At 41.9% G+C, this 57,671-nt stretch carries 50 protein-coding genes (1 of these 50 cut by a window edge); 22 read left to right on the forward strand and 28 right to left on the reverse strand.

Annotated elements, in window-relative coordinates:
- The first annotated feature begins 171 nt into the window (after nucleotides 1–171).
- Complete coding sequence (locus tag VB732_RS09660; protein ID WP_323230611.1) at nucleotides 172–519, forward strand: DUF760 domain-containing protein; 348 nt, start codon at nucleotides 172–174, stop codon at nucleotides 517–519.
- Nucleotides 520–1,059: 540 nt separating this feature from the next.
- On the opposite strand, the gene VB732_RS09665 is transcribed toward VB732_RS09660, so the two are convergent.
- Entirely contained in the window at nucleotides 1,060–2,268 is a 1,209-nt protein-coding gene (locus VB732_RS09665) for an HhoA/HhoB/HtrA family serine endopeptidase (protein WP_323230612.1), read from the reverse strand.
- 275 nt (nucleotides 2,269–2,543) lie between these two features.
- Between VB732_RS09665 and VB732_RS09670 the strand changes: the two genes are divergently transcribed.
- Nucleotides 2,544–3,437 (forward strand): M23 family metallopeptidase, encoded by an 894-nt coding sequence (locus VB732_RS09670; RefSeq protein WP_323230613.1) that lies wholly within the window; start codon nucleotides 2,544–2,546, stop codon nucleotides 3,435–3,437.
- Nucleotides 3,438–3,501: 64 nt separating this feature from the next.
- On the opposite strand, the gene VB732_RS09675 is transcribed toward VB732_RS09670, so the two are convergent.
- The 4 genes from VB732_RS09675 to VB732_RS09690 all read right to left on the reverse strand — a co-directional run bounded on the left by VB732_RS09675 (nucleotide 3,502) and on the right by VB732_RS09690 (nucleotide 5,341).
- The gene (locus VB732_RS09675; RefSeq protein ID WP_323230614.1) at nucleotides 3,502–4,539 is read right to left on the reverse strand and encodes an isochorismatase; all 1,038 of its coding nucleotides are present in this window, start codon (nucleotides 4,537–4,539) and stop codon (nucleotides 3,502–3,504) included.
- Between the two features lie 39 nt (nucleotides 4,540–4,578).
- Complete coding sequence (locus VB732_RS09680) at nucleotides 4,579–4,743, reverse strand: hypothetical protein (RefSeq protein WP_323230615.1); 165 nt, start codon at nucleotides 4,741–4,743, stop codon at nucleotides 4,579–4,581.
- Nucleotides 4,744–4,886: 143 nt separating this feature from the next.
- Nucleotides 4,887–5,147 (reverse strand): type II toxin-antitoxin system RelE/ParE family toxin, encoded by a 261-nt coding sequence (locus VB732_RS09685; RefSeq protein ID WP_323230616.1) that lies wholly within the window; start codon nucleotides 5,145–5,147, stop codon nucleotides 4,887–4,889.
- Nucleotides 5,144–5,341 (reverse strand): DUF2281 domain-containing protein, encoded by a 198-nt coding sequence (locus tag VB732_RS09690; protein WP_323230617.1) that lies wholly within the window; start codon nucleotides 5,339–5,341, stop codon nucleotides 5,144–5,146. The genes VB732_RS09685 and VB732_RS09690 overlap by 4 nt, the downstream gene beginning before the upstream one ends.
- A gap of 450 nt (nucleotides 5,342–5,791) precedes the next feature.
- Between VB732_RS09690 and ispG the strand changes: the two genes are divergently transcribed.
- Together ispG and ctpC are read left to right on the forward strand one after the other, a co-directional pair.
- On the forward strand, nucleotides 5,792–7,018 hold the full coding sequence (gene ispG / locus VB732_RS09695; RefSeq protein ID WP_323230702.1) for a (E)-4-hydroxy-3-methylbut-2-enyl-diphosphate synthase: 1,227 nt from the start codon (nucleotides 5,792–5,794) through the stop codon (nucleotides 7,016–7,018).
- 241 nt (nucleotides 7,019–7,259) lie between these two features.
- The gene (gene ctpC / locus VB732_RS09700; protein ID WP_323230618.1) at nucleotides 7,260–8,543 is read left to right on the forward strand and encodes a carboxyl-terminal processing protease CtpC; all 1,284 of its coding nucleotides are present in this window, start codon (nucleotides 7,260–7,262) and stop codon (nucleotides 8,541–8,543) included.
- 282 nt (nucleotides 8,544–8,825) lie between these two features.
- Here the strand turns inward: ctpC and VB732_RS09705 are convergent, their stop codons facing one another.
- The 5 genes from VB732_RS09705 to argB all read right to left on the reverse strand — a co-directional run bounded on the left by VB732_RS09705 (nucleotide 8,826) and on the right by argB (nucleotide 13,122).
- On the reverse strand, nucleotides 8,826–9,011 hold the full coding sequence (locus VB732_RS09705; protein ID WP_323230619.1) for a DDE transposase family protein: 186 nt from the start codon (nucleotides 9,009–9,011) through the stop codon (nucleotides 8,826–8,828).
- Between the two features lie 97 nt (nucleotides 9,012–9,108).
- Nucleotides 9,109–10,005, reverse strand: a complete 897-nt coding sequence (locus VB732_RS09710) for an SPFH domain-containing protein (protein WP_323230620.1) — start codon at nucleotides 10,003–10,005, stop codon at nucleotides 9,109–9,111.
- Between the two features lie 281 nt (nucleotides 10,006–10,286).
- Nucleotides 10,287–11,174, reverse strand: coding sequence for a DUF3153 domain-containing protein (locus tag VB732_RS09715; RefSeq protein ID WP_323230621.1), 888 nt, complete (start codon nucleotides 11,172–11,174; stop codon nucleotides 10,287–10,289).
- 26 nt (nucleotides 11,175–11,200) lie between these two features.
- Nucleotides 11,201–11,743 (reverse strand): tetratricopeptide repeat protein, encoded by a 543-nt coding sequence (locus VB732_RS09720; RefSeq protein WP_323230622.1) that lies wholly within the window; start codon nucleotides 11,741–11,743, stop codon nucleotides 11,201–11,203.
- 482 nt (nucleotides 11,744–12,225) lie between these two features.
- Complete coding sequence (argB, locus tag VB732_RS09725) at nucleotides 12,226–13,122, reverse strand: acetylglutamate kinase (RefSeq protein WP_323230623.1); 897 nt, start codon at nucleotides 13,120–13,122, stop codon at nucleotides 12,226–12,228.
- A 177-nt stretch (nucleotides 13,123–13,299) separates the two neighbouring features.
- On the opposite strand from argB, the gene VB732_RS09730 reads away from it, so the two are divergent.
- Complete coding sequence (locus tag VB732_RS09730; protein ID WP_323230703.1) at nucleotides 13,300–13,902, forward strand: Uma2 family endonuclease; 603 nt, start codon at nucleotides 13,300–13,302, stop codon at nucleotides 13,900–13,902.
- An 11-nt stretch (nucleotides 13,903–13,913) separates the two neighbouring features.
- On the opposite strand, the gene VB732_RS09735 is transcribed toward VB732_RS09730, so the two are convergent.
- Nucleotides 13,914–14,459 carry a shikimate kinase gene (locus tag VB732_RS09735; RefSeq protein WP_323230624.1) on the reverse strand — a complete coding sequence of 182 codons (546 nt, stop codon included), beginning with the start codon at nucleotides 14,457–14,459 and terminating at the stop codon, nucleotides 13,914–13,916.
- A 1,035-nt stretch (nucleotides 14,460–15,494) separates the two neighbouring features.
- Between VB732_RS09735 and VB732_RS09740 the strand changes: the two genes are divergently transcribed.
- Nucleotides 15,495–15,689, forward strand: a complete 195-nt coding sequence (locus tag VB732_RS09740) for a hypothetical protein (RefSeq protein WP_012412449.1) — start codon at nucleotides 15,495–15,497, stop codon at nucleotides 15,687–15,689.
- 19 nt (nucleotides 15,690–15,708) lie between these two features.
- Here the strand turns inward: VB732_RS09740 and VB732_RS09745 are convergent, their stop codons facing one another.
- The 3 genes from VB732_RS09745 to VB732_RS09755 all read right to left on the reverse strand — a co-directional run bounded on the left by VB732_RS09745 (nucleotide 15,709) and on the right by VB732_RS09755 (nucleotide 19,707).
- Nucleotides 15,709–16,413 (reverse strand): LapA family protein, encoded by a 705-nt coding sequence (locus tag VB732_RS09745; protein ID WP_323230625.1) that lies wholly within the window; start codon nucleotides 16,411–16,413, stop codon nucleotides 15,709–15,711.
- A 297-nt stretch (nucleotides 16,414–16,710) separates the two neighbouring features.
- Nucleotides 16,711–17,331 (reverse strand): flavin prenyltransferase UbiX, encoded by a 621-nt coding sequence (locus VB732_RS09750; protein WP_323230626.1) that lies wholly within the window; start codon nucleotides 17,329–17,331, stop codon nucleotides 16,711–16,713.
- A gap of 21 nt (nucleotides 17,332–17,352) precedes the next feature.
- Entirely contained in the window at nucleotides 17,353–19,707 is a 2,355-nt protein-coding gene (locus VB732_RS09755; RefSeq protein WP_323230627.1) for a ribonuclease R family protein, read from the reverse strand.
- A gap of 1,211 nt (nucleotides 19,708–20,918) precedes the next feature.
- On the opposite strand from VB732_RS09755, the gene VB732_RS09760 reads away from it, so the two are divergent.
- Both VB732_RS09760 and VB732_RS35955 read left to right on the forward strand, forming a co-directional pair.
- Nucleotides 20,919–21,803 (forward strand): hypothetical protein, encoded by an 885-nt coding sequence (locus VB732_RS09760; RefSeq protein ID WP_323230628.1) that lies wholly within the window; start codon nucleotides 20,919–20,921, stop codon nucleotides 21,801–21,803.
- Nucleotides 21,804–21,883: 80 nt separating this feature from the next.
- Nucleotides 21,884–22,519 (forward strand): hypothetical protein, encoded by a 636-nt coding sequence (locus tag VB732_RS35955; RefSeq protein ID WP_416235735.1) that lies wholly within the window; start codon nucleotides 21,884–21,886, stop codon nucleotides 22,517–22,519.
- A 248-nt stretch (nucleotides 22,520–22,767) separates the two neighbouring features.
- Here the strand turns inward: VB732_RS35955 and clpP are convergent, their stop codons facing one another.
- A complete protein-coding gene (clpP, locus tag VB732_RS09770; protein ID WP_323230629.1) occupies nucleotides 22,768–23,379 on the reverse strand; it encodes an ATP-dependent Clp endopeptidase proteolytic subunit ClpP in 612 nt (203 codons plus the stop codon).
- Nucleotides 23,380–24,086: 707 nt separating this feature from the next.
- Here clpP and VB732_RS09775 point away from each other — a divergent pair.
- The 3 genes from VB732_RS09775 (at nucleotide 24,087) to VB732_RS09785 (ending at nucleotide 27,186) form a co-directional block, all read left to right on the forward strand.
- Nucleotides 24,087–24,242 carry a hypothetical protein gene (locus VB732_RS09775; RefSeq protein ID WP_292706214.1) on the forward strand — a complete coding sequence of 52 codons (156 nt, stop codon included), beginning with the start codon at nucleotides 24,087–24,089 and terminating at the stop codon, nucleotides 24,240–24,242.
- Between the two features lie 167 nt (nucleotides 24,243–24,409).
- The gene (locus tag VB732_RS09780) at nucleotides 24,410–26,467 is read left to right on the forward strand and encodes a thioredoxin domain-containing protein (protein WP_323230630.1); all 2,058 of its coding nucleotides are present in this window, start codon (nucleotides 24,410–24,412) and stop codon (nucleotides 26,465–26,467) included.
- Between the two features lie 122 nt (nucleotides 26,468–26,589).
- Nucleotides 26,590–27,186: a molybdenum cofactor guanylyltransferase gene (locus VB732_RS09785; RefSeq protein WP_323230631.1), complete on the forward strand. Its 597-nt coding sequence runs from the start codon at nucleotides 26,590–26,592 to the stop codon at nucleotides 27,184–27,186.
- A gap of 181 nt (nucleotides 27,187–27,367) precedes the next feature.
- On the opposite strand, the gene VB732_RS09790 is transcribed toward VB732_RS09785, so the two are convergent.
- Nucleotides 27,368–28,867 carry a family 10 glycosylhydrolase gene (locus VB732_RS09790; protein WP_323230632.1) on the reverse strand — a complete coding sequence of 500 codons (1,500 nt, stop codon included), beginning with the start codon at nucleotides 28,865–28,867 and terminating at the stop codon, nucleotides 27,368–27,370.
- Between the two features lie 276 nt (nucleotides 28,868–29,143).
- On the opposite strand from VB732_RS09790, the gene VB732_RS09795 reads away from it, so the two are divergent.
- Nucleotides 29,144–30,079, forward strand: coding sequence for an ABC transporter substrate-binding protein (locus VB732_RS09795; RefSeq protein WP_323230633.1), 936 nt, complete (start codon nucleotides 29,144–29,146; stop codon nucleotides 30,077–30,079).
- Nucleotides 30,080–30,142: 63 nt separating this feature from the next.
- Here VB732_RS09795 and VB732_RS09800 read toward each other — a convergent pair whose 3' ends face one another.
- The 4 genes from VB732_RS09800 to VB732_RS09815 all read right to left on the reverse strand — a co-directional run bounded on the left by VB732_RS09800 (nucleotide 30,143) and on the right by VB732_RS09815 (nucleotide 34,015).
- The gene (locus VB732_RS09800; RefSeq protein ID WP_323230634.1) at nucleotides 30,143–31,111 is read right to left on the reverse strand and encodes an FTR1 family protein; all 969 of its coding nucleotides are present in this window, start codon (nucleotides 31,109–31,111) and stop codon (nucleotides 30,143–30,145) included.
- A gap of 110 nt (nucleotides 31,112–31,221) precedes the next feature.
- Complete coding sequence (locus tag VB732_RS09805) at nucleotides 31,222–31,656, reverse strand: ferritin-like domain-containing protein (protein ID WP_012412436.1); 435 nt, start codon at nucleotides 31,654–31,656, stop codon at nucleotides 31,222–31,224.
- Between the two features lie 145 nt (nucleotides 31,657–31,801).
- Nucleotides 31,802–32,839, reverse strand: coding sequence for a helix-hairpin-helix domain-containing protein (locus VB732_RS09810; RefSeq protein WP_323230635.1), 1,038 nt, complete (start codon nucleotides 32,837–32,839; stop codon nucleotides 31,802–31,804).
- Between the two features lie 150 nt (nucleotides 32,840–32,989).
- On the reverse strand, nucleotides 32,990–34,015 hold the full coding sequence (locus VB732_RS09815; protein WP_323230636.1) for a multicopper oxidase domain-containing protein: 1,026 nt from the start codon (nucleotides 34,013–34,015) through the stop codon (nucleotides 32,990–32,992).
- A gap of 497 nt (nucleotides 34,016–34,512) precedes the next feature.
- On the opposite strand from VB732_RS09815, the gene VB732_RS09820 reads away from it, so the two are divergent.
- The 4 genes from VB732_RS09820 (at nucleotide 34,513) to psb27 (ending at nucleotide 39,107) form a co-directional block, all read left to right on the forward strand.
- Nucleotides 34,513–36,132, forward strand: coding sequence for a glycosyltransferase family 39 protein (locus VB732_RS09820; RefSeq protein ID WP_323230637.1), 1,620 nt, complete (start codon nucleotides 34,513–34,515; stop codon nucleotides 36,130–36,132).
- A gap of 94 nt (nucleotides 36,133–36,226) precedes the next feature.
- Nucleotides 36,227–37,369, forward strand: a complete 1,143-nt coding sequence (gene cofH, locus VB732_RS09825) for a 7,8-didemethyl-8-hydroxy-5-deazariboflavin synthase subunit CofH (protein ID WP_323230638.1) — start codon at nucleotides 36,227–36,229, stop codon at nucleotides 37,367–37,369.
- 147 nt (nucleotides 37,370–37,516) lie between these two features.
- A complete protein-coding gene (locus VB732_RS09830) occupies nucleotides 37,517–38,215 on the forward strand; it encodes a phosphatase PAP2 family protein (RefSeq protein ID WP_323230639.1) in 699 nt (232 codons plus the stop codon).
- A 487-nt stretch (nucleotides 38,216–38,702) separates the two neighbouring features.
- A complete protein-coding gene (gene psb27, locus VB732_RS09835; protein WP_323230641.1) occupies nucleotides 38,703–39,107 on the forward strand; it encodes a photosystem II protein Psb27 in 405 nt (134 codons plus the stop codon).
- 145 nt (nucleotides 39,108–39,252) lie between these two features.
- Here the strand turns inward: psb27 and polA are convergent, their stop codons facing one another.
- Entirely contained in the window at nucleotides 39,253–42,189 is a 2,937-nt protein-coding gene (gene polA, locus VB732_RS09840; RefSeq protein ID WP_323230642.1) for a DNA polymerase I, read from the reverse strand.
- A gap of 627 nt (nucleotides 42,190–42,816) precedes the next feature.
- Here polA and VB732_RS09845 point away from each other — a divergent pair.
- The gene (locus tag VB732_RS09845; RefSeq protein ID WP_323230643.1) at nucleotides 42,817–43,521 is read left to right on the forward strand and encodes a PEP-CTERM sorting domain-containing protein; all 705 of its coding nucleotides are present in this window, start codon (nucleotides 42,817–42,819) and stop codon (nucleotides 43,519–43,521) included.
- Nucleotides 43,522–43,793: 272 nt separating this feature from the next.
- The gene (locus tag VB732_RS09850; RefSeq protein WP_323230644.1) at nucleotides 43,794–44,645 is read left to right on the forward strand and encodes a Cof-type HAD-IIB family hydrolase; all 852 of its coding nucleotides are present in this window, start codon (nucleotides 43,794–43,796) and stop codon (nucleotides 44,643–44,645) included.
- Between the two features lie 180 nt (nucleotides 44,646–44,825).
- Here VB732_RS09850 and VB732_RS09855 read toward each other — a convergent pair whose 3' ends face one another.
- Nucleotides 44,826–45,533 (reverse strand): DALR anticodon-binding domain-containing protein, encoded by a 708-nt coding sequence (locus tag VB732_RS09855; protein ID WP_323230645.1) that lies wholly within the window; start codon nucleotides 45,531–45,533, stop codon nucleotides 44,826–44,828.
- Nucleotides 45,534–46,053: 520 nt separating this feature from the next.
- Here VB732_RS09855 and VB732_RS09860 point away from each other — a divergent pair.
- Nucleotides 46,054–46,773 carry a Crp/Fnr family transcriptional regulator gene (locus VB732_RS09860; RefSeq protein ID WP_012412419.1) on the forward strand — a complete coding sequence of 240 codons (720 nt, stop codon included), beginning with the start codon at nucleotides 46,054–46,056 and terminating at the stop codon, nucleotides 46,771–46,773.
- Between the two features lie 54 nt (nucleotides 46,774–46,827).
- Here VB732_RS09860 and VB732_RS09865 read toward each other — a convergent pair whose 3' ends face one another.
- The 5 genes from VB732_RS09865 to VB732_RS09885 all read right to left on the reverse strand — a co-directional run bounded on the left by VB732_RS09865 (nucleotide 46,828) and on the right by VB732_RS09885 (nucleotide 53,292).
- Complete coding sequence (locus VB732_RS09865; protein ID WP_323230646.1) at nucleotides 46,828–47,874, reverse strand: PstS family phosphate ABC transporter substrate-binding protein; 1,047 nt, start codon at nucleotides 47,872–47,874, stop codon at nucleotides 46,828–46,830.
- Between the two features lie 216 nt (nucleotides 47,875–48,090).
- A complete protein-coding gene (locus tag VB732_RS09870; RefSeq protein ID WP_323230647.1) occupies nucleotides 48,091–49,488 on the reverse strand; it encodes an ABC transporter substrate-binding protein in 1,398 nt (465 codons plus the stop codon).
- Between the two features lie 76 nt (nucleotides 49,489–49,564).
- Nucleotides 49,565–50,608 carry a PstS family phosphate ABC transporter substrate-binding protein gene (locus tag VB732_RS09875; RefSeq protein WP_323230648.1) on the reverse strand — a complete coding sequence of 348 codons (1,044 nt, stop codon included), beginning with the start codon at nucleotides 50,606–50,608 and terminating at the stop codon, nucleotides 49,565–49,567.
- Nucleotides 50,609–50,636: 28 nt separating this feature from the next.
- Entirely contained in the window at nucleotides 50,637–52,031 is a 1,395-nt protein-coding gene (locus VB732_RS09880; RefSeq protein ID WP_323230649.1) for a serine/threonine-protein kinase, read from the reverse strand.
- Nucleotides 52,032–52,278: 247 nt separating this feature from the next.
- Entirely contained in the window at nucleotides 52,279–53,292 is a 1,014-nt protein-coding gene (locus VB732_RS09885; protein WP_323230650.1) for a LysR family transcriptional regulator, read from the reverse strand.
- 212 nt (nucleotides 53,293–53,504) lie between these two features.
- Here VB732_RS09885 and VB732_RS09890 point away from each other — a divergent pair, with 212 nt between their 5' ends.
- From VB732_RS09890 to VB732_RS09900, 3 genes are all read left to right on the forward strand, one after another.
- Complete coding sequence (locus tag VB732_RS09890) at nucleotides 53,505–54,227, forward strand: NnrU family protein (protein ID WP_323230651.1); 723 nt, start codon at nucleotides 53,505–53,507, stop codon at nucleotides 54,225–54,227.
- A 414-nt stretch (nucleotides 54,228–54,641) separates the two neighbouring features.
- Entirely contained in the window at nucleotides 54,642–55,028 is a 387-nt protein-coding gene (locus VB732_RS09895; RefSeq protein ID WP_323230652.1) for a thioredoxin family protein, read from the forward strand.
- 213 nt (nucleotides 55,029–55,241) lie between these two features.
- Nucleotides 55,242–57,344: an NAD(P)H-quinone oxidoreductase subunit 5 gene (locus VB732_RS09900; protein ID WP_323230653.1), complete on the forward strand. Its 2,103-nt coding sequence runs from the start codon at nucleotides 55,242–55,244 to the stop codon at nucleotides 57,342–57,344.
- Nucleotides 57,345–57,550: 206 nt separating this feature from the next.
- On the opposite strand, the gene VB732_RS09905 is transcribed toward VB732_RS09900, so the two are convergent.
- Nucleotides 57,551–57,671, reverse strand: partial view of a hypothetical protein gene (locus tag VB732_RS09905; protein ID WP_323230654.1) — the 3' portion only. 83 nt of this gene lie beyond the right edge of the window; only the last 121 of its 204 coding nucleotides appear in the window; its start codon lies off the right edge, out of view — the gene reads right to left on this strand; it ends in the stop codon at nucleotides 57,551–57,553.

Below are 57,671 nucleotides of genomic sequence, written 5' to 3' on the forward strand. Positions count from 1 at the left end.
GGGGGCAGGGAGCAGGGGGAGAATAACTATTTATTGATTCTTGAGCCATACCCAATTCCCCATTCCCCATTCCCCATTCCCCAATCCCAATGACTTATACCCGTGGTGAATGCGCTAGCCTTGTACTATGGTTTAGAGTAGAGTTAGCAATTAAGCTAAATAAAACTGCCAATGGTGTTTAATCCTGACTTTTTAAATGACAACTCTGAGGAACACCCTAATCAAATTCTTTCCGACCACTCTGAGGAATACCCCAATCAGTTGCTCAAATATCTACAACATCAGTCTCCTGATGTTTTAGCGAGGATTGCTCAGTCCGCCAGTCCCGAAATTAAACAAATCATTTCGCAAAATGTCCAAGGACTAGTGGGAATGCTCCCGGCAGAAAATTTCAACGTGCAAATCACAACAGATCGGGATAACTTAGCTGGGCTTCTAGCGTCGGCCATGATGACGGGATATTTTCTGCGCCAGATGGAACAAAGAATGCACTTAGAGCATTTGTCTAATGGTCAATAATCAATAGTCAATAGTCAAACATTCTGGACTATTGACCAAATAATTCAGTAATTTGTAATTCGTGGTTACAAGACGCTCGATAGCGAAGTGTAAAGCCTGCGGGATAGCTTCTCTACGAGACGCTACGCTAACCCCTAAATGGGTATAAGAGCCTCCGACTCCCTCTGGGCACGAACAGCGTCTTGTAGAGAAGCCATGCCTTTAGCATTCGCGCAGGTGTCGCAGAGAAATCTTTCGGTAACAAAGTATTTCCAATAGAAAAAGAGAAAGCTTTATGCTCCAATACAGTTCAGTTAAGGCTAAAAAATGAAACTGGTGTAGGTTGATTTGAGGAATGAAACCCAACATTATCAAGGCTTTATTGGGTAACACTAAAGTTCAACCCAACCTACGATTCTTCTTAACCCAAGCGTATTGCTTTATACTCCGGTCTTATTGGAAGCTTGAACTCTCCACTGTCTAATTAACTACCAAATCAGATATTTTGGTGGTAACTGCTACTCCCTTAATTACGAATTACGAATTACGAATTATTCTGAGCTATTTCCTTTCAGGATAAGCTCCTGATTGGACTTTGAAGGTTTGAATTTTACCGCTACGCTTAACTTCGATCGCTATTATGTCCCCAACTCTGCTGGACTCTACCAGCTTTTGAACTTGGGCTGAGGTTTTGACTGGTTTACCGTTAACTTTTTGAATCACGTCCCCAGGAAGTAATCCTCCGCGCTTGGCTGGAGAATCGCCTGTGACTTCTTTAATTACAATCCCAGCATCCTGCTGAATGTTCAGTTGATTTTCTTGATTAATCTGCTGTTTTCTAATGGGAGAAAGGTCTGCCATTTCAATGCCCAAGAAGGGATGTTCCACACGCCCTTTAGTAAAAAGTTCATTGGCAATGCGGGCAGCAGTTTCAATTGGGATGGCAAAACCAAGTCCTTGAGCATCAGCGCGGATGGCAGTGTTAACACCAATTACTTCACCTTGAGCGTTTAACAAAGGGCCACCGGAATTACCAGGGTTAATTGCAGCATCAGTTTGGATAAAGCTGACTCGCTTATCTGGAACCCCAACTTGAGTGCTAGTGCGATCGGTAGCGCTGATAATACCGATTGTGACAGTATTATCTAAACCTAGAGGATTGCCAATTGCGATCGCCCACTGTCCTGGTATTAAGTTTTGCGAATTGCCCAGCTTCACAGTCGGTAAATCATTAGCCTTTATTTTCACCACTGCCACATCTGTCACAGAATCAACTCCTACCACCTTTCCCTCTAAAGTCCGACCATCCTTGAGGGTAACTTGTACCGTATCTGTATCTGCTACCACATGAGCGTTAGTAAGTAATTCTCCATTTTCGCTCAAAATAAATCCTGAGCCTGTACCGCGCTCAATCCGTTCTTGAGGAATTGGTTGCTCATCCTCTCCAAAGAATCGCCGCAAGAGGGGATTTTTCAATGCGTCAGAGATGGGATTTGCGACTTTGCGAGTCGCATTAATTCGCACTACAGCCGGGCCAACTTTTTGTACTGCCGTCGCAATAAAATTTACATTATCGCCTCCAGTAGCTCCAGTCCCGCCGCTAGGAGAATTTGGCACTACGGATTCTGGAGGCAAAGCCATTGTTACATTTCTTAACTGCTGGAACGAGGGATTTCGTAGCAGAAGATAGCGACTGCCAAACAAACCTGCACCACAGCCGAACACTAGTAAGAACACATAAACGCCCAGTTGCTTTAAAGATAACTTCATAATCATTCTGTTTAAGGACAGCAATGCAGTTGTTAATTTCTAAGTGTAATCAAGCTAACGGCAAGTGGATAGATCAATTTACGAAGAATTAGGTATTGGGAATTGGGAATTGGGGACAAGGCAAAAGACTTGTTGTAAGTTCTCACCCCTTGTCCCCTTGTCCCCCTTGTCCCCCTGCTCCCTGCTCCCTGCCCCCTGCCCCCTGCTTCCCCTGCTCCCCAATTCCCATGCTCTGCATCTAAAATCTAAAGTTAATGCGCTATTGACTTGTATACATGACTTTACTCTTTCGTCAACTTTTTCTTTGTAGCTTAGTTAACGTCTTAGGACTAGTAAGCATACTGCCAAGCTTGAATACTGCTAACGCTGCTGTAGGTGGTTGCCCGATTCCAGCCCTATCTCGCTTCCAACGCCATAAAGTTGTTCGTGGCGAAACTTTGGAGAGCATAGCGCAGCGCTATAATCTCATACCCACAACAATTATTGGCATGAATCCAGCCTTGCAGAATGGCGCGATCGCATCTGTTGGTAGTGTGCTTCAAATTCCTCCCTACAATGGGATTGTAGTTGAAGTGCCTCGCGGTCAAACTTGGCGACAAGTGGCGGCACAATACAAAGTTCGGGCTGATAGCCTTTTTGAAGTGAATGGCTGCCAACAAGACCCCAGAATTGTGTTTGTTCCGGGGGTAAATTGGTCGCCCAACGGTGTTGTAACTAAATCCCCTTTACTAAATAATGCAGATGCGCCAAACCGTGTATCCCTCTCTGGATATCCCTTAGCGCAAGTGGCAACTGTGGGATTAGCTTATGGCTGGCAAATTAATCCTGCTACAAGTCAGGTCTTCTTCCATAGTGGTGTTGACTTATTAGCACCAGTGGGTACAGATGTGTTAGCGATCGCACCTGGAACTGTAGCCTTCGCCAGCGATCAAGGTTCTTATGGCAAATTGGTCATTATTAACCACAGTGGAGGACTTCAAAGCCGCTACGCCCAGCTTGACAGTATTAAAGTTACTGTCGGTCAGCAAATAAAAAAAGGAGACTTAGTAGGAACAGTAGGCACTAGTGGAAAACCAACTTCCACTCAACCGCATCTCCATTTTGAAGTGCGTTCTACCTCATCTTTGGGCTGGGTAGCGGAAGATCCAAAGGGTTATTTGAAAAAATGAAGTTCGTTTTGAAACGCAGAGGAAATCTCTGTGTTCCTCTGCGAAACCTTTGCGATCCTTTGCGTTAAAAAAAAGATGCTATATTTTCGCTAGATTTTATAATGTGCATTCCTGCCTCTGCAAATCTTGCAAATGCCGCATCTGCCTGTTCTGTGTAGTCCACAACACCGGGAACTACAACAGGCGAAGTAGAATCTTCTAGCAAATATATTTTTTGAGCAAGGGTAGCATCTACCTGTTTAATTTCTGTTAATAAATCGTCAATTGTCCAAGCGACGCAGTGGCTTTTAGCTTGACCACCAATAATTACTGCATCATATTCTAAAAGTTGCTTAATCAGGTGCGTGTTCTTTACAGCAAGTGGACGTTGCTCAAAATCTTCCAACACCTCTGGCCGCAAAATAGAATAGTTTTCTGTTAAACGATTTTCACCTTTTATTTCAAATTGCGTTTGACTCTGACGAGCAATGCCGTGGAAAAATATCGCCTCTTCTACTGACGAAACTAAAGCATGACCAATACCACCCAACATAGAATGATAAGGCCAAACTGTGAGGGGATATTTACCGTCTTGACTTAGTTGCTTAACATAATGGTAAGCGTGTTTTTCTAATAATTCATAATCCCCATTAGTAACAGTGTCAGCAACTGCTGGGTTAACTTTCCAGATACCTTGTTCAATATCTGCTGGGGTGATGCTAGTCGCGGCTGGGGTGGGATGTTCTCCTGTGGCGTTTACCCAAAAGATCGGATGAAATATTTGCGTTGCTGTGTGGGTATCTAGAGTAGGTACAATTTTTGTAATTACTCCCAAGTTGCGATAGATAAATTCACATAATCTGACATTATCATCCACCGCCCCTTTCCCAGATTTTCCACCAACAAATAATTCAAAACCGGGGATGCAGAAGGTGTTTTGGACATCAATTAATAGTAAGCAAATCCGGCTTTTATCTAAATATGCAGGTTTGATATCGTGTTGTTTTGCCCAGATTTCAGCTTCGGCGGCACGTTCTTGGTAAGGTACGCGCCATACTTTGCCCACTTCTTCAGGGTTAAAGTGTGGAGGAATTAGTAGTTGGGGGGTTATTTGGGTGTTCATAATTACAGCCGCTTTTATTCTGTAATAACATCTATAACTTCAATAGCAAAGCTTAATGAAGTTATCGCTGTCATCCAAACTTCGCAACATCACCAACCGTTGATTTAACCACTCATCTGTAAACCAACCATAAGACAAAATATTTATATTCAAGGCAGCTACAAGTATGCAGGAAATTTGGACAAGAATAGAATTCTGGCTCAAAGCTAATACTCCACAAGTTCTTCATACATTGAACCCTGGAGCATCAGAGAGTCAGATAAAGTCAGTAGAACTGCATCACGTATGAGAGTGGGAAAGTGGGAAGGCATTTTTGCACATTTGGGATGCTCCCAATTTTTAGTTGTTCACAATCTATAAACATCACTACGATGCTTTACTTTGACCACCGTGACTAATAATAAACCATCTTGTATTTCGTAAATAATTCGATATTTTCCCAATCTTACTCTATATAAATTATCAGAACCTTCTAATTTTTTCACACCATCAGGACGAGGCTCAAAAGCAAGTTCTTCCAATTTAGCAACCACTTTTTGTTGAACATCATAAGGTAATTTTTTTATCTGTCTTTTTGCAGCCGGAGCAATTTCTACTTCGTAACTCACAAACCTAATTCCGTTTTGAGTTCACCCAAGGAAATCGTACCAACTTGTTGTGCTTCTTTTAATGCAGCTTTTGCATCTTCTAAATCTTCTTTATCTTCTTTGGCTTTCAAAAAAAGTAAAAAGTCCAGAACCTCGTATACAATTTCTTCTGGTACATTTTCTATCTCTTCAATTATTTTCTGTTTGGCATTCATAAATTCCGCTTTATAGTAGTTGACTATATTATAAGATGATGGCTATTGAAGTCTTGCTAATTCAAGTAATACCAATTCTGTATGAAGATGCGCTAAACCATATTTAAGTATAGGGAAGAAAAACGAACCGCAAAGGACGCAAAGGACACAAAGTAAAGAAAGAGAGAAAGAAAGAAGTTAAAAGGGTTTGGCGCAGCCTCACAAAGAAATGGTATAAGAAATTGCAATTGCACTTCATCATGCAGGACATCGCACTGTGGGTAGTGAGAAAGGCTGAGGCAGTTGATTGTCTATGAGAATGGAAAAGCGATCGCTCTATATGTCGTGCTGTGTTATTGTCTGATTTTTTTCTATCTAATTACCCAAAGAGGCACTAGCTGTGGCAATCTGGGAAACAGAGATTTATCAAATCTGATATTTTTAGCCACAACAAATTTACCTGATCAGGTTATGCAAACTCTGCCCATAGTAGATACTTCAAATACTACATCAAGCCAACCTATCTTTGATACAACTATCAAGCGGCGTAAAACGCGTCCTGTAAAGGTGGGAAATGTCACCATTGGCGGTGGCTACTCCGTTGTAGTACAGTCAATGATTAACGAAGACACCCTTGATATTGATGGTTCCGTGGCTGGTATTCGTCGTCTGCACGAAATCGGCTGTGAAATTGTCCGTGTCACAGTGCCGAGTATGGCTCATGCTAAAGCTTTAGCAGAAATTAAACAAAAATTAATAAAAACTTACCAAGATGTGCCCATTGTGGCTGATGTCCATCACAACGGACTAAAAATCGCCGTGGAAGTTGCCAAGCACATAGAAAAAGTGCGGATTAATCCGGGATTATATGTCTTTGAAAAGCCCAACGTCAATCGAACCGAGTATACTAAATCCGAATTTGACGAAATTGGCGAAAAAATCCGCGAAACCTTAGAACCTCTGGTAGTTTCTTTGCGAGATCAAGGTAAATCGATGCGAATTGGGGTAAATCACGGTTCCCTCGCTGAAAGGATGCTATTTACCTACGGTGACACCCCAGAAGGCATGGTGGAATCTGCCATAGAATTCATTCGCATCTGTGAATCTTTGGATTTCCGCAACTTGGTAATTTCTATGAAAGCCTCACGAGTACCAGTGATGCTAGCCGCCTATCGCCTCATCGCCAAGCGCATGGATGAACTGGGTATGGATTATCCCCTACATTTAGGCGTTACCGAAGCCGGTGATGGCGAATACGGGCGAATTAAATCCACGGCTGGTATTGCTACCCTACTGGCTGATGGCATTGGCGATACAATTCGCGTGTCATTGACAGAAGCACCAGAAAAAGAGATTCCCGTCTGCTATAGCATTCTCCAAGCTTTGGGATTGCGAAAAACGATGGTGGAATATGTCGCTTGTCCTTCTTGTGGACGCACTTTGTTCAACTTAGAAGAAGTGCTACACAAAGTCCGGGAAGCTACTAAACACCTGACCGGACTGGATATAGCAGTTATGGGTTGCATTGTCAATGGCCCCGGAGAAATGGCAGATGCCGACTATGGTTATGTAGGCAAAACACCTGGTTACATTTCTTTGTATCGCGGTCGAGAAGAGATCAAAAAAGTCCCAGAAGACAAAGGTGTAGAGGAATTAATTAACCTGATTAAGGCCGATGAACGCTGGGTAGAACCGTAGAGCAGGGGGCAGGGGGCAGGGGGCAGGGGGCAGGGGGCAGGGGGCAGGGGGAAAAATACTAATTCCCCATTCCCCATTCCCCATTCCCAATTCTTAAAACTTTTGTGTTGATAACAACCAATGTCGCCTGATTGTCAAGTATTTTGTTTAAATTAGGATACACGCTCAGTCTGTACAGTAATAGCCTGTGTTAGATTGAGCATACTGACTATATATTTTTCCCTCTGACGCAGCTGTCATTATGGTGATTACAAAAAGTAGGCTTGTTTTGGGTGCTACGGCAGTTACACTCTCCACGATCGCTGTTACTAGCCTTGGCATTCATTCCCGAGGTCAAGCTTTATTTAAAGCAAGTCCCAAAGAATTAGTAGATGAAGTTTGGCAAATTGTTCAACGCCAATATGTAGACGGTACTTTTAATCAAGTAGATTGGCAGGCTGTTCGTAAGGAATACTTAAGCAAGTCCTACAGTAATCCCCAGGAAGCGTATAAGTCGATTCGGGAAATGCTGAAAAAGCTGGAAGACCCATACACTCGGTTTATGGATCCAGCAGAATTTAAGAATATGCAGGTGGACACATCTGGAGAATTAACAGGAATTGGGATAACTATCAGCCAAGATGAAAAAACTAAGCAACTAGTTGTAATTGCACCAATCGAAGACACACCAGCATTTAAAGCTGGTATTTTGGCAAAAGATGTCATTCTCAAAATCGACAACAAAAGCACCAAAGGGATGGATACCAATCAGGCAGTATCCCTAATTCGAGGTGAAGCGGGATCGCAAGTCAGCTTAACGATTCAGCGCAATGGCCAGACAAAACAGTTTGATATCAAACGGGCGCGGATTGAAATCCATCCAGTTAAATATTCTCAAAAGCAAACTCCAGCAGGCAATCTTGGCTACATTCGCCTGAACCAGTTCAGCGCCAATGCTAGTAAAGAAATGCAAAGCGCTATTAAAGATTTAGAAAGTAAAAAGGTAGCTGGGTATATCCTTGATCTACGTGGAAATCCAGGCGGCTTACTTTTCTCCAGTATAGATATTGCCCGGATGTGGCTGAATAAAGGCACAATTGTTTCTACCATTGACCGCCAAGGTGAGCGAGAGCGAGAAGTAGCAAACGGACGCGCTCTAACAAATAAACCGCTAGTAATATTAGTGGATAAAGGTTCAGCCAGTGCTAGCGAAATCCTTTCAGGAGCGTTGCAGGACAATAAACGTGCAACTCTGGTGGGAACTCAAACCTTTGGTAAGGGATTAGTCCAATCGGTGCGCCCCCTAGAAGATGGCTCAGGATTAGCGGTGACAATTGCTAAATACCATACTCCTAATGATAGAGACATTAATAAGCATGGTATTGATCCAGATATAAAGGTAGATTTGACGGATGCCCAGCGACAGGATTTATGGCTCAATGAACGTGAAAAACTTGCTACCTTAAAAGATCCTCAATATGCTAAGGCAGTGGAAGTGATCAGTAAAAAAATTGCTGCTAAAGGCACAACTACAGCAGAAAAATGAAGGGTTAAGATTGAAGAAGAATTCAGGAGTCAGAATTCAGGAGCGGAGCCGGAGACGCTCCGCCTCCGGTCAGAATAAATCAGTCGGGGATTCAATCTGGTTATCCATCCGCTCGATTACTCGCTAACGCTGCGCTATCCGCCAGTCATACAGAATTCATTCTGAATTCTGACTCCTGAATTCTGTTCGATAAAGTTAGGAGTGAATAATCAGGAGTTATGAATGAAAATCATCATTTCTAACTCTCGTACAGACGCGATTCATCACGTCTTTACCCCTAACTTAAACTGGTTGGCACTTTCCAGACCTAATAAGTCCGACACGCCGAGCGATCGCCTCTCCTTGCGAACTAAATGGCCCCCACTGTTCTATAATCTCTAAATTATCGTCGTCAACTTTGTCGCTGGTGACAATTTCACAATTCCCAGCAGGTTGTTTGACAATATACCAAGTTTGTGTATCATTCATACTTGAAAGAAAAATTTAGTTTTTTATTGCTCCTCAACTACGACACAAATATAGAGCGGCAATTGAAAAACAAGTATTGTTAAATGATAAAGGAAATTTAGGGCTTTGAAGCTCCTACTTCTGGCTGGAGCAAAATAGGTACTCCGCCTTTTTCAGAACCGATAATTACAATTTTAGAATTATTAGATTGAGCTAGTTTTTCTGTAGCTTCAATTGCTCGTAATTGCAGCATTTGGTTAGTCAGTCCAGCAGAAATAATTTTTTGGGAATCAGCAATGCCTTGTGCTTCAATCCGCTTCCGTTCTGCCTCTTGACGCTCTTTTTCTAAAACAAATTTCATCTGCTGATTTTCTTGTTCTACCTTGAGTTTGTTTTGAATTGCAGCTTGCAGAACATCAGGCATTTTGACATTTCGTAAAAGAGCTTCTTCAACGATGAAACCTAAAGTGGGTATTTCATTAGTGAGTTGTTGGTCTATTTTTTGAGCGATTTCTTGGCGTTTTGTAGAGTAGATAGCATTAGCTGGGTAATTTGCTGTGATGGCGCGAACAGTAGAACGGAATCTGGAAATTACCAGTTGGGTTTCGTCAGTTCCAATTGTTTTATATACTGTTGCAGCTTTCTGCGGATCTAGTTTGTATTGAAGACTAACATCAAGATTTAGACTCAAACCTTCCTGGGAGGTTACATCAACGTTTTCTTTCACATCTTTAAGGCGAGTGGAAAAATTTAGCACCTTATTAAAGGGATTTACCAAGTGGACACCAGGAGCAAGGGTCTTTTCGTCAACTTGACCAAATAAGTTGACGACACCGACATTGCCTGGTGGTACAATCACCAAAAGTCTGGAAATTGAATTAAATACTGCAATACTGCCAATCAATATCGTAATCGCGCGTACTGCTAAACGCGATCTTTCACCAGATATCTTACCTGTATTGAGATAAACAAGAGTTGCAATCAAGCTGGTTAAGAGAGAGACTATAAAGCTCATAAGTTTTTTCTCTGTGGTTAAGGCGTATATGCTTAATTACATAATTCCCAGACGCTTTTATGAAATCAATACCTTCGCCATTTTTTGTAGGTTGGGTTAAGCGAAGCAAAACCCAACGTATTTGTTGGGTTTCGTGCCTCAACCCAACCTACGAATCGAGACATTTTTCGATTTGGCGAAGGTATTGGAAATTAATAGATTTATTAGCAAATGGCACGCATAAAAAAAGCCGATAGAGAATCTATCGGCTTTAACTGGCAATATCGAACAGATGATATAGTCTACTGTTTTTGGATAGTTGCTGCTTTGGGAGAAAACTGAATTTTGGGATCAGGCATGAAATTGTATCTCAAATATAATCCTCCCAAAACAAACAGGGTAATTAACAACGCACCAATACCAAGGGGACTGGGAAGCCAGAAGACCGCTTCTATATGGTTGAGTTGCCCAGGCTGGAGTTTCCACACCAGTTGATTACCATTTTTTTCTGGTTCAATGGCAGTTTCAGTTAGTTGAATGTTTTTGGCTCCCCAAGGAGTCTTTAAGCTAAATTCCAAGTCGAGAATTGAACCAGCATTAGCTAGAACGTTACCTTTGCTGGCAATTAGAGCAAGCGATCGCAAATCCAAATCATAAATTAACCGATTTTGGACTAAAACTAAAAAATTGTTTTGCTCTAATAGGACGTTTGATTCAATTTTCGGCAGTTCTGAGTCAGATTTGCTCTGCACAGATTCAGAGGGTTGATTTGTATGGGAATTAAAAAACTCGTTGAACTTCTCTTGCAATTCCCTACCACTGCTAAAAGGAATTGTAACGATGATTTCTTCTTGGGAAATTCGCTGTGCCTTACCCTCAAGTTGACGGGCGCGGCGTTCGATGCTGTTTAACCATTCATATACAGAATCGCCACTAAAACTGGTTAACCGCTCTCCCAACTTAATATGCTGTACGAATTCACCACTATTTGAATTGTCAAAGTTAAGTCCCACATCGTACTTAACACAGCCAGTCAGTAACAAGGATGTTAACAGCACTAGCCACAAAATAAGATTTCGCATCGGAAAGGCGCGGTTGATTTGGTTTCGACCATTTAGTGCCAATACAAAACTAAATGGTCTGATTAACAACCAGAAAATCTTTCCAAAAATTGAAGAATTTGAAACCATAAATTTCCCCAAAAGTCTACATGGTATCAGCCAGGGGTTCCTGAAAAATTCAACCAAACCAAGTACGAGATGGTTAAACCAATGGCAATTAGCGCCACCCAGATAAAGCGATTATCTCTGGTATTGACCTGACTGAGGTCAACAAATTCCGGCTCTGTAGGTTTAGGCTTTTGCTGCACGGAAGATTTAGTCGGTTTAGCAGCTATAGAAATTTTTAGCTCATTATCTGGTAGTTTGCCTAAATCGGGGATTTGGGTCATCCATTCACTAGGTCTTTTCAGCTTTGGTGCTTTTAAGATGTAAACCATCTGTCGCGCTTGTTTGCTGATTTCAATATAGGGATGGCGTTTGAGTCTTTCGCAAAGAGCGATCGCATCATCCGTGCGTCCAGCAGCTTCATAAGCTGTCACCAGGGAAATTTCTACTTCACCCCCAAAGCGAGAATTACGAGCTAACAGGGCGCTGGCCTTTTCTAAATTTTCTACGGCTTCGCGGTATCGCCCATTTTCAAAGGCAATTTTCCCAGTCTGGTGGAAGGTTTTGGCAATTTCTAAATTTTCTACACTCACGTCTTATACAAAAATTAGCACTATTTTAATTTTGCCAATGCAGCAATCTTTTTGGAATCTTTTCAAAGGATGACAATTTGAAAGCAAATAATTAAGACTAGCTCTTTCAAGATGCGTAAAAATTTTGGTAAATGGATTCCTCTTTAAGCTCTATACTCTGTGTCCTCTACGCCTCTGCGGTTAGAAAAAATACTTTTAAACCGCAGAGGCACAGAGATCGCTGAGAAAAAATAAGAGATTTTACGAGTCACTTTGAAAGGGCTAATCCTAATAATCTCTAAAAATAAAATAATGGTTTTGGCTATTGTTTGCGTAAGCCCTGTGATTAAAAATTCTGGTATTAAATTAGTGAAGGGCAATATCTGATGACAAACTGCTTTGCACCTACGCACGTTTTCATTACCTATTCCCGGTAAAGTAGGGAGACGATAAAGATATGGAGATAAGGGGAATAATGCCCAATTCTCCATACTGCATAAGCATCAAGAGGTAAATTGAGAACCGAGAATCATTGTCCCAATTCCAACGTCAGTAAAGATTTCTAGTAACAAGGCGTGAGGAATGCGACCATCAATGATGTGTGCTGCACGGACTCCTTGAGCAAGCGATCGCACACAACAACTAACTTTGGGAATCATCCCACCGCTAACGATACCATCAGCAATCAACTGGCGGGCTTCACGAATATCTACTTTTGGAATCAAAGTAGATTGGTCTTTGTAATCTTTTAAAATTCCACTAGTGTCGGTCAGTAAAATTAACTTTTCTGCTCCTAGTGCCGCAGCGATTTCTCCTGCTACAGTATCGGCGTTAATGTTATAAGCTTGCCCTGTCTCGTCTGCGGCGACGCTCGACACTACCGGAATATAGCCATTGCTAGCGAGGGTGTCCAAAATCTTGATGTTAACATTACTGACTTCCCCCACAAAACCGATGCCTTCTTGACCTTGGGGACGGGCTGTAAATAGATTACCGTCTTTACCGCAGAGTCCTACAGCCAATCCACCAGCTTGGTTAATTAGGGCGACAATTTCTTTGTTAACTCGACCAACTAAAACCATTTCTACCACATCCATTGTGGCGGCATCGGTGACTCGCAGACCATTCTTAAATTGTGGTTCGATTCCCAGCTTATCTAACCAACTGTTAATTTCTGGGCCACCGCCGTGGACTACAATCGGACGCAAGCCAACGCAAGATAAGAATACAATATCGCGGATAACTTTGTCTTTGAGTGTGCTATCTTTCATCGCTGCGCCACCATATTTGACAACAACAGTGCGACCGGCGAATTGTTGAATATAAGGTAGTGCTTCACTGAGTACACGCACACGAGTGGCTTCAGTTTGTCTGATGTATTCAGAATCGTTGTCCGTCATGAGGAGCCTAACAGAGAGAGTTAAAACCTATTCCAGTCAGTGTAGAAGACTTTGTAACCTGTAACAATGTCTCACTCTACAAATTAACTATTCCCACATTACCCGACACAATAAGCAAGCGATCGCTCCTTCAAGCCTCTAGAATTGAAATCATTCGGCTGAAGCTAGGGAATGAAAATGACCACGCTGCTAATTCAAACTGAAAGCACACCCCTAACGGTAAATTTCCCCTCCCTTGTGCAGATGACAAATGAGCAGTTCTACGAATTTTGTCAAGCTAATGGAGATTTGCGAATCGAGCGTACTGCCAATGGGGAAGTCATCATTATGCCACCAGCTTTTTCAGATACGGGCAACCGTAACTTTAACATTGCTGCACAGCTTGGGTATTGGACTGAACAAGATGGCACTGGCATAGGCTTTGACTCCAGTGCAGGTTTTACACTACCCAGTGGAGCGATGCGTTCCCCTGATGCTTCTTGGATTGAACTGGAGCGCTGGAATGCTTTAACAGATTCACAAAAAGCCTCATTTGCACCAATTTGTCCCAGTTTTGTGATTGAGTTACGCTCATCCAGCGATCGCCTGATAAAATTACAAGAGAAAATGCAGGAGTACATCGATAACGGTACATCACTAGGCTGGTTAATAGATCGGCAGAATCGAAAAGTCTACATTTACCGCCCTAATCGAGAAGTTGAGATTTTGGAAAATCCCGAAGCAGTTAGTGGTAATCCAGAATTACCGGAGTTTATCCTACGGATGGGCAAAATTTGGTAATTTGAGTTTTCCTAATGAGAAGCTTGGGGTTTGAGAACGTTAGGAATTACCTCAATTATTCTGTTGGCAATGTCTTCAGGTGCTTCTCGCTCTTGGACAGTAATGTGCAAATCGGCTTGAGAGTAAAGTGGTGTTCGTTGTTCGAGGAGCGATCGCAATTTGCCTTTAGGATCAGCATCTTGCAAGAGCGGTCTGGTGGTATCCTCAGCTAAACGGCTGTAAAGTAGTTCAACTGGCACATCTAGCCACACTATCAAACCGTGGTGCAAGTAACCCCAATTTTCTCGCCGTAATACAATACCTCCACCGGTTGCGATCGTCAATTTTGTAAAAGCACAAACTTGTGAAAGCACATCACTTTCTATCTGGCGAAACTCTGCTTCACCAACTTCTGCAAATAACTGATTGATAGATTTACCTGTCGCCTGGGTAATAACATCATCGGTATCCACAAACCCATAACTCAGATGCTTTGCTAGTAAGCGCCCCACTGTAGTCTTACCAACGCCCATCATACCAATTAAGTACAGGTTGACTCCTTGTAATAAGCTGCTCACCAGTTGCTTCGCTCCAATTAATTAGTCTGAGTTTTGAGTCACAGTTTCCAATTATAAACTCAACTACTCATACGTGCGTATTCAAGTGATACCTGGATTTTGCTGCAACAATACACTTTATTCGCTACAACTTTGAACACTGAAATTAGTAATTACCACAGAAATATAACTACCAATAAAACCTCCAATCAATTTATTATCAACTCTTTTTAAAGCTTTTCCTTTGTCGATATCAAGTTTACGTATAACTTTTATAACTTTCCATCTTCTTTAGCTTTTATAAATTCATTCTTCTATTAAGCTCGATTAACTGCTGTTATTGATGTATTTAAAATTACTCAAGCAATACTTGGACTAATATTTGATTTCTCAAAAAACTTAATACAACAAAAAGAGCATTCTTTCCGTTGCTTCTTATACCAATTCCCTAAAATTAAGAAACAGATGTAAACCCTAAAAGGCAAGTATCTCTAAGTTTTTTAATTGCGTTAGCGTAGCGGGGCGAAGCCCATTGTGAATTAGTATTACCTCTTGCCCGATTAAGGGAAATTACTATGGCTACGTCATGCTGCGCCAACAGAAATCAAAGTGGATTCTTACAGATTTAGCAAATATTCCGTGAAGTTACTATAAATAATCAACGATGAATTTCTCAAGTATGTAGCAAATATCCTCATCTAACCTAGTAATTGCCGTATATTAATCGCTATGCTTAACCAAAAAATTAATATAGCTTGTTTGAAACTTTATCCAAACAATTGCTGTCTATTTAAATAATCCGAATTTTTACTCTGGTAGATAAATTTAAGTATACACAATACTGTGTTTTCAATAGTACGGTATCAGTAGTCTAAAAATCTAGTTATAACAAGTGCTGCTCAATTAAATGTTTTCGATAGAGGTGTAAATAATGACTTATATACTGCGATCGCTCAAGAAAGCTTTATAAATAAAAAAGTTTTGATACAAAAAATACTGCATATTTCACCGCAATAAGCCTGAATGAATAAATATAGGATGAATGAGGCGTCAACCATGAATAGAATTCGTGACGTAGTACAAAAAGCTTTAGCAACTGGCTATTTGACAGTGGAAGCTGAAAATCAACTACGACAATTGTTGACTACCCGATATGACTTGGAAGATTTTAATGCTTTCATGGCTTTGCAAGAAGCTGCCATGACTGGTAAGGTCAAGCAAGAATCTAGAGAGAGGTGTGGCATCAAGTAGAGACGTAACACGCTACACCTCACCGACGGGAGCGTTTATCATCATCCTCAAAATCTTCATCATCATCAAAAAATTCCCAATCATCATCATCGGCTTGATTGGTAGTCGGCGGCTGATAAGGGGGAATGATTACGCGGTAATCGGCATCGTAGACGGATTCAGTCTTTCCCGCAGCCGTATTTTTTGGCTCACGGTAGCTGTAGGAGTAAACTGAACCAGACTGAGAACTGCTTTTAGCTTCTGATTGACGTTCGTAATTTTTAGAGTCTCTAGCAGGTTGAGCTTCAGGGTTAGGTTTAGGCGCTGCTTCTGACTTTTCATCAAAGTTCCAATCATCATCTGTATTGCCATTTGTCTCCCAATCATCAAATTCATCACTAGTAGTAGGCTCTTCTTTTTTACTAGCTGGTGGTGGAGGATTGCTAGGGCGAGATGGAGGTTCTTCTCTTTGGGTTGTCTTTGCACGAGGCGAAGTTGTGCTACGACGTTCAGAAGTTTGGCGTTGTCCTGCTACAAAATAATTCGATAAGTTAAACAATGTAGCAATCAATATAGACGTGAAAGCACCTATGGTAGTACTGAACAAAATCCATATCGCTAGTGGTAATGGTTGAGTTTGCACGCCCAAAAATACTAGCGATAGGGCAGGTGAGAAATTTTGGACTAACAACAGCGTTAGTCCTCCCAGTACTGCCACCAATAGAATTAAGCGAATTACAGCCATAGCAATTTTGTCAGTTGTCAGTTGTCAGTGGTCACTGAAGAGGGAAGGGGGCAGGGAGCAGGGAGCAGGGGGAAAACCCTATAAATAAATTTATTGGCTCTAAGACCCTAATGAAGTGGGGAATTCCAGAATCTTTCTCCCCCTGCTCCCCTGCCTCTTTGGTCAGTGGTCAGTTGTCAGTCATCAGTCTGATTACTCTTCACTAATTACTGTTCACTGACTACTGACACTATCAGCTATCTCTATCATTACCCTTTTAGGACTATTGTGAAATTTCTGATCAGTCCACTGAGGGCGTTAGCGACGGCCTTCCCACCTCTGAATCGGGATGCAGTCAATATCTAGTTGATCTAAAGCACGAGCAACTACAAAATCAACTAAATCCTCGATGGTTTGGGGATTATGATACCAAGCAGGAATAGCGGGGACAATTCTCACTCCAACTTCAGCTAATGAGGTTAAGTTACGCAGGTGGATGAGGCTAAAAGGTGTTTCACGAGGAACAATGACCAGTTTTCGCCCTTCTTTGAGTTGGACATCTGCTGCCCGTTCTAGTAAATCGGAACTCAAGCCAACGGCTAGCTTTGCCACTGTACTCATGCTGCATGGAATAATTATCATCCCCAGAGTGGCAAAGGAACCACTGGCAATCCCGGCTCCAACATCACCCCAAGGATGGCAGCGGAGTTTACCTGCAAGGGCAACTCCAGCTTGCTCTCGCCAAAATTGTTCTTGCCCAGTTGGTTCTGATGGCATCCGAATTTCCTGTTCTGATTGCCAAACCATGTAAGTAGATTTAGAGGCAACCAATTCAATACTATAATCCGCTTCAAGCAAAAATTTGATCGCGCGAACAGCGTAAATCAGACCAGATGCGCCCGATACGCCTAAAATTAAAGGTTTGGTGTTATTTGACACGTAATAAATAATTCGTTGATTTTACTCCTCCTCAGAGTAAGGGTCTAGGTCATCAGGTTCAATGTCATTTGGTAAGTAGAGGTCTGAAAGATCGTCATTGGAACCATTACCGCTTAAACCTTTGGGTACACCATCGCTGCCAACTGTTACCAAATCAATTTGCTGACGGTAATAATCAACGCTCTTAACTTGTACGGCGACGCGATCGCCTAGTCTATAAGAAGCGCGATTTTTGCGACCAAACAATGCTTGTTGTCTGGCGCGATATTCATACCAATCATCTTTGAGAGAACTGACGTGTACTAATCCTTCTACCCGCAAAGGCACACCAGGATTACTGCTGGATTCTACTTCTGCGGCTGGTACTTCAATTTCCACAAAGAAACCGTAGGATTGAACGCCAGTAATCACACCTTGAAATACCTGACCGATGCGTTGCTTCATCAGTTGGGCTTTTTGCAGTCCGGCTAAATCGGCTTCAGCTTCTTGGACTTCTTTTTCTCGGTCGTTGAGTTGGACAATTACCCTAGTCAAATCGCTTTGCAGTTCTTGCTGTAATTCTGGGGGTAAAACATTCCAGTTAATTTCCTCGTGGCTGGAGGAGTGGCGCAGGTTAACGCGCTCTCTTACACGGGTATTGCGGCGATCGCGTCCGTTTTCAAGTAGGCTGTAATACACTCTCTGCATCAGCAAATCTGGGTAACGTCGCAATGGGGCACTAAAATGGACATATTGCGGTAGTGCCAGACCAAAGTGAGATCCTTTGGTGGTGCTGTATGCCGACGGCTTGAGGGTATCTTGCAATAAGTAAGTCAGAACTTGCTCAGAGGGAGATTCCGCAAAAGCTGTGGTCAAATGCTGATAATCTAAAGGTTGGATATCGGCTTCTGGATCTAGTGTCAGGTCAACGCCCAAATTGACTGCCAACTTCAGCATTTCCTGAACGTCTTCGACATCGGGTGTGCCTTGGACTCGCCAAATAGCGGGAACACCAAGAGCATTTAAGTGAGTTGCTACCAGTTGATTAACTAACAGTACCAACTCTGTGAGTAGCGATCGCACTGGTAAATCATTCACCACCACAGCGCCGAGAATCCCCTCATCATAATAGGCGTTTTGGCTGGGCGGCAGATTCAACTGGAGGCTACCACGAGTCAAGCGTACCTGTTTCACAGCCGTTTGCAAGGCTTGGAGGTCTTGCAGGATTTGGAAAACCTGTGATGATTTATCTTGAGCTTCACCTGTGAGAATTGCTTTAGCAAGTTCTGTAGTCAGTGCAGTCTCTACGTTGATCACACTGGGTTGAATTTCCCACTCCAGCACTTCTCCCGATTGAGGATCAATGGTAATTAAAAAAGAGATGGTTAAGCGATCGCTCCCAGGTAATAAAGAACAGCGTTCTGCTACAACTGGGGGCAAAATTGGCAACACCAATTCTCCTAAATACACCGATTTGCCGCGTTTGAGTGCTTCTCTATCTAAAGCTTCGTCAGGTTGGACGTAGTGAGAAACATCGGTAATATGAACGCCCAAAAGCCAATTTCCGGCTAGGTTTTTTTCTAAACTAAAAGCGTTTTCTATAACTTTTGTATCGCCATTTACCCCTTCAATGGTGAAGGTAAATAAATTACGCAAATCCAGCCGATTTTTCAGGTCTGCTTTGAGTAGCTTTTTAGGTAACTTAGCGGCTGCTTCTAGAACATGATCGGGAAAAGTCCGGGAGAGGTCGTGTTTGCACGTAACTAAATCTATATCAGCAGCAGCTTCGGCATCGCTGCCGAGGACTTGTACCACTCGACCAAGGGGAGGATATTGAGCCAACGGGTAACGCAAAACTTCCACATGAACCAAGTGATCAATCGCTTCTTCCAACTTCGCTTCGTTGGGTTGGATTTTGAGTTCAAACAGCAATCGATCGTCTAAAGGCACAGCCCGGAAACCAGTTTCCACCTGCTTAATTCGTGCCAGTAACGTGTGATTAGAGCGTTCGAGAATCAGCTTCACCTCCCCTTCAGGAGAGCGACGGCGGCTGCCTTCCTTGAGAACTCTAACCAAAACGCGATCGCCATTCCAAGCATTACTCAAATGACTCTCGCGGATGTAAATATCCTCGGCTCCTTCCACATCTTGAATAGCAAAGCAAAAGCCTTTACTAGAACAACGAAGCTTTGCCTCGATTACTCCCTCTTCGGAGACACGGCGGTACTTGCCCCGTTCTTTCACTAAAATACCGATTTTTTCAAGAACATCTAAGGCAATGTGAAGTTTTTGTAAGCTTTTTTCATCTTCACAGCCAAGTTTCTTTTCTAAAACCTTCCGAGCTACCAATTTATCATCGGTGAAATTGGCAAGGAGTGTAGCGATTGAAAATTCCATGCAGTGAACCGACCTTTGGTCAAAACATCATTTGTTGTTTAACAAAACAGAATTCAGGAGTCAGTGGACAGAACTCAGAATTTAATTCTCTGTAACTTGCGGATAACGCAGCAATAGCGAGTCCACAAGCGTCTGAATCAAGGTGTTCAAGTCCCCCACAAAAATTTTCTTGTTTTGTGGTCAACTTTCGTAATAGCGGGGAATTCAGAGCCGCTATCTTGATTCTGAATTCTGAATTCTGACATTCTGAATTCTTCTTCAATCTGGTTCATTCCTGTATATCCTCACGGCCTACAGAAACAAGCTGGAAACGAATTACCCAGAGGCAAGGCTTCCTAAGTTCTAAGGAAAGGAAGCCCAACCCAGCAAGAGTAGGATACTCCAGCAGTTCCAAGCAAAGGAAGCCTACCCACGGACAACTCTGGGCATCTACGAACTTCTCACTGCACGATGCTCTCAGAATTCGCCTGCGTTCAAGTTCCTTCACCTAACCAAACTTAAGATTGCACGCCTGATTTAAGATTTAGCCCCGCTAGTTAATTACGCGACGGGTTTTTGAGAAGCTGGGTTTAGATAATCCATACTGTCCAAAAGCGCTATGCGGGAGAGCCACTGCGGTGAGGCAGCCCCCGTCTTGGCGGTTCCCATCGCTGGGGGACTGCCTTTCCCGTTGGGTCTTGGGGCCTCCCCAAGTGGAGGAGGCAGTGCGGTCTTGGGGTCTCCCCAAGTGGAGCAACTGCCGTCAAGTGGCGTGGAAACTACAGGTGTTTGATTGTTTAGAGTGAAGGTAATTTTACGCCATTAGAATCTGATTTTTAACTAGGAGGAACTGCCGGTGAACCCAATTTTCCCACATGTAGAATCGGTAACAATTAGGTTAGCAGCTTAATAAGCAGTGAGGGCGAACCTTATCTCCATTATTGTAGATTTAGAGCGCACTTCCAGAAAATAGTTCTAGATATCTAGTTGGGTAATCAGTATAGCATTGCAAGCAAGACTACCCAGACAAGTTAGCACTAGCCAAAAACTTCGTCAAAAAACACCTACTGCTACAATTGGGACACGAGATAAAGCATCAAAAGGGACTGGGGATTGGGTATTAGGGATTAGGTATTAGGGATTAGGATAAAATAATTCTTTCCCAGTGCCCAGTCCCCAGTCCCAAGTCCCCAATCCCAAGTACCCAAAAGATTTAGATTGGTAACAGTATTATGTTGGCTCAATTCCAGAGCTTGTATCCCAACGGCAGCCTGATTTCTGAATTAGTGCAGATTTTTCAAGGAAAATATATTGTTCGGGCAAGCGTGCAAATTGAAGGTGTAACCCGTGCGACGGGTATGGCAGCAGCAGAAACAGTAGAAGCAGCAGAAGACCAAGCCAGAACTAGGGCGTTGATAGTTTTGGGTATTACAAATGCACCACAAGAATCAATGGCATTTAGCTCGATTCCAGTTTCCCCAACGCAGGTAAATCCTTCCTTGAATACCAAAGCTGGATTAAGTGAGTCTAGTTATTCCTCTACAAGAGAGGGGGATTCTGTTGGTAGTCAATGGCCCGCAGTCAGCGATAAAGAAAAATCTATACCACCCTCCAAAGTCCGCAACATCAAACCAGAAGTAGTAACAACTAGTAACGAACATTATGACTACAGCAGTGCTGCACCCCTATTAAGCGACACTTATAGCCAAGATTTAGGTCAAAACCTTCCTGTGACTGCCAACCAGGAGCTAGAATTTGAGCCTCCAGTTGAAAGCTTGGAAATAACGTTTAGTAACGAGCCAGAAAATCAAACATTTCCACCAATTTCTGCTAATAATGTCACACCATTTACACCCCGGAGTTACACGCCTCAAGAGGATGTCCCTACCCCGACTGTGACAGGAAAGAGAAAGAAGAAAGCTGAACCTGTGGATTTATCGGATGTCATTGCTAAAACAGATGTCGAACTTCAGCGTCTAGGCTGGACACCAGAACAGGGACGGGAGCATCTGATTAAAACCTACGGTAAGCGGGGGCGAACTTTGCTAACTGAAGAAGAATTACACGGATTCCTCAAATTTCTCCAATCTGAGCCAGACCCAATAGCGGGATTTTGATTTGTCATTAGTCATTAGTCATTGGTCATTGGTAAGGGCTAGTGACTAATAACATAGGCTATTGAAACGGTAAGGAAGCTATGGAAGCTGTGAATTTTTCTGAAGTAATTGCTCAAACAGATGCCGAGATGCAGCGATTAGGCTGGACAATAGACCAGGGGCGAGAGCATCTGATTGAAACTTATGGGAAGCGATCGCGTACTTTTCTGACAGAAGTAGAATTATTAGGCTTCCTCCAATACCTTGTATCTAAACCGACACCAACATTACACGAAATTTTGATTGCCAAAATTAATGTTGAAATCAAACGGTTATGGTGGACAGAAGAGGAGGGACAAGAACATCTCAAAAAAACTTATGGAAAGCGATCGCGTACCTTACTCACACAAGTAGAATTACTGGACTTCTTTCAATACCTTGTATCTCTACCTACAATAGAATCCCCCACGGATTTTGACGCGGAATATGAAGAGTTCCAAGATTTCTCTACATACTCAGAAGAATCAGACAAGGTAATTACTAGAATGCCTTCTGAGAATTTATCTCAGATATTGGATAAAACCGATGTCGAAATGCAGCGTCTAGGCTGGACAACAGAACAGGGGCGAGAGCATCTGATTGAAACTTATGGAAAGCGATCGCGTTTTTTGCTTACAGAAGTAGAATTATTAGACTTCCTCCAATATCTCCAATCTCAGCCAGACCGACTAGTTTGATGGATGAATAAGTTCGTAGTAAGGACTTTAGTCCTTGATTTGAGCGCTAAAGCGCTCACTACGAACCAAGCAAACTTGACTTGACAGACTACTAGCGGGATTTTAGTTAGTCATTTTTCCAAATCGGTATTAAGTACTTGAGTAGACTACCCATCGTAAAAACAACCCCTCTTCATTTATAAAGAGGGGTTGTTTTTGGGGTTTGAGAGAATTAAAAGTGGTAAATTACCATTTACCAATCGTGACTATTAATTAAGAACAGCAACTCCTGGACGACTACCAGCAGCGTGACGGTCAATCACTTGGTCAATCAAACCATAATCCCTGGCTTCTTCTGGTGACATGAAGAAGTCACGTTCAGTATCTTCAGCAATGCGCTCAATTGGTTGACCTGTATGTTCGGCTAAATAGTCATTTAGTCGCTTCTTGTGGTACAAAATTTCCCGCGCCTGAATTTCAATATCAGTTGCCTGTCCTTGAGCGCCACCGAGAGGTTGATGAATCATAATCCGAGAATGGGGTAAACTCATCCGCTTACCCTTAGCACCCGCACTGAGGAGGAAAGCGCCCATACTCGCCGCCAATCCGGTACAAATTGTACAGACATCAGGGCGAATATGTTTCATAGTGTCAAAAATGCCCATACCAGCCGTCACCGAACCACCGGGAGAATTGATGTACATATAAATGTCTTTCTCCGAGTCTTCGGCATCCAAATACAGCAGTTGGGCAACAATCAAGTTAGCAATGTTGTTGTCAACTTGTTGTCCCAAAAAGATGATGCGCTCACGCAACAGCCGTGAGTAGATGTCAAAGGCGCGTTCGCCTCGACCCGATTGTTCAATAACGATAGGAATCATGGAAGCGTGTTTGTGGCTACTTTAAATACATTTTATCGGTGACAGCACGAAACTGGGGTTTATCTGTGGTTTATCTCTACTGTTCTCAAGCAGATAATTTAAACCTTTATTAAGAAAGGCAGGAGGCAGGAGGAAAACCGCCCTCAGTTATAACTTCGCAATTAGAGGGAGCAAGGGTTTAACACCCCTACAAACTTTCGTAAGAAAGCGGGAAGCTAACGCAACAGTGGCTTCAATTCAGTCTTCACTTAGCCTTGTCGTTCGCGTAACGTCCTGCAAATAAGTGAAGAAGTCATCAATTCTATGCCTATAAGTGAATTCCTCCTACCTTTTGCCTCTTGCCTCCTGTCCAAAAAGAGTACAAAAGATGATTTTGCAATAGATTCAACGTCTAAGGGCACTTTTTAGCCGTAAAAGGTGTCTAACAGGATATCCCATGTAGGGAAATCAAAAAACTTCAATCATCGCCAACCTCATAATCTCGGCCTTTGCTGGGCAACTTGGGCGATGTAGTCATTAAACCGATAACCGAAATCCAACTTGCTTAGGGATTTATCTTAGTTATATGTAACATTTTAAACATTTTTTTAAGATTTCCCTCAGCAATTATCACAGTTATTTTGTTAGATTCGGTAAATCGATAGTACGAGGTGTATTTAGAATAACCAGTCCTCATTACAATGCTATCCACTCACAAGAGACGTGCCATGCTGGAAAAACTTATACAAGCCGCCATCATCACCTTCTTGCTCCACTTGATAGCAGGACTTAGCCCAAATACTTTAATTCAGTCAAAGACAGCATCACCTGTGCAAGAAGCACCACCAAATATTGTTAGTTTGCTATTGCGATCTTTTCAGTAAAAATATTTCACAAATTACACAGGTGTCGGCGATATCAATGATGTACACTACTCCAACTCAAGGAGTAACTCGCTTGTAGGATTATCTTACATATACATAGCTGTCGAGGCTAACACTCCTGGGAACAAGGTAGACTGAGCAAAGAAGGCAACTATTTGCATTTGATCATGACTAATCGCCTTGCTGAAGCTAAGAGCCTCTATCTCCGCAAACACGCCGAAAACCCCATTGATTGGTGGCCTTGGTGTGATGAAGCACTTGCAACTGCAAGGGCGCAAAATAAACCGATTTTTCTTTCCATTGGCTACTCTAGTTGCCATTGGTGTACTGTCATGGAAGGCGAAGCTTTTTCTGATAGTGCGATCGCTGATTACATGAACACCAATTATCTTCCCATCAAAGTAGACAGGGAAGAAAGACCTGACCTCGATAGCATCTATATGCAGGCTTTGCAGATGATGACTGGTCAAGGAGGTTGGCCTTTAAATATTTTTCTTTCTCCAGAAGATTTAGTGCCGTTTTACGCTGGGACTTATTTCCCTGTAGACCCGCGCTATGGTCGCCCTGGATTTTTGCAGGTGTTGCAAGCCCTTCGCCGTTATTACGACACCGAAAAAGTAGAATTACAGCAACGCAAAGCCTTAATTATTGAGTCTCTACTCACGTCTGCGGTACTGCAAGATGGTACAACAGATGAGCTTGAAGACCGGGAATTACTCCGCCAAGGTTGGGAAACCAGCACAGGTGTAATTACTCCTAATCAATCTGGTAATAGCTTTCCGATGATTCCCTATACAGAATTAGCTCTGCGGGGAACTCGATTTAATTTTGAATCTCGTTATGATGGCAAACAAGTTTGTATCCAGCGAGGACTAGATTTAGCGCTGGGAGGCATTTATGACCATGTAGGTGGTGGCTTTCATCGCTATACTGTTGACCCGACTTGGACAGTACCGCATTTTGAAAAGATGCTCTACGACAATGGACAGATTGTGGAGTATCTCGGAAATTTATGGAGTGCAGGAGTCCAAGAACCAGCGTTTGAGAGAGCAGTCGCTGGTACTGTACAATGGCTGAAGCGCGAAATGACCGCGCCGGAAGGTTACTTCTATGCTTCTCAAGATGCCGACAGCTTTACTGAATCCACGGCGGTAGAACCAGAAGAAGGAGCTTTTTATGTTTGGAGTTACAGCGAAGTTCAAGAACTGTTAACGCCTGAAGAATTAACGGAATTACAACAACAATTTACTGTTACCCCTAACGGGAACTTTGAAGGACGTAATGTTTTACAAAGAAGGAATTCAGGTAAACTGAGTGCAACGCTAAAAGCAGCACTGGACAAGCTGTTTATTGTTCGCTATGGCGTTAGTTCTGAGTCGCTAGAAACTTTTCCCCCGGCTCGTAACAACCAAGAAGCAAAAACCACTAATTGGCCAGGTCGCATTCCCTCGGTGACAGATACGAAGATGATTGTCGCCTGGAATAGCTTGATGATTTCTGGGCTAGCTAAGGCTGCTGGTGTTTTCCAAGAACCATCATATTTGGAATTAGCAGCACAAGCAGCGAATTTTATTTTGGAAAATCAATTCGTAGATGGACGTTTTCAGCGACTCAACTATCAAGGCGAACCAACCGTTTTAGCCCAATCTGAAGACTACGCTTTGTTTATTAAAGCTCTGCTAGATTTACAAGCTTCCAACCCTGAGAATCAGCGATGGTTAGAAAAAGCGATCGCTATTCAAGATGAATTCAACGAATTTCTCTGGAGTGTGGAATTAGGTGGTTATAATAACACATCAAGCGATTCTAGTCAAGATTTAATTGTCAGAGAACGCAGTTACGTGGATAATGCTACACCATCAGCAAATGGAATTGCGATCGCTAATCTTGTTCGTCTCACTTTACTCACCGATAATCTAGATTATTTAGATTTAGCGGAACTTGGTTTGAAAGCTTTTAAGAGTGTAATGCATCGCTCTCCCCAAGCTTGTCCCAGCTTATTTACAGCCTTAGATTGGTATCGTAATTCTACCTTAATTCGCAGCACCACTGAGCAGATCAACTCTCTGATCCCCAAGTTTTTGCCAACGGCTGTGTTTGCTATAACATCTGATTTTCCAGAGGGAAGCGTTGGGTTAGTTTGCCAAGGTTTGAAGTGCCTTGCTCCAGCAGAAAGTGTAGAACATTTATTGCAGCAAGTAGAGAAAAGTCAGAATAGAGGATGATTTTTAAACGCAGAGGGACGCTGAGGAAAGCGCAGAGGTACGCAGAGTTTTTTGTAAGAGAATTCGCTACGAACTTACAAAATTCTGCACTTAGTCCCTAGAACTCAATTCGATGTATAACTATGAAGAACCGAAGCGAATTAACAGCAATTGTATTAGCTGGCGGTAAGAGTTCTCGGATGGGTCAAGATAAAGCCTTGATTCCCATTCAAGGGATACCTTTGTTACAGCGAGTTTGTGGGATTGCTCAAAGCTGTACTGATGTTATTTATGTAGTCACTCCCTGGCCAGAACGCTATCAAAACTTGCTTTTGCCTGGTTGTGAGTTTATCCGAGAAGTACCTTTGTCTGGAGAATCTTTAGCCCAGGGGCCTTTAGTGGGTTTTGCTCAAGGGCTAGCTGAAGTCAAAACAGAATGGGTGCTGTTGCTAGCTTGCGATTTGCCGAGGTTGCGGGTTGAGGTGTTGCAAGATTGGGTAACTAGACTTGATAGCGTGGGGGATAATGCGATCGCAGCTTTAGCTCATCATCCTAAAGGGTGGGAACCTCTGTGCGGTTTCTATCGCCGTCGTTGTTTGCCGCAACTTTTAGAGTTTATCAATCAAGGGGGGCGATCGTTTCAGCAATGGCTGCGGCAATATCCTGTGGAAATTTTGCCTTTAGCAGAACCCGAAATGCTGTTTAACTGTAATACACCAGAGGACTTGACTTTAAGTTAATTCCGAGTATAAAAAATGCTAGTCTTTCAAGATTAGTTTACTTTTTGGTGAGCGCTAGCGATCGCATTGTGAACACTAAAGATGCTCGTGCTTGCGCTAGGCGCTTTCTGGATGGTGTAGATCGTGTACGCTATTTCCTAACGACACAATTGGGTGATTGGCGAAATTGAGCCTTTGCCGTTTAACGAATGCGACAAAATTTGCGATCGTTATCATTCTGAGGATATTGCCAAGAATAGGCAAAATGGCTAACTCCCTTCAGTTGCGGGGCAAATTTACGGAGTGCCTGCATTTGCGCTTCTAAGGATGGACGATTACTGATCGATGCTCCCCATTTGCCGGCTAAAGCTGGAATCACTTTAGTACCCGGTTTTGTCGCACTTAAAACCCGTTGCACTTGCGCCACAATACAACTGACATTACCGCAATTTCCATAAGACATGGGATGCCACTCTAATGTAGGGGAGAAGCGATCCCAAGGTTGTAAGCGAGAATCATACCCTTGTCCTACAGTTTGGTTGCCATCAGGGAAAAACACTACTCCCGTGGGAACTCCTTGCTGCTTTGCTGGGTAGGTGGCTATGTTGACAAAATCTAGAATTCCTTGCATGGCGTGAGCAACTGCAAGCTGCCACAATTCCCATTGCAAAAGTGGTTGTCTGTCGGTTGCAGGCAGAATTGATTTTTGCGCTGCTGGGGGAATGCGTCCTTGCCAGAGAGGTTCCCCTTCCTGGGGATAAAGTCGATCAATTTCGGCGATATCTCCGGCGGTGACATATCCTTTGCTCAAATAGCGGCGAATTAAGTCTAGTCCTTTGTAATTCAGTGCCCGTTTAAATAAAGCTTCTTGAATTGCGGGACTATATAGCCATAAATCTGAAACTTTGGTGGCGATGGAATCACTTCCTGCTTGGCGCGGATAGCGCACGTAGTCTAATAGCAAGCCATCTGGACGACGGCGCAAAACTTCTTTTACTAATTGGTTGTAGTCGCTTTTTGCTTGGGAGTTGTAGGGGTCGATAAATAGTTGAGAGCCGTTATCTACAACATATAGGCTGGTTTGACCTTTACCATTGCGAGCGATCGCACTTTCTCTATCTCGGCGCTGGGCGTAAGTATAGCCGAAATTGTTAGTAAACATCCAGGCGTAGACCTTCAAACCACGTTGCCGACCTTTTTGAATTGCTGTGGCAAGTATATCGATGTTTTCTGTCCCTGGAGTCCGAATTACAGAAGGCCACGCTGTTCGGTTAGCTTTTGCTGGCAATAACACCTGCCCATCATAAAATACTTCTATATAAACTTGGTTATAGCCACGGTTGACAATCCGATCCATAACCTGGTCGATTATTCCTGGCTGAATGTCACAGGGATACAAGCGCAACCAGAGAGCCTGGATTTGTGGCCAAGTGCGAGTGCGACACTGCTGTAATTCCTGCGCCTGTTTTTTTAGTAAGTTTTGGTAGCGGGTTTGAGCATCTTGATTGCCTTTAAGGGCTGATAAACGTAAGTTTTCTTTTTCTTTTGCCGATGATGATGATAACTGACAATATTGGGTTACTTGTGCCCTTGCTGGTTCGGTTCCAAAATTGGGCAGTAAGGTACTAGTAGTGAAAGCAACAGCGAATAGATGCCGCCAAAATAATGTTGATCTTGCAACGTTCAAAGGATGGTTAGACATACCTAGCAGTAGATGGACACAATAATCATCAACCCCAATTCAGATAATTGTAGGCAACGTGTATCAAATTATATAGTTAAGCAGTAAGGGTTTTAAAACCTATTTTTTCAAGACTGCGAAAGCCTTATTTGTGTTGCCACATTTTTTATAAATATAAAAACGTATATCTGAAAAATTTATCTACTATTAGGTAGATGCGAGATCTACATTTTTAATTTTCGAATGTGGTGTTGAGTATGCTTATTATGCGATTTTCACTCCAGAAGGAATTTTAATATGCATCGTCGTTGGCTCTTATCTGCTTTAGCGTTTTTGATGAGTATAGTTTTAGCTGCTTGCACAACTGCAACCACTCAGCAGCCGCAAATAAAAATTACAAACCCGGCTGAGACAATAAACACGAATTCTCGACAACTACCAACAGAATCAGCAAAAAGAGTTGTTGCTCTTTCTTCTCTTTCTGCGGATATCATCTCTCGACTCGATCCAACAAAAATTGTCGGGATCACTGGTAGTAAATTATTCAAGGATGACTCGAAATTCAAAGATATTCCTCGCGTCAGTGAAGGACAAAGCCCACCAAATTTAGAAAAAGTGGTGGCACTAAAACCAGATTTAGTTATTGGTGCAGAAGGTTTTTCTAACATCCCAATTCAAAAACTTCAGCAGCTAGGAATCCCGACTTTGCTAGCTAAAGTGAATAACTGGGAATCTCTAGAAGAACTTACTAAAACCCTTGCCAAATCAATTGATGTCGATCCTCAACCTTTGTTAAATCGTTATAAAACTTTCTTACCAGAAAAGCCAACTCAGGGTTTTTCTACTTTAGCGTTAGTTAGCCGTCAACCAATTTTGTCGCCGAACAAAAATAGTTGGGCGGGGGATTTGCTGACTAAATTCCAGGCGAAAAATATAGCAGCAGATTTACAAGGAAAAAGTCCAATTGGTGGATATGTGACACTTTCGGCTGAGAAGGTTTTAGAAGCAAATCCAGAGGTAATAATTTTGGTTAATCCCCCGCAAGGTAATTCGGAAGCAGGGCTTTTAGATTCGCTAAAAAAGGAATCTTTTTGGCAGCAATTACAAGCGACTAAAAATAACCGAGTCTATATATTTGATTATTTTGGTCTGGTGAATCCAGGTAGTATAGATGCAATTGAAAAGGCTTGTCAGCAGCTTAAGGAAGTATTGTTTGCACCACAGGGTACTTAGCTATTCGTGAAAAGTTAGATCCCCGACTTCTTAAAGAAGTCGGGGATCTCGTTGTTTGTGCTTTTAATCTTTTGCAGAACTAATTGGTTTTTGACCAAAAGGAGTATTTTTTTTACCTTCAGGAGAACCACCTCCAAGGCTGCGGAAATACAATCCTCCAATGGTGAGTAAAAATGTTACATATCCCACTGCTTGCACAAGATAGAGATTGTCTCTATAACCAAATAAAGACTTGAGAATAATCCCAGGAAACTGTTCGTCAGGCAAGATTGTGGAAGTATTTGCAACCATTGGCCCCAAAATACAGGAGTGGACTTTTGTAAAATGTTCGTAATAGAAACAAAGGTTTTCTGTGGCGCGACTGCTAAGGGCAAGGTTCGCCACAGCTTCGTCAAAGTGTTTCAAGCTTGAAACTACCAATCCAGCGACAATCAACACTAAGAAAACGCCCATTACCTGGAAAAACTGGCGGATGTTAATTTTGACACCCCATTTAAATAGCAGCACTCCAATGGCAGTTGCCGCTACCAAACCAGCAATAGCACCCAAGGCTGGCATTAATCCCTGTTGAAAATTAGCAGCAACGAATAGAACAGTTTCAAAGCCTTCGCGGACAACGGCAATTAAAATTAAAGTAAAAACACCCCAGCCAGCATTTGAGTTTTGTGTCAGCGCTTCTGTTACTGCTCCTTCAACCGTCGCTTTCATAAACCTGGCTTGTTTAGTCATCCAGATTAGCATCCAACTGAGCATTGCGATCGCTAAAACACTAAACACACCTTCCAAGGCTGGCTCAACTACGGAGGTGTACTGAGGGTTCGCTGCTCCCAGTATTTGAATTACCCAACTGAATAGCACACCTATAAAGGCACTCACCACAATACCAACGCCGACACCAGCATATACCCAAGAGTTAAGTCGGGATTGTTTAGCTTTTTTCAGCAAAGCTAGCACAATACCAACAACAAGGGCTGCTTCTACTCCTTCTCGGAGTGTAATTATAAAAGTAGGTAGAGCAGTACTAAAATCCATCTTTTTTCCTTTGTCTTTTGTCTTTTGTCATTAGTCAGTTGTCCTTTGTCATTTGAATTTGTTAACTAATGACCAATGACTAATGACTAATGACCAACGACTAATGACTATTAGCTAAAATCGCGTAGCATCTTTTTCAGTTCGAGATTATGCATCTCTTCTTGACCAATCATGCCACGAGCGAATTCTTCAAGATAAATACTAGCATTGGTGACAGTTTCAAGCAGATTTTTATACAGATCCAATGCCTTTTTTTCGTGAGATAAGCTTTCTTCCAAGATATCCTTGACTTTATGCTGGTAAGTTTCTTCCATTGGAGCAATTTTCAAGGAGGGATGCCCATCTAAACCGGTGAGAATTTCTCCTACTTGTTCAGCATGAAGTAAAGACTCGCTTGCCTGTGCTTTGAAAAAAGCCACAATTGGAATACGGTTAGGGCCAGTCACCATCAAAGAATAATGTGTATAACGCACTACTCCTGCTAGTTCAAATTCCATGATGGCATTCAGCAAGTCAATAGTCTTTTTATAATCAAGTTCTTGCATCAGTTCTTAGTTCAAGTAACGAATGGAGGGTAATTAGGTAAAAGTTAGGAGGACTTAATTCGTAATTCGTAATTCGTAATTAATAAATCCTAACTATTTCCTCATTTTAAACTCCTTAGCATCAGCTTTCCATTAAAACAAAGTGTTATTGCTGTGCTTGGGTATTGGACTTGTTAACCACTTTTTGAGAGTTTTCCTCAATGGTTTTCACTAGCTTGGTAACATCATTAGTTGTTTTGACTGCTTTAGCTGGTGGAATGGCGGAGGGCCAAACTTTTATAAGTTCAGTAAAACTAGCATCGATCGCTTTGTGCGCTTCGGGATCTGCTTGAGCTACTTGACTAGAAATTCCTTTGTATAAATCATTGGCGTAAATGACAAAACCACGGGAGTCTTGATACTCAATTGGCGCGGTTATTTTACCATCTGCGATCGCAGCGCCATATTCGGAGTTAGCTGCATCTAGCAATTCGTTGATTACCTGTAGCACAAATGCCGGTTTTGAGCGTTGATCTGCTGGCAAAGCTGCGATCGCTCCGTCAACTGCTTGCACTGAAGAAGTAAAGTTAGTTTTAACTTTGTTATCTTTCGGACTAGATTTTACTAAATCTTGCAAACCCACTAATGTTGTCTTAAATTCTTTGACTTTGCGCTCATTTAATTGGTCTTCTACATCAACATAAATTTCTTCAACAGGATGTCCAATATGAGGTTCTGCTTGTTTGGGCTGATTCTGATCCAGCAGTTCTTGTGCTACCAAAAGATGACCTTTCATTAAGCCCAACTTGCTCATGTAGTCAACATCTTTTGCTTCACCCGTGAGTGCCACTTCTTGAACACCAACTTGGTCTTTAATTTGGTCAAATTGTTCTTGAGTAATTACTTTTTTCGTAACTAAATCTTCTGGGCTACCATAAGGACGACCTGCCTGGATTTTGTTAGATAAAGCTGGAACGCCTAGTTTGGCTTCGAACTTATCTAATTCTGACAAGATAGCAGTGTTAATGTTAATTTTTTCTTTGCCACCATGACCACTATGACTGTTACTACTTACTGCCTCTGTAGCTGGAGTACTAACAACTGGTGCTGATGGATTTTCTGCGGTTGGTGTACTGGTACAGGAACTCAAGGTAATTATTGCCGCAGTTGCAACAGTTAAGCAGATATAACGAACTTTTATCATTTTTGCTCCTCACACCAATAAAAAGGTATTAATTGAAACATTTCAAACTGTTAGTAGAATCTAATTTGTTTGACATGTTGTAGTAGACCTTACTTTGACATATAATGAGAGTTTTTATCAACTAGTTGACTAAAACTTTAATAAATTAATTTAAGAATTTTTCACAGTATTTTGAGAGTTGCTCTCAGTAAGTACTTCAAATTGGCCCATGCAACCGTTTTCTGCGATCGCATCCTGATGGGGATGAAACATATACTTACCTGGGTAGCGAAAAGCAAATTCCAAGATATGCCTTTCCGCTACACCCATCGTAATCACATCAGTTTTCTCGCTAGGACTCATACTCATGCCATAGCGATAGACATCAAAGAAGTTGGCATGGAGATGAAAAGTCACTGCTGGATCGTATTCAATGATGTTGAGGACATACAGCCGAATCAACTGATCTTTATAAATACGAATGGGATTATGCATGTAATAGTGCGGCAGTCCATTGAAAGCATAATAATCGTTATGGCTATCATCATTTACGTCATAGCCACCCATCACTAATACAATCTCATCAGCCGGGGGACGCGGAGTAGGTGGATCAATAATAAACATCCCGTACAGTCCCTTAGCGATGTGGCGGGTAACAGGTTCAATATGGCAGTGGTATAAGTGAACGCCATAAGGTTCAGCATCAAATTCATAAATTGTGGCATTGCCATTACTGATTGGGCGAACACCATCCATTTCTGCCGGATGAACGCCATGAAAATGCAAAGAGTGAGAATGTCCCGCCTTATTGAGAAATAGTACCCGGATGCGATCGCCTTGTTTTGCCCGTAGCGTTGGCCCTGGTATGCGACCGTTTAAATCCCAGATGTTGTAAGATACAGCACTATTGAGTTTTATGATGGAAGTACCCGCAGTTAACTGAAATTCCCGGATAGTTCGCCCATTTTCTTGCTTTACCGTCCCATAATCAAAATCCCTTAACATCTTCATTGGGTTAGTAACATCGTCTGGCGCTGAACTATCGAATGGTGGCACTTTGACGATTGACTTACTTTGTAGATTTAGCACCTGCCAAAGTCCAGCTGCACCAGTCACTCCAGCACCTGCTAGGCCGAACTTTAATAATTGACGGCGGCTCCAAGGCTTTCCGTTACCTAGAACGAAGTTATCGGACATGACATTTAGTTACGGTTAGCGTCAAAAAAGAATTGCAAAATATTTGCAATTGCTTTTAAATATTAGAGGAATTGGTAATTATTGTCAATAATTTGATAAGGTTTCAAAACTACTATTTAAGTTGTTAAATTTAGAGCAAAGGAAAATTCACTTCCAGAAAATAGCTAAATTTATCAATATTAATTTAAGTGATTTATCCACTGATATCTGTATAAATAATATTCAGAATCAAGCTAACTCTTGCCTGTTGATTGCTTTATTAGTACTTAGATGTACAATAGCATCTTAAAATATTGACACAAGAAAGCAAGTGTCACTAATCTGTAGTATGTTTAATCAGCTTAGATATAACTATAAAAATCCTGTTTGATTCCTGTTCGCGCAGCGTGGCGTAGCCATATTTACTTGCGTGGATTGGGAATTGGGAAGAAAAGAAGGGATACATCCGTACTGAGTCTTGTTCAAAAATCAAATAGGAGTCCTATAGGATAAACTTTATGATAAACAGAGAATTAGTACTTACAAAACGTTTACCTCCTACAAAATATTTTCCTCCTAGTTGGTTACGATTTTTAATCATTACTTTGTTAATATTAGGGGTATTTTTTCGCTTCGCCTACCTGGATCGAAAAGTCTATTGGCACGATGAAGCTTATACTTCATTACGAATTTCTGGTTACACTAAAACAGAATTTGTTCAACAAGTTTTTAATGGGCGAGTGTTTGCTGTTGGAAATATACAAAAATATCAACAGCCTAATTCTGACAAAGGTTTAATCGATACAGTAAACTCTTTGGCGGTGGAAGATGCCCAACATCCTCCACTTTATTACGTGATGGTTAGATTATGGACGCAATTTTTTGGCAATTCAGTAGCCACTACAAGAAGCTTGTCAGCCATAATTAGCCTGCTAGCCTTTCCTTGCATTTATTGGTTGTGCTTAGAATTATTTCAGTCATCCATAACAGCATGGATAAGTGTAGCCCTTCTAGCAGTTTCACCCTTTCATGTGCTGTACGCCCAAGAAGCAAGGGAGTTTGGTTTGTGGGTGGTTACTATTTTGCTAGAGAGTGCTGTACTGCTGCGAGCAATAAGGCTTGGTAGCAAGAAGCTTTGGGGGATTTATGCAGTAACAGTTGCATTAGGATTGTACACCTTTTTGTTTTCTGGTTTACTAGCGATCGCCTACGGTATTTATATATTTGCCATTGAACGCTTTCGATTTACCAAAAGCGTTAAAGCTTATTTAATCGCAACTATCGCCGGATTTTTAGCTTTCGTTCCTTGGATTTTAACTGTTATTAATAGCTTGTCTGAAATTGAACGCACAACAGCTAGCGCTCAAACTAAACAATCTGTATCAGCTTTGGTTTCTGGTTGGATTGGTAATATTAGCTATTTATTTGGTGATTTCTGGCGCTACGAACCATTTTTTCCAGATTTAAATTTGCCAGTTTTGCGCTGGGGTCGATTTTTAATTCCCTTAATACTAATCTTGGTAGTATATTCATTCTTCTTTCTTTATCGTCAAGCAGAAAAACGAGTTTGGTTATTTGTTTTTATCTTATGTGGGGTAACAGCTTTAGCTCTCATATTGCCTGATTTGATTATTGGAGGTAAGCTTAGTCTCCGAGCTAGATATGTTATTCCGTGTTATGTAGGTATTCAGCTAGCTGTTGCTTACTTGCTAGCAACTCAAATTATTTCTTCTAAGTTAATCGCCCGGAAATTTTGGCAATTAGTAATGGTAATAGTAATTTCCAGTGGAATTATATCCTGTGCCGTCAGTTCTCAAGCCGAGACATGGTGGAATAAAGGCAGCCACAACAATCCTGAAATAGCTCGTATCATCAATAAAGCTAATAATCCACTATTAATTAGTAGTAATTATTCCTTAAATATCGGCGATATAATGTCTCTAATTCATCTGCTAGATCCCAAAGTGCAGATGCAATTGGTAACTGAACCAAACATACCAAACATTCCTGATAATTTCAGTAATCTATTTTTGTATAATCCTTCTAAAAGATTTCGCTCTGAGCTTGAGAAAAAATATATACTGATCGATGTTTTTCAGCATAGTAGATTGTGGCGGCTAGAACAAAAAAGCAAATAGACTTTGAATTCTCTATAATTTGGTATATTCATTAAGTAAAAATAATTATTTTCCAGCTTATAAAATTAAAATTTACTGAAAAATAAGGAAAGTAATGCTGACAAAAATTGCTGTTGAAACAATTCTTGAGCGTGCCTTGATGGGACGCGACTTATCTCCCCAAGAAGGAGTACTGTTATTACAACAAACTGAACCGGAGGCGATCGCAGCAATCCGTGCTACATCTGATACACTCCGCCATACTCAAGCAGGCGATACGGTTACATACATAATTAATCGTAATATCAACTTTACTAATATTTGTGAGCAGCATTGTAGTTTTTGTGCTTTCCGTCGAGATGAAGGTGATGTCGGCGCATACTGGTTAGACTCGGCGCAAATTTTGGAAAAAGCGACAGATGCAGTGCAACGGGGGGCGACAGAAATCTGTATGCAGGGTGGGTTAAATCCACAAGCGCTGATAAATGGTAAATCTTTACCTTACTACCTCAAGGTAGTAGAAACCATCAAACAGGAATTTCCGCAGATTCATCTCCACGCTTTTTCGCCCCAGGAAGTAGAATTTATCGCCAGACTTGATGGACTTGAGTATGCTGATGTGATTATTGCTTTACGCGATGCTGGTGTCGGCTCAATGCCAGGAACAGCAGCAGAAGTATTAGACGATGAAGTAAGGCGGATATTGTGTCCAGAGAAGATTAATACGGCTACTTGGCTAGAAATTATCAGCACCGCTCATAAATTAGGCTTACATACCACCAGCACCATGTTATCTGGGCATATTGAAACCCACGAGCAGCAAATCGGACATTTAGAAAAATTGCGATCGCTCCAAAAAACCGCCATCAATCAGGGATATCCCGCAAAGATCACAGAGTTTATTTTATTACCATTTGTTGGTCAAGAAGCGCCTAAACCCTTACGTCGCCGGGTTGGACGCGATCAACCAGTTTTAAGTGATGCGCTCTTGCTAGGCGCTGTGGCGCGGATTTACTTGGGTAACTGGATCCCCAACCATCAGCAGAGTTGGGTAAAACTGGGGCTTGCAGGTGCAACCGAAGCCCTAGTTTGGGGTTGCAACGATATCGGTGGCACATTGATGGAGGAGCATATCACCACAATGGCGGGTGCTTTAGGTGGTACGTGTATGGAAGTGGAAAGTTTGAAAACTGCGATCGCTTCTTTAGGACGACCTTACCAACAACGTGAGACTCTTTATCAAAAAGTTAGCATTTAAGAGTTAGGAGTAGCCCTTTCAAGGTGGATAAAAATTTTAGTTAAAAAATCCCTTTCCAATCTCTTTACTCTGTGTTTTCTGCACTTCTGGGGTTAAATAAATTACTTTTTAACCCCAGAGGCACAGTGATAAAAAGGATATTAAAGTATGATTCGAAAAATTTCTAACTTCTGGTTGCGTCATATACACCCTCGTTTGGCTCCCTTAATTGCGACAATCGGTATTGTTGGACTTACTAGTTGTCTTCTCATCCTTTTTGTTTTATCACAACTGGCTGAAGAGGTTCTAGAGCGAGAAGCTTTTAGATTTGATACTACTTTTCTGTTATGGCTGCATCAGTTTGCCAATCCAACTTTAGATAATTTAATGCTGTTTATTACAAATCTTGGTAATCCTACTACAGTGGTTATCGTTGTCGGCGTTAATCTATTATTACTTTGGTGGCGACGTTATCGAGAAGAAGCAAAAATTTTTATCCTTGCTTGCCTGGGAGCATTCATTTTAAATACAGGACTAAAGTTATTTTTTTCTAAACCTCGCCCGGAACTCTGGCATCAATTAATTTCTGAAAAATCTTTTAGTTTTCCTAGCGGTCATGCACTTGGTTCTATGGTGCTTTATGGCTTTATTGCTCACGAATTGGCAACTCATTATCCTCGTTTTGCCAAGTTGGTTTACAGTGTGACAGTTATTTTAATTGCTGCTGTTGGTATTAGCCGTTTATATTTAGGAGTCCATTGGCCAACAGACATAATTGCAGGTTACGGAGTCGGCTTTTTGTGGCTAATGATATGTATTACAATGCTGAAATTGCAGAGATTGAAGCAAAGAAAGTCTGTTGATTAAATAGTCTCAACCTCTCATTCTATAACTCTAAATCACAAGCTATTATTTTCCATAGACTGAAAACTGTTGCTCTCATTCTAGGTAGTAAGCCCAGAACGAGAGCATTAGCCCTTCTGAGGATTTCGTCGAATTAGCGATTGAAATCCCTACTTGTTAACTGCCGCAGGAATTTTGTCAAGTGTCTAAGCGAGAAATCTGCACTCGGTTGCTAATCGAAAAACTACCGCCTCAACAAGTAAATTTAAGTGCGCTACTGTACTCAGACGGCGAAGCAAGCTATGCGCGTAGCGTCTGGTAGAGAAGCCATAACTATGATAATTGTTTAATCAGATTTTTTAATCATCTAATTTTTTGCCCAAGATGCTTGTAAATGAACGCCTTTTAGGGAATGAAATAGCCCTTAGCAACTTCCTACTCCCCATTCAATTGATCCCCAAGTTACCAATCCAAGATACGATGGACGTTGATTTACATATTCTTCTAATTAATGCATATGAAGCGCTATTGGTCGCGTTTGCTTGCGCTGGTTTTGGTCGTAGCTATCGGCTTAATGGGCTGTTCTGGCAGTCCAGATAGTTTGACTGGGGATTATCGCCAAGATACCTTAGCTGTGGTCAATATTATGAGACAAGCTCTGGATCTATCACAAGATTCAGCAGACAAAACAGCAGTTCAAGCAGAAGCGCGTCAGAAAATTAATGACTTTTCGGCTCGCTATCAGCGAGTTAACTCTGTTTCTGGACTTGGCTCCTTTACAACCATGCGGACAGCCCTTAATTCTCTGGCTGGACACTACAGTTCCTACCCAAATCGTCCCGTACCTGAAAAACTCAAAAATCGTTTAGAGAAAGAATTACAACAAGTTGAAGCAGCGCTAAAGCGTGGCGGTTAACTTTTAACTAAGTAGAGCGGCGTGAATAATTCAAGGTTTGTAGTGAGGACTTTAGTCCTCTTTTAAGGACTAAAGTCCTCACTACGGACTAATCTCAATATTTTGATTGAGACTTTTCTAGCTAAAAGCCTTTTCACAGTTAAACTTACTTCGTATCCATCCAATTTTCACCGACACGCGCCTCTACCAGCAACGGCACGCTCAACTGAACTGCATTTTCCATCACCAACTTAATTTGCGGTTGCAATTCTTCCCACTCATCAGGAGGGATTTCAAACACTAATTCATCGTGAACTTGCAACAATAAACGGGCCTGATAGTTCTTCAAAACCTCATGCAGCCTTACCATTGCAATTTTGATAATATCAGCGTTAGAACCTTGAATTGGTGCATTAGCAGCCGAGCGTAATAAACCCGCATCATAAGCGCCCAAATTCTTCAACTTACTCAGATCGATATCTTCTGGTTTACTGCCTTTTAATTTACGTAAACTATTAATAGTAAAATCAAAGTAACGACGACGACCGAGAATAGTTTCTACATAACCAAGAGCGATCGCTTCTTTTTTGACTTGCTCCAAATATGCAAAAACTTTAGGATATCTTTCATTAAATCGTTTAATGAACTCGTTGGCAACGTTCTTATCTATCCCAGTTGAGCGCGAAAATCTGAGAGAACCCATTCCATAAATCACGCCAAAATTAATAGTTTTTGCTATCCCTCGTTCTTCTGAGGTTATATTTTCTTTTTCAAAAACTAACCGCGCAGTAACAGTGTGAACATCTTCATTTTGTTGATATGCTTGCACTAAGATCGGCTCTTGACTTAAATGAGCCAAAATTCGCAGTTCAATTTGCGAGTAATCAGCAGCCACCATTAACCAACCAGGTTCTGGCAAAAACGCCTTCCGAATTTGGCGACTAAAAGCTGTACGAATGGGAATATTTTGCAAATTCGGATTAGAAGAAGATAACCTACCAGTTGATGTTGCTGCTTGATTAAAATCAGTATGTACCCTTTGGGTATCTGGACGCACCAATACAGGTAAGGCATCAACATAAGTAGACTTTAATTTAGATAGAGTGCGATACTCAATGATCGCCTCAACAAAACCACTTTTATCATCTTCTTGGAGTTTTTCTAGTGTTGCTGCATCTGTAGAGAAGCCCGTTTGAATTTTACGAGAATGTTTGGTGCTTAATCCCAACTTTTCAAACAATATTTGGCTCAATTGCTTAGGAGAACCTAAGTTAAAATTTTCCCCAGCTATTTCAGTTGCTTTTTCTTTTAACCTGGCTAACTCAGTTTCTAAATGCTGCGAAAGTTCTTTTAAATAAGCAGAATTGATGCGAACACCCGTGTATTCCATTTGGGCTAAAACTGCTTCTAGTGGCTGTTCTACTTCCACTAATAGCTTAGACAAAGTTGGAATTTGCTCCAGTTCCTCACGCAATTTCGGTACTAACCCAAAGGTAGAATAAGCATCCATACCGCAGTAATCTGCAACGGCGGGAATATCTATATCAGCGATGGTTTTGCCTTTAGGAACTAAATCTAAATAACTTTTTGCTATCAATCCCAAATATCGTTGTCCTAAATCCATCAAATTGTGACTAGAATCTGGATTTAGAATGTAACTTGCCAGCATGGGATCAAACACAACTCCTGCCAAGTTAATTCCTTGACATTTTAGAACTAAGCGGTCAAATTTAGCATTCTGTAAAGCTTTAGGATAATCAACGCTTTCAAGAATTGGGCGTAATGCTTCTAACACCAAGCCTTTGTTTAAATTTTCCCCCGTTTTATGTCCTACAGGAATATAGGCTACTTCATCTGGTTCTGTTCCCCAACAGCAACCAATTCCTACTAACTCAGCATCTCTTGGTTCTAAAGCAGTAGTTTCAGTATCCCAAGCAACGGGAATTTGTGGGCTAGTAAATGTTTCCAAAAGTTTGACTAACTCAGTTAGTTTAGTTTCGGTGTTGATGATGCGTGGTGTAATGGGAGAAATGGATTGTTGTGGAACTGCTGCTGTATCACTAGCACTGAAAAACCACAAATCATTATCTTCATCATCTCTGAATTCTGAGTTAGGATTAATTACTTCTGTTTTGACTTCTTGCGTTTTTTCAATTTGGCCACCAAAACGTTGCTGTAGGTCATTTATTTTCCCTAAAAAAGACTTGAATTCTAATTTTTCTAAAATGGGGGATAAAACGCTTGTATCAAATCCTTTTAATTCACAATCTTCTAAATTAAGTTCTATAGGGACATCTAAAACTATGGTTGCCAAATAACGAGACTTATCGGCATCTTCTTTACCACTTGCCAGTTTTTTCTGAGTCGCGCCTTTAATTTCATCTAATGCAGCATAAATATTATCAAGGGAACCATAAGTATTTAGCAGCTGTACTGCTGTCTTTTCTCCAATTCCTTTGACTCCAGGAATATTATCTGATTTATCACCACAAAGAGCTTTGAAATCGACAATTTGTGAAGGTAAAACACCCATTTTTTCTTTGACTTGTTCTGCTTCAAATTCCGTAATGCTATTTGTAGAGCGCTTGAGGGCATCTGGACTAAAATTCAGAACAGTGATTTCTTTATCAGAATCGATCAGTTGAAATAAATCGCGATCGCCAGTCAGGATCTTCACCCTATACCCAGCAGCAGTTACTCGCTGTGCTAAGGTTCCCAATACATCATCTGCCTCGTAACCAGGGGCAGTAAAAATTGGTAGATTGAAGCCATTCAGTAACTCATGCAAGTTTGCTAAGTCGGGAATGAAGTCTTCTGGCGTTTCTTTGCGATCGGCTTTATAAGTCTCATCAGCTTCATGGCGAAAAGTCGCCTCACCCAAATCAAAAGCGATCGCCATTGCTTGAGGCTGTTGTGTTGCCATTACCTCTAGCAGGCACTTCACAAAACCAAAACAGATACTCGTCGGAATCCCTGCTTTAGTACGTAGTCCTCCATCTCGCCCTTTGGCGAAAGCAAAGTACGAACGATACGCGAGGGAGTGTCCATCTACGAGGATGAACGTGGGACGTGTTGCAGTTACAGAAGTAAAAGTTTCAGACATAGCCCTATTTTAGCCAGAAGCTTTGTCACATAGTTAGCAATTTCAGATGCTAGTTCAGCTTTGCTTGGGCGACAATAACGTAGTTTTTGCATGGCAATTACTTTAATGTCTAATTCTAGACTGTATTATGCCTAAGTATTTACAGCTTTAGTACGGAAGCCTAGTAGAACAAACTTTTGGCAGAGATACTACCCTAATTAAGTATGTGAGATTAAGATAGTAACTAGATAATAACTTGATTCCGACTTATGCTGAGAAGCCGAGGATCTATCTCCTGAGCGTTGTTTACTTTTCACGAGCCAAAAAAACTAGCTTAATATTTCGGTATAAAATTACCACTGGCCTAATCGGCCTTCAAGTTGCATGATTAGGGCGGGCAAGATGCCTACCCCATAAGATACGGAGAAAATTTTAATATTGGAAATTAAATGTGTTTTACCTTATCAAAGTCTCTTTTCCTTAATAAAACTTTATATGTAGTAGGTAAAAGGTAGATTTGTCGAAGGAACTGGGACATAAAAACTTTACATAAAGTTACGTAATTTTATCAATCCTGTAAGCAAAGTTTCAGAGTTAGAAATAACTTAGTAATCCTGTAATGATTCGTTTAGAAAAGCATCTTCCATCATGACAACAAAACTATTGAACACTCTAGCTGCTGCTACAACTTTGGCAGGGATTGTTGCGGTATCTGGCGCAGCTAATGCAGCTTCTCTTTCCTACACTGCTTCCAGTAATTACGAGTTTACAGATATCATTGATTCACCTTTGAGTGTCCAAAAATTTGACTCATCTTTGGGTACTCTTAAGGGTGTAACGATAAGTTTTACTGGCGACATACTTGGAAATGCAGGTTTTGAAAACAGGAGTCCAACCCCGACTACGGTGACAGTAAATCTTGCTAGTGAACTCAGCTTAAAACTAAATAATCAGTCTCTATTTGCGATCAACCCACAAGATATATCGACTTATCAAGCTGCTAAATATGACGGCACCACTGATTATAGTGGCACCTCTGGAAAGACTATTGCTAACTTAACTGCCACACAATCTGCAACTCAGTCTTTCACCAATACCCAATTTTTGCAGTCTTTCACTGGTAATGGCGACATAAGCTTTTTGTTCTCAGCTTTAGCCAACTCAGTAGTTACGGGTTCTGGCAACATGAGATCCTATATTGATACTTATGCCAAAGCAGATATCAAAGTAACTTATGACTACGATGAGGCAAAAGCAGTACCTGAGCCTTCTGCCACACTGGGAATTGGTTTAATTGCTGGGCTTTGTTTGTTGTCACAACGCAAAAAAAGCTGGATCAAGATGTTTAATTAATAGACTTTCTTGAATAGGTAGATTTCTTCTATCCTATCTATCAAGCAGACTATCTAATTTAAATTAAAAAACCCGATTTTTTCGAGAATCGGGTTTTTTATTGTGCCTATTAGGCTGAATTTTTAATAAGATTTAAAAAATCCTATTCTTGGCGATCGCCATAAACAATTATTGATGTGAAGTGGTTGATTACAGAACCCAATTTTTTATATACTCCCTACTGGTCGCCAGAGCCTGTTAACCTCTTACTGGAACCTAAAATTTAGGAAATTATGCCGAAAGCATCTACTGATAATCAGGCTGCTGCAAAAGATATTAAACTACTAGTTTTGGATATAGATGGCACGATCGCTGGACACTCTAACACTATCAGCGAACCTGTAAAGCAAGCAATCTTTGCAGCGCAAGCACAAGGAATTAAAGTGGCGATCGCTACAGGTAGAATGTATCGTTCAGCTTTACGTTTTCACCAAGACATCGGCTCTACCTTACCATTAATGGCTTATCAGGGAGCCTGGATTCAAGACCCAATTGCCCAAAAAATTCATCGCCATTGGGTTGTTTCCAGAGAAATCGCCCAGCAGTTACTCGACTATTTTGAAAAGCCTGAGTTGCGATCGCTTTTATCTGTCCACTTTTACATTAACGATCAGCTATATGTCCGTGAATTAACCAGAGAAACCCAAATTTATGCAGAACGTTCTGGTATTATCCCAATTCCCGTTGGTGATTTACGCCAGACCTTAACAAATGAACCGACAAAAATTCTCGCTTTGTCTGATGACATAGATGTAATCGACAAACTATTGGGGAATTTGCGCCGCCAATACACGCCTGCTGAACTTTATCTCACAACATCTGTTGCTACCTTCTTTGAAGCAACTAACGCCTCTGTAAATAAGGGTACTGCTGTACGTTATTTAGCTGAAGAATTATTGGGATTACAGATAGCCAACGTTATGGCGATTGGCGATAACTTTAATGATGTGGAAATGCTGGAGTCTGTTGGACTTGGTGTAGCTATGGGAAACGCACCCGAAGGAGTGCAAGCGATCGCGCGGTGGGTAGCTCCTAGTGTAGAGGAAGACGGAGCAGCAGTCGCAATTGAAAAGTTTTTGCTGTAATGAGGCTACTTTTTCGAGCGTAAACTCTATAAATCAGAAAGGACACCGACGACTGGCCGTGTTTCGTCTCGGTGCCCTAGCTGGTTCGCTCCTCACACACCTGCTAATGTAGCCGAGGTGATGCATTGAGTCAATAGCTATTATAAAAGTTTTTATTTTTACCTAAGCGACATCACCGATTTATAACTCTAATGGTGCAAAAACACCTAAGTTCTCTTCTAGTACGTGTCTTAATAGTGACTGAGTAGCCATAAGTAATCCGAGTCTGGCTTGGGCTAGCTCTGGCAATGTAATTTTCACCTCACCCCAAATCCGGCAATTACACCAGAAGTTGTCAAAAGCTTGACTCAAATTTAGCGCTACTTTTTCCCAGTTCACAGAATCACTAATATCAGGGCACTCTATGCTGTCTACTACTTGTATCAATTCGCTAATGAGACCACGCTCATCTGGATGATTCAGCCGTAGTGTTTGATCGCAGTTAAGCCAAGGTAGAGGGTTAGGAGAGATAACATCCCAAAAAGCTGGACTGGTATTTGTAACAGGTTGTTTAAGTTTAATCAATCCCTCTCGGTGAGCCAGCAACACTAGCGAACAGCAACGTGCATGGGCGTGCTGAACAGCAAATAATGAATTGGGGATTGGAGATTGAGGATTGGGCAGAAAAGGCAAAGGGGAAGAATTAAAATTACCTCTTTCCCCCCTGCTCCCTGCTCCCTGCCCCCTTGCCTCTTCTCTCTCTGTCCCGACTGCAAGACTTTGTAACCAAGTTGCTAAGGTCAAATGAGTCAATTCAAAATGTATCCAGCCAGGAGGAACAATTTGGATGGTAAAAACGTCACCACAAGTCCTTAATAAATCAGATGCGATCGCACTGGCAAGCTCCATAGTTTTCCAATTCTGAGATTTTGACAGTTGCAGAGCCAGACTTGAGATATATAAAACTTTATTCTTATATCTATCTTTATATAGAGGAATTCTTGCACCTTTTATGCATACATTATCTATTTGATAAGTACCAATGCTTAGTACTTTTATTATATAACTATTTAATAACTGTTTAATTGATGTATATTTATTAGTTGGTAATTTATAATGCACGTAATTTTATTTAAATAATCATGTAATATATATTAGTTACTTTTCTGTCATCTATCTTGGGATATAAACTTAATTTAGATGAAGAAAAATGAGAAGAGGATAAAATTTGATGAATAATCGATGAATAGTAAGTAAACTTTACTACCATCATTGTACAGTAGGAAGTATAACAAAAGAGTAGAGAGTAATTTGCTTTCTATTCTTTGGATTGGCTGGCGCTGTTAGGCGTTAAGCCTCGCCAACACAAAGACACTCCTTGCACCTTTTGATCACGTCTTTGTCTTCAGCCGAACGCTCTTTGTTACCTATGCAATCTCCATCCTCCTTTTCTGAGGCATCACGGCCTTTTTTAACTTGGCAACGAATTCTTGACTGGGCTCAAGAACACTATCGATGCCGTACCTTTAGCAAAGATGAGCGCATTCCAGCCCGGCCTGGATTGCTATATTTGGTGCAAAGGGGTGCGATCCGCATGGTAGGAACTGCCCAAGTTAGTGCAACAGCTAGTCAGCTAACGTCTCGACGAATCAACAGAACCCCAGAAGAAGCGTTCTTGGGTTTTGTGGGAGCGGGACAGCCATTTGAAATTGTTGCTCAGTCGCCATTCACACTCCAGGCTTACGCCCACGTTGACCAAACTGCGGTGTTGTGGATGTACTGGCATGACCTAGACAACTGGCCCCACTTCCGTCGTGAAGTTATGGATGCCTTCAGGTATCAGCACCAGCGTAAGCTACTGTGGCTGAGTGCCTTGGGACAACGCCGCACAATTGACCGACTATTAGGATTTCTCACATTGTTAATCGAGGAATATGGAGAGCCAGCAATGAGCGACACCGATCCTGATGTGATTCGCGGCTATTGTCTGCCTTTCCCCCTCACCCATGCCCAAATTGGTAGCGCGATTGGTTCGACCCGCGTCACCGTCACCCGCTTGATGGGTAAGCTACGTCAACGCGGCTTAATCCTCACCCAAGGGGATAATTTAATTTGCTTACCAGCAGAATCGATTAATAGAGCTGGTTAAAGCAGAGTTCAGAGCGGCGATTTCCGCCACTCTGCTTGAGTGCAATCGCAGTTGTCAGCGAATTTTGACAAACCCAGCTTGGGTAATCAGTTCCTGTCCCTGCTCAGTCAGCAGTAAGTTGGCGTAAGCGACACCTGCTTGCTGCTCAGTCTGACTATTCTGTTTGACCACCACAAACAGATTGCGGGTAATCGGGTATTTTCCTGATTGGAAAGCCTCAATATTCAATTTGTTTCGTTTACCAGGACATTCAGACGGGAGGACAAATGTTTCTTGGTAAGGAGCAATATATTGCCCTTGCGTCCGCCCCAACGCCAAGGGTTTGATTGAGCATTGAGGAACCACTTCTGGGGCAGAAGCGTAGTAAATACCACCAGAACTACCAGCCAATTTTTGCAAGGCTTGGGTGGTTGTAGAGATAAATTCCACATTGGGGCTAAAAGCTTGACCACCCAAAATGTCTTGGACAAAAAGTTCTACAGTACCGCCATCAGTAATGCGGCGAGAATAGGGCTGAATCGGGATATTGGGGCCACCCACCTGGCTCCAATTATTAATTTTGCCTGTGTAAATTGACTTTAATTGGTCTACCGTCAGTCCTGGGATGTTGAGATTGGGGTTAACTGCTACTGCTAAACCATCAATAGCTACAGGAATTTGTTTCAAACTGAATCCGCGTTGCCGGGCACGGCTTAGTTCCTGGTCTAAAACTGGTCGAGAGGACTGAACAAAGGCTAGTTGTCCATCTATCAGTGACTGGATGCCAGTACCAGAGCCAGGAGAGGCATTACTGGGTTCTACATAGCGTAGCCGAAACTCTGGTCGCGCGGCTTGAATTGGTGAATCAACTACTAGGCGAATCGGTGCCCATGATGTACTGCCTCCGTAATTGAATAATCCTGTAGGAACATCCTTTACTGAAGTGAAAGTATTGCCACTAGGTTGTTCTGAGCCAGCTTGGGGCGTTTTTGTGCTATCAGAATTAATTGCATTTAGGTCAACACCAGACTTTCTACTAAACCACCAATAACCACCAGCTATTAACCCGGCTGTGATTAGGATGGATAAAACAAGAATAGGTATTTCGTTTTTTTGAGACATAGTAAATTACCCGTGCGTCCATTCAATATAAGTGCTTAACTTGATAGGTGCTTGCTACTTGAGATTGTATTGGCAGGACGGGTGTTTTGTTAGTGAATTATGACAAATCCTAACTTCTGATTATTTTAGGGTTCTAGATATAGTAAATTTCCTTTGAATTATTTATTATTTTGAGAGCTTTTGCAGGTTAACTTTTGGTTAACTTTTTATTGCTAATTAACGCACTGGTTCAAAGTCATAACCAGTGCGAGAACGAGAACCAGGAACGATTTTTACAAGTTGGACTGGCGCATTGCGATCGCCTGATGCTAAAAACCGAATTGTACCAGAAGCTCCGGTGGCAGAAAAGTCAGAGGATGCCAGGGCTTGTTGAACTCCAGAACGTGTGGGATTGCGTTTTAGTGCCGTAATTAAGGCCACTGTAGCATCATAGCTAAGGGCACTTCGCCAACTCACATCACCACCCCACAACTGCCGAGATTTCTGGGGAAAATCTGACTTAAGATTGCCGTCAATATGCCAGGGAACTGCCACTAACATCCCCACAGCTTGTTCTCTACCAATTTCTAAAGTTTTTGCGGTGTAAACATCATCTCCTGCCAGTAGAGTTAACTTTTTTTGGTTAATCTGAACTACTTGCAGCGCTTTATCGAGAGTTGCAGCGTTAGCAGCTAACATCAAGACTTCTGCACCTTGCTTGGTTGCTTGTTCTATACTTTTAGCCGCACTAAAATCTGCCTTGGATAAGTCAAATTCGCTGGATACTTGTCCACCTTCTAAAGAAACAGATGAAACAAACTCAGACTTTAAAGATTGGCTATAGTTGCTTTGCGAATTAAAGAAAACTACTGCGTTTTTTTTCTGCAAATTTGTCACCATGTAGTTGGCTAAACTTCTCGCAGCCATAAAATCACTGGGAACCGTGCGAAAAACGTAGCGGCTAAAGTTAGAAATTTTGACAGATGTACTGGTAGGGGAAATAGCTACAAGTTGTCCAGGAGTATAAATAGTACCTGCGGCTAAAGTAGAATCGCTAGTGATCGGCCCAACTACACCTAATACTTCTGAATTGCTGACTAGGCTAGAAGCGATTTGCTTTGCTATTTCTGGATTGTCGTCGTCGTTAGCTATACCTACCCTCAACAGTACTTCTTTAGTTCCCCCAGAGGTATTAATTTCATTTTGGGCTTGGGCGATGCCACGTAAAATTTCTAAAGAAGTATTAGGATCAGCCCCTATTGGTACAGAAGCCACAATGGTGTAACTCTTAGAAGAACCGATGCGGGCGTTATTAAGAAAGATTAGTGCTTCTGGATCGTTACGGTTGAGTTTTAGGGAATCTGTGAAATTAGCGATCGCTTGATCATAACTTTTAGCAGCGATCGCTTGTACTCCTTCTTTTTTTGCAGCAGAAACCGCACCTGGAGTCAAAATTTTCTCCCCAAAAGTAATCCGCTCTTGTAAGGATGGATTGTTGCCTGCTTCTGAACCTGAAATGACGGTATTATTAATTTTTACCCCACCATTGGTAAACAACCACGCACCACCGCCAACTATTCCAACTGTTAGCAACAGAGCCAAGGCTAAAATTGCGGTTTCATTCTTTTGTGACATGAACAAATTTAAATATAAAAAAAATATTTATTATTGAATAAAGAATTCAGGAGTTAGAATTCAGTGGCATTTTTGTTCATTTAATTCTGACAAATCCGGCTTTTTCAATCAGTTCTTGACTCTGAGGTGTTAGCAGCCAATTTGCATAAACTTCGCCAGCTTGCTGATCTGTTTGACCATTTTGTTTAACAATGACAAATAAATTCCGAGTAATTGCATAGTCCCCACTACGAAACACTTTACTGTTCAATTGATTACGTTTATTGGGACATTCAGATTGAGGTACAAGAGGTTCTTGGTAGGGAGACACAAATTGACCGCTTGTCCGCCCTAATGGTAGAGTTTTAATCATACACTGGGGTACAACCTCTGGGGCAGAAGCATAGTAAATTCCCCCAGGACTTGCAGCTACTTTTCGTACTGCTTCTGTGGTCGTACTAATGTAATTAACGTTATTACCAAAATTTTCTTTATTTAAAACATTTTCAAGAAAGAATTCTACTGTACCCCCAGCTTCTTTACTGCGAGAGTAGACTACAATTGGTAAATTTGGCCCACCCAACTGTTGCCAATTAGTAATCTTACCTGTGTAGATGTCTTTGAGTTGAGCGACGGTTAAACCAGGGATGTTAAGATCGTGGTTAACTGCGATCGCAATTCCATCAATCGCCACGGGAATTTCTTTCAAACTAAACCCTTTCTGTTGAGCTTCGGCATTTTCTTCAGCATTAACTGAGCGAGAAGATTGAGAAAAAGCTAGCTGATTGTCTATCAACATCCGAATGCCAGTTCCAGAACCTGGTTTATCTGACGGAGGCTGAGTGTAACGTAAAACAAACCGAGGGCACTGGCTTTGCAGTGAGGAGTCCACGTTTTTACGGATAGGTGCCCAGGTGGTGCTACCACCATAATTGAATGTTCCCTCTGGCAGGTTGGACACGTTACATTTACTGAAAAACTGGTTTACCGGGTTATCTGTGTTGTCAGTTTCCGAAGATTTAGCAACAGTCCCATTTAGTTGCGCCCAGCGTTCCATAAAAAACCATAAGCCACTAAAGATTAAACCAATAGTGATGACAACCGCTAAGAAAAGGCTAAGTGTTTCGTTTTTCTGAGACATTATGTAGCTGTTAGCACCAAGAGTTGTTTTAAAGGATAAGAGATAATAATTTATAGATAAGTCGAAATATAGCTGTTAGTGAAATTGCTATCAAAGCTGCTGCAACTGATAAAATAATCACTCCCTGAATGTGAAGCCCCCCTTGTAAAAAGGGGATAAAAAAAATAATCGCAAAAGTAATTGTTGGAATAATTAATAAATCGAACTTTTCAATCCATCGCCTGGTTTGGGCAAATACCAGTATCCCCAAAATTACAGATGCAACGCCTAAAGTAACTATTGGTGATTGTACTAGACTGAAGAGGGCGATCGCTATTAATGCCCCTTCAAATCCACTAAATGCCGCCCCACTCAACAATTCCAATGTGGAAAAGGCTGGTTTAGTTGGTGAAGTCTGGGAAACGACAGGATTAGAACTTCTAGGTGATTGTGGCGGAAGAGTTACAGAAGGCGAATTAAGTTGTGTAGCGGCTAGAGGCTGTGAGTAAAGTGCATCTAGAACTTCCTGCGCCGACTGAAAACGCTGATTAGCAGCAGGTAACAGCATCTTATCTAAAATGTCAGCCAGGCGAGGATTGACATTTACTTGCTCCCGCCATTTCCACTGGTTGCTATAGGCATCAAATAGTTGAGTTGCTTCCTGATTTGTCAGCAAGGTAATAAGAGTTACAGCTAAAGCGTATAAATCTGTAGACGGGAATACTCGTCCCCCTGCCATCTGCTCAGGTGGGGCAAATCCCATAGAATAAATTCCTGTGGAAGAAGCAGCCCCTAGTGCAACATTTGTTACTTGCTTAACTGCGCCAAAATCTAATAGAAAAAGTTTCCCATCACGACGACGCATGATGTTAGAGGGTTTAATATCTCTGTGGATAATGCCTCGCTCGTGAACAAAGTTTAGCACTTTCAGGATTTCTTGCAACACCTCTAAAACTTGCTGTTCAGAAAATTTGCCCCGTTGAGCTAATTCTTCTAAATTTTGCCCATCAATATATTCTTGTACTAAGTAAAAAAATTGGTCTTCTTGTCCTGATTGCGAACTATTAATTATTACTGGGAAGAAGGCAAACAAGTCAGGAATTTGTTCGTGATCGTTACCAAGTTGTGCTAGAACATCTGCCTCTCTCTCAAACATTATCTGTGCTTGTTGCAGTTGATCTGGGGTTAAATTACCCACTGGTTGAAACTGTTTAACTACGCATTGACGCATTCCTGGGATTCGGCGATCGCGTGCCAAAAACGCGGCTCCAAACCCGCCCCTTCCCAGCAACTTTGTGGGCACATATCGACCATCTAGCAGCAGTGGCATACCACAGGTAGTACAGTACTTTTGCTGCGTTGTTTTCAGCGTCGTAATATCATCTAAATCAGCAAAATGGTTTTGTGGACGTGGGCAACGTGGACGAGTACAGTAAACTTCCATTTTCGTGATTAGTCATTAGTCATTTACAAAAAAAACAAAGGACTAATAACCTTACCAATTTTAGATTTTAGATTTTAGATTTTGGATTTAAGGAACAATTTTTCATCCAAAATCTAAAAATTTGGCTTTATACCTTTGGATAAATTAGTGGAGACGAATCAAATAATTTCATGATCTCAAGTGCCACTTTTCCTATGGGGTTAATCCAAAATCTTAAATTTAAAATCCAAAATTGAGTAACTAGATTTTAGCCTTCGCCAGAAGAGGCGGGTATTGCTATATCCAATGTAGTTACTACGATGTTTTTTTGTGCCAATTTTAACACATCTTGACTCCATCCAGGGTTAGCAAACTGGGGCAAAATTTCTTGACTAAAGGCTTCTGCGGCCTTTGATCTATAGCGATTGGGATTAAAAATCAACCACAGCGTCCGTTTGACAACAACCCCTTCAATAGGGGTACGGTGCAGAACACCCATTTGTAACTCTTTAGCGATCGCACTTGTTGAAACAAAAGCAGCCCCTAAACCAGATTGCACGGCATTCTTAATTGCTTCTATGGAATTTAGTTCCATTTCAACTTTAAGACGTCTGGTATCAATTTCACAGCGTCCTAGCACTTGATCAATCACTTTGCGGATGGTCGATTGGGAATCTAAGGCAATGAATTGTAATTTATATAGGTCTTCTTTTTGGATGGTTTCAAGTTTGGTAAAGGGGTGAAAGACAGGTAAAATCAGCGCTAGTTCATCTTCAGCGTAAGAAAGAACTTCCAAAGATTCTGAGAGTTCACTAGGAATTTCACCGCCGATAATTGCCAGATCAACTTGTCCGTTAGCGACACTCCAAGCAGTCCGCCGGGTAGAGTGGACGTGTAATTGCACTGCCACATCTGGATATTTTTGTCGGAACATGCCGATCATTTTGGGCAAAAGATAAGTGCCGGTGGTTTGAGAAGCACCGACAATCAAAGTTCCACCTTGGAGATTTTGTAAATCCTCGATGGCGCGGCAGGTTTCCTGACACAGACTAAGGATTTTTTCACCGTAATTCAGGAGTAAATGCCCTGCTTCAGTTAATTGGGCGCGTCGTCCTCCACGGTCAAATAAAGGGACATCTAGCTGCCGTTCGAGGTTTTGGACTTGTAAGCTGACGGCAGGTTGGGAAACGTAAAGACTATCGGCGGCGCGCTTGAAGCTTCCTTCTTGGGCGATCGCTTTTAAAATCCGTAACTGATCTAAAGTGAAAGGAAGGTCAGACATAAGGCTCAACCCACAAACATTGAAAGGAGCGGATGCACACAACAAATAAGGTTTGGCAGCAATCAGCCGCGCATGATTTGTTGCATATTAAACTTGAAGGCTTGACTCGAAAAAGACAGTAGCACAACATCTTGACTAAAGTCTCCTTTGGAATACTTTGTGGTATTGGTTGTACTGAATTCAATTTTCTTTAAATTACTTCACCCGTGTATATGCTGCCGATTTCTTGGTTGACACCCAGTCATTTTGTCATACTGGGGTTACAAATAGTTTTTGTGATCGCTCACAGTGGAGGCGCTGCTTTGCGTCCCTGGGCAGAAAAATATATTGGCCCAAGGCTTTATCGCATTTTTTTTGCATTAGTCAGCCTCCCGTTGGCCGTGATATTAATTATTTACTTTTTTGGGCACCGTTATGATGGTTTGCAACTTTGGCAGGTACAAGGAGTGCCAGGAGTGCGAGAATTTGTTTGGCTGCTGTCAGCGATCTCGTTTTTGTTTCTGTATCCTGCTACCTTCAATCTACTAGAAATTGCTGCCATTCAAAAGCCCCAAGTTCATCTCTACGAAACAGGAATTATTCGGATTACCCGTCATCCTCAGATGGTGGGACAAATAATCTGGTGTGTTGCCCATACTCTTTGGCTGGGAACTACCTTTACCCTTGTGACTTCCATCGGATTGGTGTTGCATCACTTGTTTGGAGTTTGGCACGGGGATCGCCGTTTGAGCGATCGCTATGGGGAAGCCTTTGAAATTGCCAAACAACGGACTTCAATTATTCCCTTTAAAGCAATTATTGATGGTCGTCAATCTATCTTATGGCAGGAATTTCTTCGCCCTTCCTATTTGGGAGTTGCCATTTTTATCGTTTTACTTTGGTGGTCGCATCCTCTGTTGATGGAAGCAACTGGTAGAATAAAATGGGAAATTTAAGCGATCCCCAGTGTCAGCAGAAAATCCGAAATGATTAAAATTTCCGCTTATCAATTGCCCCAAATCAATGTAGGATAAATTCAAACATCTATCAGTGGGGGTGCGTTTAGTCAGCTTAAGATTTAATATTGGTAGTTGAAGGCCCGTTGTCTTTTCTTGGGAGTTAGTGGCAGATTCAGTCAAATTCCCAGGCGGCCACAGCAATCAGGAGTCTAGTATTCGAAAAAGCCACCGTGAGAGTCGCGCTGGCTTTTTATGTCAGAGACACATCAACACACTGAATTTTTGCTCAATTATTCTGTGTCCTGAGATTTGGTTCCTGAAAGCATCCATTGGCAGTTACTGACTTACCAATCCTTCACTTCAGTACTGATAGGTAGTTTGATATAAAAACCTTATAATCCAAGAGGCGTCATGGTGTTGTCGGTTAGTGAGCGGACATTTAATCAAGAAGTTTTAGAATCTCCTATTCCTGTTTTAGTTAACTTTGAAGCACCCTGGTGTGGCCTGTGTCGGATTATCCACCCACTGTTATTGCAATTTCAATCCCAATGTGGAGACGAAATTAAATTAGTTGGGGTTAACGCCGATCAAAATTTTAAATTGTCTACTACTTATAAGCTAAAGTCGCTGCCAACTTTACTATTGATTGAAAATGGCACTGTTCGCCATCGCTTGGAGTGCTTTCGCGGTAGAGAAGATTTACGTCTAGCTTTAGAAGAGATTAAAGCCAGCTACAGCAATTACCCGAAAATCTACAAAAGTCCAAAAACAGTGGACTTAGAATGCCGATCGGCCTGATGGATATTGGGTATAGGGCGTGGGGAATAGGGCATTGGACAAATGACAAATGACCAATGACAAATGACTAATGACTAATGACCAAATCTAAAACCATGCTTAACACCCCACCCAATCAGTCTTGGGTGGGTTATTTTATCCTAAAGGGTGTGTGTCACAATTATTAACAGTTTCGACACGCTAAATCAAGAATTTTAAAAGTAGGCGTCAGTGATGGAAGTAATCTATCAGTATGCCTGGCTGATTCCGGTGTTCCCTCTTCTTGGGGCAATGCTGGTCGGTCTAGGGTTAATCTCGTTGAATCAGGTGACAAACCGCCTCCGCCAGCTTAATGCTGTGGTGATTATCTCCATGATGGCAGCAGCTATGGCACTGTCGTTTGCCTTGTTGTGGAGTCAAATTCAAGGACATCCGTCTTATATTCGCACCTTTGAGTGGGCGGCAGCAGGTAATTTTCACCTGAGCATGGGCTACACTATTGACCACCTGACAGCCCTAATGCTGGTGATTGTTACAACAGTAGCCTGCTTAGTCATGGTTTACACCGATGGCTACATGGCTCACGATCCAGGTTATGTGAGGTTTTACGCCTATCTCAGTTTGTTTGGCTCCTCAATGTTAGGTCTGGTGATCAGCCCCAACCTAGTACAGATTTATATATTCTGGGAACTGGTCGGGATGTGTTCCTACTTGCTGGTCGGTTTTTGGTACGATCGCAAGTCAGCAGCAGATGCCGCTCAAAAAGCGTTTGTTACTAACCGCGTCGGTGACTTTGGTTTGTTACTCGGCATTTTGGGGCTGTTCTGGGCAACAGGAAGCTTTGATTTTAATATCATGGGCGATCGCCTCGCCCAACTCGTCGAATCAGGTTCTATCAGCAATTTTCTCGCTGTCCTGTTTGCGATTTTAGTTTTCTTAGGCCCAGTAGCAAAATCAGCGCAATTCCCCCTCCACGTCTGGCTACCAGATGCGATGGAAGGCCCCACCCCCATTTCTGCCTTGATTCACGCGGCAACAATGGTGGCGGCTGGTGTTTTCCTCATTGCCCGGATGTACCCAGTATTTGAAGGCGTTCCAGTTGCAATGAATGTCATTGCCTTTACTGGGGCGTTTACGGCGTTTTTGGGGGCTAGCATTGCCATTACCCAAAACGACATCAAAAAGGGCTTGGCTTATTCCACCATTTCCCAACTTGGTTACATGGTGATGGCAATGGGAATAGGTTCCTACAGTGCTGGACTATTCCACCTAATGACCCACGCCTATTTCAAAGCGATGCTGTTCTTGGGTTCAGGTTCCGTAATTCACGGTATGGAAGGTGTCGTCGGTCACGACCCCGCCTTAGCGCAAGATATGCGGCTGATGGGCGGACTACGGAAGTATATGCCCGTCACAGCAACTACCTTTTTGATTGGTTGCTTGGCAATTTCTGGTATTCCGCCTTTTGCTGGTTTCTGGTCAAAAGATGAAATTTTAGGGAAGGCTTTTGAGGCTAACCCATTTCTCTGGATGATTGGCTGGCTAACTGCCGGGATTACAGCTTTCTATATGTTCAGAATGTATTTCATGACATTTGAAGGCAAATTCCGGGGTACTGACGAGAAAATCAAGGAAAAACTTAAAAAAGCTGCGGCGACAATTGTCCTGGAATTAGAGTCAGAAGAACCAGTCCCGAATTTTGGGCCTGGGGCGATGAAGAAAGGAGAATTGGCGGCAACTAGTCAGCAGCATGATTCCCATGACTCCCACGGGCATCACAGCGACTCCCCCCACGAATCGCCGTGGACGATGACGCTGCCGTTGGCACTGTTGGCTGTGCCTTCGATTTTGATTGGTTTGGTGGGAACTCCCTACGCCAATTATTTTGAAGAGTTTATCTTTCCTCCTAGCGAAACTCTCTCCGAAGTTATAGAAAAAGCTTCCGAGTTCAATCCGACGGAATTCTACATCATGGCGGGTGCCTCAGTCGGAATTTCTTTGATTGCGATTACCCTGGCATCGCTGATGTATTTGCGCCGTAAAATTGACCCAGGTGCGATCGCTGCTCAAATCAAACCACTTTACGATTTATCCCTCAACAAGTGGTACTTTGATGACATTTACCATCGGGTTTTTGTCCTCGGCTTGCGTCGCCTAGCTAGACAAGTTATGGAAGTTGACTTCCGCGTTGTTGATGGTGCTGTTAACCTCACAGGCTTTTTCACCCTTGTTAGCGGTGAAGGTCTGAAGTACCTAGAAAACGGTCGCGCTCAATTCTATGCCTTGATTGTGTTTGGGGCGGTTTTGGGCTTAGTGATTGTCTTTGGTGTTACCTGATTTGTGTAGTGTCAAATTAGAGCCTGGGCGAATAGAATTCGCGGCTACACAAACAAAGTCCGCCTGCGCGGACTAAGGAAAAATTAAATTTTTGAAACCCACGGAGGTGGGTTTTGCCTGTGTAGACGCGGTTTCTAACCGCCCTTTCACCCCAAGTTTTTTAGGAGCCTAATTTAGACTCCTTTTTTTTGGCTGATAGTCAGCAATTAAATATTAAAGTCTTCTTTTACATCATTTGGTGGTTCAAACATAATCTCAAAACCTCCATTGGGAATAGTTCGACGCAAAAATCTTAAATGGTCGTCTGCATCTTGGCGGTTAGCAAAA

Origin of the sequence: Nostoc sp. UHCC 0252, assembly GCF_034931145.1 — a bacterium.
Taxonomy (GTDB): domain Bacteria; phylum Cyanobacteriota; class Cyanobacteriia; order Cyanobacteriales; family Nostocaceae; genus Nostoc.

Excerpts from the sequence above, each read along its gene's own strand:
- VB732_RS09730 (WP_323230703.1), top strand. The coding sequence starts at position 13,300 with ATGACCACGCTGCTAATTCAAACTGAAAGCACACCCCTAACGGTAAAT.
- VB732_RS09760 (WP_323230628.1), top strand. The coding sequence starts at position 20,919 with ATGTTGGCTCAATTCCAGAGCTTGTATCCCAACGGCAGCCTGATTTCT.
- VB732_RS09780 (WP_323230630.1), top strand. The coding sequence starts at position 24,410 with ATGACTAATCGCCTTGCTGAAGCTAAGAGCCTCTATCTCCGCAAACAC.
- VB732_RS09670 (WP_323230613.1), top strand. The coding sequence starts at position 2,544 with ATGACTTTACTCTTTCGTCAACTTTTTCTTTGTAGCTTAGTTAACGTC.
- VB732_RS09805 (WP_012412436.1), bottom strand. The coding sequence starts at position 31,656 with ATGCAAGAACTTGATTATAAAAAGACTATTGACTTGCTGAATGCCATC.
- VB732_RS09800 (WP_323230634.1), bottom strand. The coding sequence starts at position 31,111 with ATGGATTTTAGTACTGCTCTACCTACTTTTATAATTACACTCCGAGAA.
- cofH (WP_323230638.1), top strand. The coding sequence starts at position 36,227 with ATGCTGACAAAAATTGCTGTTGAAACAATTCTTGAGCGTGCCTTGATG.
- VB732_RS09660 (WP_323230611.1), top strand. The coding sequence starts at position 172 with ATGGTGTTTAATCCTGACTTTTTAAATGACAACTCTGAGGAACACCCT.
- VB732_RS09705 (WP_323230619.1), bottom strand. The coding sequence starts at position 9,011 with ATGAATGATACACAAACTTGGTATATTGTCAAACAACCTGCTGGGAAT.
- VB732_RS09890 (WP_323230651.1), top strand. The coding sequence starts at position 53,505 with ATGCTGCCGATTTCTTGGTTGACACCCAGTCATTTTGTCATACTGGGG.
- VB732_RS09755 (WP_323230627.1), bottom strand. The coding sequence starts at position 19,707 with ATGGAATTTTCAATCGCTACACTCCTTGCCAATTTCACCGATGATAAA.
- VB732_RS09830 (WP_323230639.1), top strand. The coding sequence starts at position 37,517 with ATGATTCGAAAAATTTCTAACTTCTGGTTGCGTCATATACACCCTCGT.
- VB732_RS09715 (WP_323230621.1), bottom strand. The coding sequence starts at position 11,174 with ATGGTTTCAAATTCTTCAATTTTTGGAAAGATTTTCTGGTTGTTAATC.
- VB732_RS09815 (WP_323230636.1), bottom strand. The coding sequence starts at position 34,015 with ATGTCCGATAACTTCGTTCTAGGTAACGGAAAGCCTTGGAGCCGCCGT.
- VB732_RS09795 (WP_323230633.1), top strand. The coding sequence starts at position 29,144 with ATGCATCGTCGTTGGCTCTTATCTGCTTTAGCGTTTTTGATGAGTATA.
- VB732_RS09740 (WP_012412449.1), top strand. The coding sequence starts at position 15,495 with ATGAATAGAATTCGTGACGTAGTACAAAAAGCTTTAGCAACTGGCTAT.
- polA (WP_323230642.1), bottom strand. The coding sequence starts at position 42,189 with ATGTCTGAAACTTTTACTTCTGTAACTGCAACACGTCCCACGTTCATC.
- VB732_RS09745 (WP_323230625.1), bottom strand. The coding sequence starts at position 16,413 with ATGGCTGTAATTCGCTTAATTCTATTGGTGGCAGTACTGGGAGGACTA.
- VB732_RS09870 (WP_323230647.1), bottom strand. The coding sequence starts at position 49,488 with ATGTCACAAAAGAATGAAACCGCAATTTTAGCCTTGGCTCTGTTGCTA.
- ispG (WP_323230702.1), top strand. The coding sequence starts at position 5,792 with ATGCAAACTCTGCCCATAGTAGATACTTCAAATACTACATCAAGCCAA.
- VB732_RS09885 (WP_323230650.1), bottom strand. The coding sequence starts at position 53,292 with ATGTCTGACCTTCCTTTCACTTTAGATCAGTTACGGATTTTAAAAGCG.
- argB (WP_323230623.1), bottom strand. The coding sequence starts at position 13,122 with ATGACGGACAACGATTCTGAATACATCAGACAAACTGAAGCCACTCGT.
- VB732_RS09810 (WP_323230635.1), bottom strand. The coding sequence starts at position 32,839 with ATGATAAAAGTTCGTTATATCTGCTTAACTGTTGCAACTGCGGCAATA.
- VB732_RS09875 (WP_323230648.1), bottom strand. The coding sequence starts at position 50,608 with ATGTCTCAGAAAAACGAAACACTTAGCCTTTTCTTAGCGGTTGTCATC.
- VB732_RS35955 (WP_416235735.1), top strand. The coding sequence starts at position 21,884 with ATGGAAGCTGTGAATTTTTCTGAAGTAATTGCTCAAACAGATGCCGAG.
- VB732_RS09880 (WP_323230649.1), bottom strand. The coding sequence starts at position 52,031 with ATGGAAGTTTACTGTACTCGTCCACGTTGCCCACGTCCACAAAACCAT.
- VB732_RS09850 (WP_323230644.1), top strand. The coding sequence starts at position 43,794 with ATGCCGAAAGCATCTACTGATAATCAGGCTGCTGCAAAAGATATTAAA.
- VB732_RS09665 (WP_323230612.1), bottom strand. The coding sequence starts at position 2,268 with ATGAAGTTATCTTTAAAGCAACTGGGCGTTTATGTGTTCTTACTAGTG.
- VB732_RS09865 (WP_323230646.1), bottom strand. The coding sequence starts at position 47,874 with ATGTCTCAAAAAAACGAAATACCTATTCTTGTTTTATCCATCCTAATC.
- VB732_RS09790 (WP_323230632.1), bottom strand. The coding sequence starts at position 28,867 with ATGTCTAACCATCCTTTGAACGTTGCAAGATCAACATTATTTTGGCGG.
- VB732_RS09895 (WP_323230652.1), top strand. The coding sequence starts at position 54,642 with ATGGTGTTGTCGGTTAGTGAGCGGACATTTAATCAAGAAGTTTTAGAA.
- psb27 (WP_323230641.1), top strand. The coding sequence starts at position 38,703 with ATGCATATGAAGCGCTATTGGTCGCGTTTGCTTGCGCTGGTTTTGGTC.
- VB732_RS09710 (WP_323230620.1), bottom strand. The coding sequence starts at position 10,005 with ATGAGCTTTATAGTCTCTCTCTTAACCAGCTTGATTGCAACTCTTGTT.
- VB732_RS09775 (WP_292706214.1), top strand. The coding sequence starts at position 24,087 with ATGCTGGAAAAACTTATACAAGCCGCCATCATCACCTTCTTGCTCCAC.
- VB732_RS09675 (WP_323230614.1), bottom strand. The coding sequence starts at position 4,539 with ATGAACACCCAAATAACCCCCCAACTACTAATTCCTCCACACTTTAAC.
- VB732_RS09845 (WP_323230643.1), top strand. The coding sequence starts at position 42,817 with ATGACAACAAAACTATTGAACACTCTAGCTGCTGCTACAACTTTGGCA.
- VB732_RS09690 (WP_323230617.1), bottom strand. The coding sequence starts at position 5,341 with ATGAATGCCAAACAGAAAATAATTGAAGAGATAGAAAATGTACCAGAA.
- VB732_RS09900 (WP_323230653.1), top strand. The coding sequence starts at position 55,242 with ATGGAAGTAATCTATCAGTATGCCTGGCTGATTCCGGTGTTCCCTCTT.
- ctpC (WP_323230618.1), top strand. The coding sequence starts at position 7,260 with ATGGTGATTACAAAAAGTAGGCTTGTTTTGGGTGCTACGGCAGTTACA.
- VB732_RS09855 (WP_323230645.1), bottom strand. The coding sequence starts at position 45,533 with ATGGAGCTTGCCAGTGCGATCGCATCTGATTTATTAAGGACTTGTGGT.
- clpP (WP_323230629.1), bottom strand. The coding sequence starts at position 23,379 with ATGATTCCTATCGTTATTGAACAATCGGGTCGAGGCGAACGCGCCTTT.
- VB732_RS09820 (WP_323230637.1), top strand. The coding sequence starts at position 34,513 with ATGATAAACAGAGAATTAGTACTTACAAAACGTTTACCTCCTACAAAA.
- VB732_RS09860 (WP_012412419.1), top strand. The coding sequence starts at position 46,054 with ATGCAATCTCCATCCTCCTTTTCTGAGGCATCACGGCCTTTTTTAACT.
- VB732_RS09785 (WP_323230631.1), top strand. The coding sequence starts at position 26,590 with ATGAAGAACCGAAGCGAATTAACAGCAATTGTATTAGCTGGCGGTAAG.